At 40.6% G+C, this 57,671-nt stretch carries 49 protein-coding genes, 1 pseudogene and 1 riboswitch (2 of these 51 cut by a window edge); of the genes and pseudogenes, 26 read left to right on the plus strand and 24 right to left on the minus strand.

The features are described from left to right. Together B2107_RS00270 and B2107_RS00275 are read right to left on the minus strand one after the other, a co-directional pair. On the minus strand, positions 1-268 hold the 5' end (the start) of the coding sequence (locus B2107_RS00270; protein WP_293952014.1) for a hypothetical protein. 290 nt of this gene lie to the left of the window's left edge; 268 of the gene's 558 nt are visible here — the first part of the coding sequence; it begins with the start codon at positions 266-268; the stop codon falls past the left edge of the window. Between the two features lie 27 nt (positions 269-295). Next, positions 296-1,318 (minus strand): LacI family DNA-binding transcriptional regulator, encoded by a 1,023-nt coding sequence (locus tag B2107_RS00275; RefSeq protein ID WP_293952016.1) that lies wholly within the window; start codon positions 1,316-1,318, stop codon positions 296-298. Between the two features lie 120 nt (positions 1,319-1,438). Between B2107_RS00275 and B2107_RS00280 the strand changes: the two genes are divergently transcribed. The 8 genes from B2107_RS00280 to dctA all read left to right on the plus strand — a co-directional run bounded on the left by B2107_RS00280 (position 1,439) and on the right by dctA (position 14,154). Then, a complete protein-coding gene (locus tag B2107_RS00280; protein WP_293952314.1) occupies positions 1,439-2,923 on the plus strand; it encodes a xylulokinase in 1,485 nt (494 codons plus the stop codon). A gap of 1 nt (position 2,924) precedes the next feature. Continuing rightward, positions 2,925-4,253, plus strand: coding sequence for a xylose isomerase (gene xylA, locus B2107_RS00285; RefSeq protein ID WP_293952018.1), 1,329 nt, complete (start codon positions 2,925-2,927; stop codon positions 4,251-4,253). Between the two features lie 51 nt (positions 4,254-4,304). Next, a complete protein-coding gene (locus tag B2107_RS00290; protein WP_293952021.1) occupies positions 4,305-5,981 on the plus strand; it encodes a sodium/sugar symporter in 1,677 nt (558 codons plus the stop codon). A 136-nt stretch (positions 5,982-6,117) separates the two neighbouring features. Then, complete coding sequence (locus B2107_RS00295; RefSeq protein WP_293952023.1) at positions 6,118-8,073, plus strand: gamma-glutamyltransferase family protein; 1,956 nt, start codon at positions 6,118-6,120, stop codon at positions 8,071-8,073. Positions 8,074-8,163: 90 nt separating this feature from the next. Continuing rightward, on the plus strand, positions 8,164-8,766 hold the full coding sequence (locus B2107_RS00300) for a 2'-5' RNA ligase family protein (protein ID WP_293952026.1): 603 nt from the start codon (positions 8,164-8,166) through the stop codon (positions 8,764-8,766). 84 nt (positions 8,767-8,850) lie between these two features. Continuing rightward, a complete protein-coding gene (locus B2107_RS00305) occupies positions 8,851-10,728 on the plus strand; it encodes an Nramp family divalent metal transporter (RefSeq protein ID WP_293952028.1) in 1,878 nt (625 codons plus the stop codon). 120 nt (positions 10,729-10,848) lie between these two features. Continuing rightward, positions 10,849-12,759: a class II glutamine amidotransferase gene (locus B2107_RS00310; protein WP_293952031.1), complete on the plus strand. Its 1,911-nt coding sequence runs from the start codon at positions 10,849-10,851 to the stop codon at positions 12,757-12,759. 132 nt (positions 12,760-12,891) lie between these two features. After that, the gene (gene dctA, locus B2107_RS00315) at positions 12,892-14,154 is read left to right on the plus strand and encodes a C4-dicarboxylate transporter DctA (protein ID WP_293952034.1); all 1,263 of its coding nucleotides are present in this window, start codon (positions 12,892-12,894) and stop codon (positions 14,152-14,154) included. Positions 14,155-14,213: 59 nt separating this feature from the next. Here the strand turns inward: dctA and lon are convergent, their stop codons facing one another. Beyond that, positions 14,214-16,691, minus strand: coding sequence for an endopeptidase La (lon, locus tag B2107_RS00320; protein WP_293952037.1), 2,478 nt, complete (start codon positions 16,689-16,691; stop codon positions 14,214-14,216). 343 nt (positions 16,692-17,034) lie between these two features. On the opposite strand from lon, the gene B2107_RS00325 reads away from it, so the two are divergent. Both B2107_RS00325 and B2107_RS00330 read left to right on the plus strand, forming a co-directional pair. After that, positions 17,035-17,691: a tetratricopeptide repeat protein gene (locus tag B2107_RS00325; RefSeq protein WP_293952039.1), complete on the plus strand. Its 657-nt coding sequence runs from the start codon at positions 17,035-17,037 to the stop codon at positions 17,689-17,691. Between the two features lie 172 nt (positions 17,692-17,863). Continuing rightward, positions 17,864-18,418, plus strand: coding sequence for a ferritin (locus B2107_RS00330; protein ID WP_293879461.1), 555 nt, complete (start codon positions 17,864-17,866; stop codon positions 18,416-18,418). Between the two features lie 54 nt (positions 18,419-18,472). Here the strand turns inward: B2107_RS00330 and B2107_RS00335 are convergent, their stop codons facing one another. The 3 genes from B2107_RS00335 to gpmI form a co-directional block, all read right to left on the minus strand. Further along, a complete protein-coding gene (locus tag B2107_RS00335) occupies positions 18,473-20,767 on the minus strand; it encodes a TonB-dependent receptor (RefSeq protein ID WP_293952042.1) in 2,295 nt (764 codons plus the stop codon). Between the two features lie 700 nt (positions 20,768-21,467). Continuing rightward, on the minus strand, positions 21,468-22,055 hold the full coding sequence (locus B2107_RS00340; RefSeq protein WP_293952044.1) for a hypothetical protein: 588 nt from the start codon (positions 22,053-22,055) through the stop codon (positions 21,468-21,470). Beyond that, positions 22,036-23,568 carry a 2,3-bisphosphoglycerate-independent phosphoglycerate mutase gene (gene gpmI, locus B2107_RS00345; protein WP_293952046.1) on the minus strand — a complete coding sequence of 511 codons (1,533 nt, stop codon included), beginning with the start codon at positions 23,566-23,568 and terminating at the stop codon, positions 22,036-22,038. Before gpmI ends, B2107_RS00340 begins: the two co-directional genes overlap by 20 nt. 172 nt (positions 23,569-23,740) lie before the next feature. Between gpmI and B2107_RS00350 the strand changes: the two genes are divergently transcribed. From B2107_RS00350 to B2107_RS00365, 4 genes are all read left to right on the plus strand, one after another. Next, positions 23,741-24,199, plus strand: a complete 459-nt coding sequence (locus B2107_RS00350; protein ID WP_293952048.1) for a DUF4783 domain-containing protein — start codon at positions 23,741-23,743, stop codon at positions 24,197-24,199. Between the two features lie 77 nt (positions 24,200-24,276). After that, the gene (nadC, locus tag B2107_RS00355; protein ID WP_293952050.1) at positions 24,277-25,134 is read left to right on the plus strand and encodes a carboxylating nicotinate-nucleotide diphosphorylase; all 858 of its coding nucleotides are present in this window, start codon (positions 24,277-24,279) and stop codon (positions 25,132-25,134) included. 14 nt (positions 25,135-25,148) lie between these two features. Then, positions 25,149-25,799, plus strand: a complete 651-nt coding sequence (gene plsY / locus B2107_RS00360; protein ID WP_293952051.1) for a glycerol-3-phosphate 1-O-acyltransferase PlsY — start codon at positions 25,149-25,151, stop codon at positions 25,797-25,799. 134 nt (positions 25,800-25,933) lie between these two features. Next, the gene (locus B2107_RS00365; RefSeq protein WP_312331829.1) at positions 25,934-26,737 is read left to right on the plus strand and encodes a M48 family metallopeptidase; all 804 of its coding nucleotides are present in this window, start codon (positions 25,934-25,936) and stop codon (positions 26,735-26,737) included. Between the two features lie 74 nt (positions 26,738-26,811). On the opposite strand, the gene B2107_RS00370 is transcribed toward B2107_RS00365, so the two are convergent. Continuing rightward, positions 26,812-27,288, minus strand: a complete 477-nt coding sequence (locus B2107_RS00370) for a hypothetical protein (protein WP_293888528.1) — start codon at positions 27,286-27,288, stop codon at positions 26,812-26,814. A 465-nt stretch (positions 27,289-27,753) separates the two neighbouring features. On the opposite strand from B2107_RS00370, the gene B2107_RS00375 reads away from it, so the two are divergent. Then, positions 27,754-31,137 (plus strand): TonB-dependent receptor, encoded by a 3,384-nt coding sequence (locus B2107_RS00375; RefSeq protein WP_293952055.1) that lies wholly within the window; start codon positions 27,754-27,756, stop codon positions 31,135-31,137. 745 nt (positions 31,138-31,882) lie between these two features. On the opposite strand, the pseudogene B2107_RS21995 reads toward B2107_RS00375, so the two are convergent. Beyond that, positions 31,883-32,002: pseudogene (locus tag B2107_RS21995) on the minus strand (transposase); the annotation flags it as partial. A gap of 236 nt (positions 32,003-32,238) precedes the next feature. Here B2107_RS21995 and B2107_RS00385 point away from each other — a divergent pair. Beyond that, positions 32,239-32,946: a hypothetical protein gene (locus tag B2107_RS00385; RefSeq protein WP_293952059.1), complete on the plus strand. Its 708-nt coding sequence runs from the start codon at positions 32,239-32,241 to the stop codon at positions 32,944-32,946. On the opposite strand, the gene B2107_RS21870 is transcribed toward B2107_RS00385, so the two are convergent. Together B2107_RS21870 and B2107_RS00390 are read right to left on the minus strand one after the other, a co-directional pair. Next, entirely contained in the window at positions 32,885-33,070 is a 186-nt protein-coding gene (locus B2107_RS21870) for a MepB family protein (protein WP_366770905.1), read from the minus strand. The two genes, B2107_RS00385 and B2107_RS21870, sit on opposite strands and share 62 nt — an antisense overlap. 159 nt (positions 33,071-33,229) lie before the next feature. Beyond that, positions 33,230-34,318 carry a PDDEXK nuclease domain-containing protein gene (locus B2107_RS00390; RefSeq protein ID WP_293952061.1) on the minus strand — a complete coding sequence of 363 codons (1,089 nt, stop codon included), beginning with the start codon at positions 34,316-34,318 and terminating at the stop codon, positions 33,230-33,232. 54 nt (positions 34,319-34,372) lie between these two features. Here B2107_RS00390 and B2107_RS00395 point away from each other — a divergent pair, with 54 nt between their 5' ends. From B2107_RS00395 to B2107_RS00405, 3 genes are all read left to right on the plus strand, one after another. Then, positions 34,373-34,750 carry a hypothetical protein gene (locus B2107_RS00395; protein ID WP_293952063.1) on the plus strand — a complete coding sequence of 126 codons (378 nt, stop codon included), beginning with the start codon at positions 34,373-34,375 and terminating at the stop codon, positions 34,748-34,750. Between the two features lie 673 nt (positions 34,751-35,423). Next, positions 35,424-36,638, plus strand: a complete 1,215-nt coding sequence (locus B2107_RS00400; protein WP_293952065.1) for a hypothetical protein — start codon at positions 35,424-35,426, stop codon at positions 36,636-36,638. 30 nt (positions 36,639-36,668) lie between these two features. Beyond that, positions 36,669-36,995: a hypothetical protein gene (locus B2107_RS00405; RefSeq protein ID WP_293952067.1), complete on the plus strand. Its 327-nt coding sequence runs from the start codon at positions 36,669-36,671 to the stop codon at positions 36,993-36,995. Positions 36,996-37,541: 546 nt separating this feature from the next. Here B2107_RS00405 and B2107_RS00410 read toward each other — a convergent pair. Next, the gene (locus B2107_RS00410; protein WP_293952069.1) at positions 37,542-38,045 is read right to left on the minus strand and encodes a helix-turn-helix domain-containing protein; all 504 of its coding nucleotides are present in this window, start codon (positions 38,043-38,045) and stop codon (positions 37,542-37,544) included. Between the two features lie 1,926 nt (positions 38,046-39,971). Between B2107_RS00410 and B2107_RS00415 the strand changes: the two genes are divergently transcribed. Further along, positions 39,972-40,781 carry an RNA polymerase sigma factor gene (locus tag B2107_RS00415; protein WP_293952071.1) on the plus strand — a complete coding sequence of 270 codons (810 nt, stop codon included), beginning with the start codon at positions 39,972-39,974 and terminating at the stop codon, positions 40,779-40,781. 15 nt (positions 40,782-40,796) lie between these two features. Next, positions 40,797-41,891 carry a hypothetical protein gene (locus B2107_RS00420; protein WP_293952073.1) on the plus strand — a complete coding sequence of 365 codons (1,095 nt, stop codon included), beginning with the start codon at positions 40,797-40,799 and terminating at the stop codon, positions 41,889-41,891. Position 41,892: 1 nt separating this feature from the next. Here B2107_RS00420 and B2107_RS00425 read toward each other — a convergent pair whose 3' ends face one another. The 3 genes from B2107_RS00425 to B2107_RS00435 form a co-directional block, all read right to left on the minus strand. Next, positions 41,893-42,858, minus strand: coding sequence for a DKNYY domain-containing protein (locus B2107_RS00425; RefSeq protein ID WP_293952075.1), 966 nt, complete (start codon positions 42,856-42,858; stop codon positions 41,893-41,895). Between the two features lie 490 nt (positions 42,859-43,348). After that, entirely contained in the window at positions 43,349-43,681 is a 333-nt protein-coding gene (locus B2107_RS00430) for a hypothetical protein (protein WP_293952077.1), read from the minus strand. A gap of 136 nt (positions 43,682-43,817) precedes the next feature. Then, positions 43,818-44,690, minus strand: a complete 873-nt coding sequence (locus B2107_RS00435; protein ID WP_293952079.1) for an AraC family transcriptional regulator — start codon at positions 44,688-44,690, stop codon at positions 43,818-43,820. A gap of 183 nt (positions 44,691-44,873) precedes the next feature. Here B2107_RS00435 and B2107_RS00440 point away from each other — a divergent pair, with 183 nt between their 5' ends. After that, positions 44,874-45,179, plus strand: coding sequence for a hypothetical protein (locus tag B2107_RS00440; RefSeq protein WP_209577925.1), 306 nt, complete (start codon positions 44,874-44,876; stop codon positions 45,177-45,179). A 32-nt stretch (positions 45,180-45,211) separates the two neighbouring features. Here B2107_RS00440 and B2107_RS00445 read toward each other — a convergent pair whose 3' ends face one another. Continuing rightward, positions 45,212-45,475 carry a 5-oxoprolinase gene (locus B2107_RS00445; protein WP_121125014.1) on the minus strand — a complete coding sequence of 88 codons (264 nt, stop codon included), beginning with the start codon at positions 45,473-45,475 and terminating at the stop codon, positions 45,212-45,214. 66 nt (positions 45,476-45,541) lie between these two features. Beyond that, a riboswitch (SAM-I-IV-variant riboswitch) is annotated at positions 45,542-45,635 on the minus strand. A gap of 209 nt (positions 45,636-45,844) precedes the next feature. Here B2107_RS00445 and B2107_RS00450 point away from each other — a divergent pair. Then, on the plus strand, positions 45,845-46,615 hold the full coding sequence (locus B2107_RS00450; protein ID WP_293952081.1) for a DUF3050 domain-containing protein: 771 nt from the start codon (positions 45,845-45,847) through the stop codon (positions 46,613-46,615). A 150-nt stretch (positions 46,616-46,765) separates the two neighbouring features. Here the strand turns inward: B2107_RS00450 and B2107_RS00455 are convergent, their stop codons facing one another. The 4 genes from B2107_RS00455 to B2107_RS00470 all read right to left on the minus strand — a co-directional run bounded on the left by B2107_RS00455 (position 46,766) and on the right by B2107_RS00470 (position 51,222). Continuing rightward, complete coding sequence (locus B2107_RS00455) at positions 46,766-47,662, minus strand: 3-hydroxyacyl-CoA dehydrogenase (RefSeq protein WP_293952083.1); 897 nt, start codon at positions 47,660-47,662, stop codon at positions 46,766-46,768. Between the two features lie 61 nt (positions 47,663-47,723). After that, positions 47,724-49,664, minus strand: coding sequence for an oleate hydratase (locus tag B2107_RS00460; RefSeq protein ID WP_293952085.1), 1,941 nt, complete (start codon positions 49,662-49,664; stop codon positions 47,724-47,726). A gap of 96 nt (positions 49,665-49,760) precedes the next feature. Next, complete coding sequence (locus tag B2107_RS00465) at positions 49,761-50,681, minus strand: helix-turn-helix domain-containing protein (protein WP_293952087.1); 921 nt, start codon at positions 50,679-50,681, stop codon at positions 49,761-49,763. 40 nt (positions 50,682-50,721) lie between these two features. Further along, complete coding sequence (locus B2107_RS00470) at positions 50,722-51,222, minus strand: GNAT family N-acetyltransferase (RefSeq protein WP_293952088.1); 501 nt, start codon at positions 51,220-51,222, stop codon at positions 50,722-50,724. A 217-nt stretch (positions 51,223-51,439) separates the two neighbouring features. Between B2107_RS00470 and B2107_RS00475 the strand changes: the two genes are divergently transcribed. Next, positions 51,440-51,892, plus strand: coding sequence for a GNAT family N-acetyltransferase (locus tag B2107_RS00475; protein ID WP_293952090.1), 453 nt, complete (start codon positions 51,440-51,442; stop codon positions 51,890-51,892). 19 nt (positions 51,893-51,911) lie between these two features. Next, entirely contained in the window at positions 51,912-52,364 is a 453-nt protein-coding gene (locus B2107_RS00480) for a VOC family protein (RefSeq protein ID WP_293952092.1), read from the plus strand. A 16-nt stretch (positions 52,365-52,380) separates the two neighbouring features. On the opposite strand, the gene B2107_RS00485 is transcribed toward B2107_RS00480, so the two are convergent. From B2107_RS00485 to B2107_RS00495, 3 genes are read right to left on the minus strand one after another with little or no spacing between them, the layout of a single operon-like run. Beyond that, positions 52,381-52,866 carry a GNAT family protein gene (locus tag B2107_RS00485; RefSeq protein WP_349682258.1) on the minus strand — a complete coding sequence of 162 codons (486 nt, stop codon included), beginning with the start codon at positions 52,864-52,866 and terminating at the stop codon, positions 52,381-52,383. Further along, entirely contained in the window at positions 52,839-53,660 is an 822-nt protein-coding gene (locus tag B2107_RS00490) for an alpha/beta fold hydrolase (RefSeq protein ID WP_293952094.1), read from the minus strand. The genes B2107_RS00485 and B2107_RS00490 overlap by 28 nt, the downstream gene beginning before the upstream one ends. Continuing rightward, complete coding sequence (locus B2107_RS00495; RefSeq protein WP_293952095.1) at positions 53,641-54,426, minus strand: class I SAM-dependent methyltransferase; 786 nt, start codon at positions 54,424-54,426, stop codon at positions 53,641-53,643. The genes B2107_RS00490 and B2107_RS00495 overlap by 20 nt, the downstream gene beginning before the upstream one ends. A gap of 451 nt (positions 54,427-54,877) precedes the next feature. Here B2107_RS00495 and B2107_RS00500 point away from each other — a divergent pair, with 451 nt between their 5' ends. Then, positions 54,878-55,711, plus strand: coding sequence for a hypothetical protein (locus B2107_RS00500; RefSeq protein ID WP_293952097.1), 834 nt, complete (start codon positions 54,878-54,880; stop codon positions 55,709-55,711). Positions 55,712-55,881: 170 nt separating this feature from the next. Here B2107_RS00500 and B2107_RS00505 read toward each other — a convergent pair whose 3' ends face one another. Then, positions 55,882-56,979, minus strand: coding sequence for an efflux RND transporter periplasmic adaptor subunit (locus B2107_RS00505; RefSeq protein ID WP_293952099.1), 1,098 nt, complete (start codon positions 56,977-56,979; stop codon positions 55,882-55,884). A 21-nt stretch (positions 56,980-57,000) separates the two neighbouring features. Beyond that, positions 57,001-57,671, minus strand: the final stretch of a protein-coding gene (locus tag B2107_RS00510) for an efflux RND transporter permease subunit (protein WP_293952101.1). It continues 2,620 nt past the right edge of the window; 671 of the gene's 3,291 nt are visible here — the last part of the coding sequence; the start codon falls outside the window, past its right edge; it ends in the stop codon at positions 57,001-57,003.

Below are 57,671 nucleotides of genomic sequence, written 5' to 3' on the forward strand. Positions count from 1 at the left end.
GACCTAACCCAAATGTATGATTGAAATAGTAAGAAATAATCGCTCCTACAGGCACCCAAACGGCAATTCGGATGGACTCATATTCATGTTTATGATGATGAATAGGCGAACGAAGGTAACTGTATAAAATAAGTAAGGAGAGTAGACCTATAAAAGCCAGTATAAGATAAGAACTTCTATTTTCTACAAAGATGGCCAATAAAAAAAGGGCCTGAATGACAAATAATAAGCAGATGCTTGCTGTCCTAAATTTGTGCCGGGCTCGCATTTAAAAAAATTTAGACAAAGGTAGGGATTATTTGTCTATTCTATGAGTAGATTTTCTTTTTATTAAGACAGGATCAAGAACAATTTGCTCGATCGTTTCATAAGGACTTTTTTGTTTGACCATTTTCAAAAATAACTTTGCGCATTCTTCCCCCATTTTGTTGGCCTGTTGGTCTATACTGGATAGTGTGGGGGTAATGAAGGAGGAAAAGGTCTGGTTTGCAAAACCGATAACACCCGTTGCTGGAATATCAATATGGGCAGCTTTTAAAGCTTGGATAATCCCTACAGCTGTAAAGTCATCGCCTCCAATGAAGGCATCCGGTTGGATGGCAGATTGTAGAATCTGTTCCGTGCCTTTGATGCCGGCTTCAATGGATAAGTCGCCGCGGATAATAAAATCTTTGCGCGGTGAAATGTTCGCATCCTTTAATGCGGCTTCGAAACCGAGGAACCGATCCTGGAAAATTGCGATCTCTTTGTCAGTTGTAATAAAGGCTATATTTTTGTATCCCTCTTCCAGTAGATGCTGTGTTGCAAGATAACCCGCTTTATAATCGTCGAGTTTTACGACGGGTGCAGGAATATTTTTGTGGGTACGGTCAAACACAACAAGGCATTTGCGCTGGTTGATCACTTCCTGAAAGTGCTGTGTTTCTTGGGTTTCCAGAGACAGAGACGCAATGATACCAGCTACCTGCGCTTCGAGTAAAGTTTTTACGCCATTGACCTCGTCCGCAAAAGATTCATTCGACTGATAGAGCAATAAACTATAATTGTGTTTCTTTAATTCTTTTTCAATGCTGTGTACGGCTTCCGCAAAAAAATGAATTTGCATCGTTGGTACAATCACTCCGATGGTATTGGACTTGCCCGAAGAAAGGGACGAGGCCAGCTTATTGACACTATAATTTAATTCCTTTGCCTTTTCCAGCACTATTTTTCGTGTAGACTCACTGATGGTAGGCACATTGTTCAATGCGCGGGATACAGTGGAGACTGTTACTCCTAGCTCACGGGCGATATCGTAAATGGTTGTTTTTTTATTCACGCTCCAAAGTAAATAATTTTATTAATATTTTGAAAATTCAGAAACATGTCCTACTTTTATGCAACCGGTTGCAAAATGGATGCCGCCGGCGTTTTTTATAACCAATTAGAATTAATTACCATGTATTTGTTAGGTATAGATGTAGGTACTTCTTCTGTGAAAGTTTCAATTGTTGAAGCCTCTTCGCAACGCAAGGTGTGCTCGGTGCAATATCCAGATGTAGAAGCTCCAATAATTACTGTCGAACCCAATTGGGCTGAACAGAATCCGCTCGACTGGTGGGATTACTTCAAACAGGCTTTATTGAAAGCTAATGCATTGGGACTTTACGATCCTAAAGCAATTTCAGCCATTGGAATTGCTTACCAGATGCACGGATTGGTTGTCGTTGATAAAGAGCAGCAGGTGCTACGCAATGCAATTATCTGGTGCGACAGCAGGGCTGTTGAATTGGGTAATATCGCTTTTGAAGAAATCGGGCGGTCTTTTAACTTAAGCCATCATTTGAATTCTCCAGGTAATTTTACGGCGTCAAAGTTGGCCTGGGTCAAAGCAAATGAGCCTGCGGTTTACGAAAAGATAGACAAGATTATGTTGCCGGGAGATTTTATAGCGATGAAGCTGTCGGGACAAGTGACCACCTCCATATCGGCGCTTTCGGAAGGTATATTCTGGGATTTTAAAGCTAATGTTCTGTCGCGGACAATCATGGACTATTATGGTTTTGATGATGATCTCATTCCCGAGATCTTACCTGTCTTTTCAACACATGGTCAGATTAAAGCTACTGTGGCCGAGGAACTCGGTCTGTCTGCTGCTGTGACCATCAATTATAAAGCCGGTGATCAACCTAATAACGCGCTTTCGCTCAATGTGCTACAGCCTGGAGAAGTTGCTGCGACCGCAGGTACTTCTGGTGTGATCTATGGGGTCAGCGACCAGCTGATCGCTGACCGCGAATCACGCGTAAATACATTTGCACATGTGAATTATCGCGAGGACGATATCCGAACAGGCGTATTGCTCTGTATCAATGGAACGGGCATTATGAATAGTTGGGGCAGAAAGATGCTAGGGCGTGATTTGTCGTATGAACAGATCAATGCCATGGCGGGAGCTTCCCCCATCGGCAGCAAAGGACTACAGGTTATTCCATTTGGCAATGGTGCCGAACGCATGCTCAATAACCAAACCGTCGGCGCTTCAATCTCAGCAATAGACTTGAACAGACATGAGACCAGCGATATCTTGCGCGCCATACAAGAAGGAATTGCCTACGCATTTCGTTACGGCCTGGATATCATGCGGGAGAACAATCTGTATCCGAATATGATTCGTGCAGGTTATGCCAATTTATTCTTGAGCTCTGTTTTCAGAGAGTCATTTGTAGGGGCTACAAACGTTCCTGTAGAGATTTTCAATCATGATGGAAGTATAGGAGCCGCACTCGGCGCAGGAATAGGAAGTGGGTATTATGCAGATTTTAAAGAAGCCTTTCGTTCATTGAAGCCTGTATATACCGTGGAACCCCAGTTCGTAGCGCAATATGAAGAGCATTATCAACAATGGAAAGAATTATTAAACAAACAAATAAATAGCAATTAAAATGAATGTTATCAAAGGGAAAAAAGAATTTTTCAAAGGCGTAGGCCAAATTCAGTTCGAAGGGAAAGACAGCACAAATCCATTGGCTTTCCGCTATTACAACCCGAAGCAACTTGTCGGGGGAAAGACAATGGAAGAGTATTTTAAATTTGCCTGTTCGTACTGGCATTCGTTCAATGGTAACGGATCTGATCCTTTTGGCGGACCGACACATCAATTTCCATGGGATGAAAGCAGCGACGTAATCAGCAGAGCAAAAGATAAAATGGATGCGGCCTTCGAATTTATCAGTAAAATTAATATACCTTATTACTGCTTCCACGACGTAGATTTAGTGGATTATTCGGATAATGTCGTTGAAAATGAAAAACGCCTGTCCACTATTGTTGATTATGCAAAGGAAAAACAACAGGAAAGCGGTATCAAATTGCTTTGGGGAACAGCCAATCTTTTTAGCCATAAGCGTTATATGAATGGGGCGGCGACTAATCCTGATTTTCATGTTCTAGCACATGGTGGCGCTCAGGTGAAGGCAGCATTGGATGCAACAATTGCCCTCGGCGGTGAAAACTATGTGTTCTGGGGCGGAAGAGAGGGGTATATGAGCCTTTTAAATACCAATATGAAACGCGAGCAGGAACACCTTGCGCAGTTTTTGCACATGGCCAAAGATTATGCCCGCAAAAACGGCTTTAAAGGAACTTTCTTTATCGAACCCAAACCATGTGAACCGACAAAACATCAGTACGATTACGATGCGGCTACCGTACTTGGTTTCTTACGTCAGTATAATCTTTTGGACGATTTTAAATTAAATTTAGAAGTCAACCACGCGACATTGGCCGGACATACTTTTCAACACGAGTTACAGGTCGCTGTAGATGCCGGTAAATTAGGTTCTATTGATGCCAACCGCGGTGATTATCAAAATGGATGGGATACGGATCAATTTCCAAATGATATCAATGAGTTGACGGAAGCGATGTTGATTATTTTAGAGGGTGGCGGACTCCAAGGTGGAGGTGTGAATTTTGATGCCAAAATCCGTCGGAATTCCACAGATCCCGAAGATTTGTTTTATGCGCATATTGGTGGGATGGATATTTTTGCCCGCGCATTGCTTACAGCAGATCGTATCCTGCAAGACTCGGAATACAAAAAAATACGGGCAGAGCGTTATGCCTCTTTTGATACCGGCCATGGTGCATCATTCGAAGGACAGGCATTGACATTGGAGAACTTAAGAGATTTAGCAGTAGAATTGGGAGAACCAAAAACGATTAGTGGTAAGCAGGAGTATTTAGAAAATTTGATCAACAGATATATATAGTTCTAAAAATATTTCTATATTAGGCGATCGAATTAAACCAATTACCATTACATGAATAATTATTTAAGCACAAAAGATTACATCGTTTTCCTGATCTACTTTGTCATTGTGGCGGGTTACGGATTATGGGTGTATTATCGCAAGAAATCTGAATCTGTAGGATCTAAAGATTATTTTCTGGCTGAGGGGTCTTTGACCTGGTGGGCTATTGGAGCATCCCTGATTGCATCCAATATATCTGCCGAGCAATTTATCGGTATGAGCGGTTCCGGATTTAAGATGGGATTGGCTATTGCAACGTATGAGTGGATGGCTGCCATCACGCTGATTGTTGTTGCCGTATTTTTTATACCGGTATATCTAAAGAACAAGATTTTTACGATGCCACAGTTTCTCCATAAACGTTATAATGGAACTGTTGCGATGATTATGGCCGTCTTTTGGTTACTGTTATATGTGGTCGTCAATTTGACTTCTATCCTTTATTTGGGGGCAATAGCAGTAAGCAGTATCTCGGGTATCAGTCTTGAAGCGTGTATGTATGCCATAGCAATTTTTGCGGTTATCATTACTTTAGGTGGTATGAAGGTGATTGGCTATACGGATATTATTCAGGTTTTCTTTTTGGTATTGGGCGGTTTGGCGACAACTTATCTCGCCCTCAACCTTGTTTCGGAGCACTATGGCGGATCAGGGGTATTGGAAGGTTATCACTTGATGACCGAAAAGGCTTCCGACCACTTCCATATGATCCTTGATCGTAAAAATGAGAATTACCTCGATTTGCCAGGCTTAACCGTCTTGATCGGAGGGATGTGGATCGTTAATCTCAATTATTGGGGATGTAATCAATACATTACGCAGCGCGCGTTGGGGGCAGATCTTAAAACTGCCCGAAACGGAATTCTGTTTGCAGCATTTTTAAAGTTATTGATGCCTATTATTGTTGTATTGCCGGGTATTGCAGCCTACGTCATGTGGAAAGATGGCTTGTTCCAAAATGAAATGATGCAACATGGTGAGGTCAACCCTGATCATGCGTATCCAGTTTTGTTGAATTTGTTGCCGGCCGGTCTCAAAGGACTGTCTTTCGCCGCATTGACAGCTGCGGTGGTAGCTTCTTTAGCTGGTAAGGCAAACAGTATTGCAACAATCTTCTCCTTGGATATTTACAAAAAAGTATTCAATACCGAAGCATCTGATAAGAAGTTGGTCAATATTGGTAAATTAACTGTTGTGGTTGCCATGATTTTGGGTGTGCTGATTGCTCCACATTTGGGTATTGATAAGAAAGGTGGATTTCAATACATTCAAGAGTACACGGGTTTTGTATCTCCAGGTATTTTTGCGATGTTCATTTTAGGATTCTTCTGGAAGAAAGCAACTTCAAATGCGGCTTTGTTTGCAACAATTGGAGGTTTTATTTTCTCCATTATCTTCAAAAAATTGCCGGATTGGGTCGATCTATCATTCTTGTCATCGACAGGTTTCTCCGTTCCAAATCCAACAACAGGAGTCTACGAGATTCCATTTTTGGATCGAATGGGATTTGTCTTCGTGATCTGTATTGTCGGTATGATTCTCATTAGTATCATCGACAATAAGCGTGGTGTAGTACCCGCTGGATTGGAAGTTGATACCACGATGTTTAAACCACACCGGGCGTTTTTGGTCATTGCCTTGATCGTGGCGCTGTTGGTTACAGCATTATATTCTATTTATTGGTAAACCAATAGTAAATAAGATTTTAAAAACTCCTATCAATCTCGGTTGATAGGGGTTTTTTGTTTGTTTTAAAAATACCTATCTTGGTTTCACTAAAACCATTTCTTAACGAAAGATTGCTTAACGAAAGATTGCTGCTATGAAAAGAAGATGCCCCTTGCTACTGATGACGCTGTTTGGATTGCTTACTACCTGTACGCCGATGCTGAGTTCCGCCCAGCTTACACAGAAACCACCGTTACATGGAAAACATTGGATGGCTATTACGGGTAAGCCTTTGGCAGCTACTGCGGGTGCCCAGCTATTCCAGCAAGGGGGAAATGCGGTGGACGCTGCTTGTGCCATGCTCGCAGCAACCTGTACGATGTGGGATGTATTGAGTTGGGGCGGAGAGACACAAGCGTTAATTTATCATCCGAAGTTAAAAAAGGTGATTGCCATCAATGCATTGGGAGTAGCACCAACTGGAGCGACAGTCGATTTTTTTAGATCAAAGGGCTATGAATTTCCACCGGAATATGGTCCCCTTGCTGCGGTTACTCCGGGTACACCCGGCGGATTGTGCTATATGTTGGCGCAATATGGAACGAAAAGTCTTGCAGAGGTATTAGCTCCTGCTCTTGAAATGGCTTCGGGTTATCCCATTGATGCACAAACAGCAACAAGTATCGAGCGAGGGAAAGACCGTATTAAAGAATGGCCCTACAGTAAAAAGGTGTTTTTAGTGCATGAAGGGAAATCTTGGGAAGCGCCCCAAGCGGGAGAGGTTTTTGTGCAGCAAGATCTGCATAAGACCCTGTCCAAATTGGTAGAAGCGGAAAAGAAGGCGCTAGCAGCGGGAAAAGACAGGAAAGCTGCAATCATGGCTGCCTATGAACGCTTTTATACCGGCGATATTGCAGATGAATTTGTCCGTGGCAGTAAGGAGCAAGGTGGCTTAATCACGAAAGCAGACTTGGCCAATTGGAAACCTATTGAGGAGGAACCATTGCATGTCGATTATAAGGGCATTGACGTGTATAAATTACAAGAATGGACCCAAGGTCCAGCCATGCTGCAGAGTCTGCAGATGCTGAAAAACTTTGATCTAAAGGCAATGGGCTATAATTCTGCTTCTTATATTCATACACTCTATCAGGTGATGAACTTAGCCTTTGCCGATCGGGATTTTTATTATGGTGATCCCTACGGTACACCGAAGACACCTATTCAAGGTCTTTTGCATCAGTCTTACGCTAAGGCGAGGACCACAACCATTGATCTTAAGCAAAATAACCCGAATGTACTTCCTGGAGACCCATACCCCTATGAAGGTAAGCAGAATCCGTATTTGTCGTTACTGGAGCAGCGTCGGCAGCAGTTTGAACCGAACACTGAAGTGAAAAATGATTTTGTCCCTAAACATGACGCACGCTCAAGTTCGTCTGTGAAGGACTTGTCGGCGGCGGCGCTTGTGGCTTCGCTATCCGTTGATAGTGCATATATGGACCGCTTATTACGGGGAACCACCAGCGTTGAGGCAGCAGACGCCGAAGGCTGGGTTGTTTCGATCACACCAAGTGGCGGCTGGCTACCTGCCTGTATCGCCGGGAATACCGGAGTGGGTATGAGTCAGCGTTTACAGAGTTTTGTACTGGATTCACTGATTAATCCGTTCAATGTGGTCGAACCCGGCAAAAGACCGCGTGTAACACTTAGTCCGTCAATGGCTTTAAAAAATGGGAAACCTTACCTTTCTTTTGCCGTGCAGGGCGGAGATACACAAGACCAAAACCTATTGCAGTTTTTCTTGAATATGGTCGAGTTTGGTATGACGCCACAACAAGCCAGCGAGGCTGCCAATATCAATAGCAATCAGCTTTGGCTTTCGCTGGGTGGAACCAAGACCGATGATCGAAAACCACGCTCAGGTAGCCTGCTATTGGATAAAACTACAGCACCGGCAATTATTGAACAATTAAAGGGTATGGGCTACAGTATTCAGCTAGGCGAGCGTACCAGCGGACCGATCAACGCTATTTATTTCGACGAACAGCACCACACGCTTTGGGGGGGTAGTAGCAACAATGGGGAGGATTACGGCATCGGTTGGTAACCTGTACTGTTGTTTAAAAGGCTAGCCTTAAGTTTTGTTATCTCCGGGCTATTTGTTATCTTACCTACTGATCGAAAATTGATTTTTGTTATGGAGGGTAGTGTCAATAAATATTCGTTTGTTTTTCAACCTGATGAAGCTGGTATTGTTTTCGTGGATGGTTTGAAGCGACGCTTACGTGCGTCGTTGGCCGAACTATTTCCCGACAAAAACAAAGGCTGGTACCGCAGTTGTAATGCCAAAGCCCATGTCACGATATGTGCTGTCGAGGCCGAGGAGAGTAAACTGGCCAGGGCTGTCGAGGCTTTGCAGGAAACCTTGGTGTACGAACGGAGCCAGTATGTTTACTTTGATCATTTTTCGTCTTTTTCTGGAGGTGCCTTTGTTATCGCGCCGACGGTACATGCGCGCAGTTACCTTAAGGATCGCGCGAGAAAGGTTGTGCAGACCTTAACGGAGTTTGATTTGATCGATATTAGCGACGAACCTCATATCTCAATCGGGCGGCAGCTTGAGCCAGAATGGCTCGAGATCGCCAAGCAGCAATTCAGATCGGTTGACCTAAGCTTTATGTGCAAGGGTGTTCATGTGCGAGAGTTTAAACCGGATTTAGGCCAGTACGAAACCATCGATTTTATACCATTTGGCAACCAGTCAAAAGAGAATTCTGGCCAGCTCGCATTTAAATTCTAATTATATCACTGTTTAATTGCCAAATCGTTTAAAGCTTTTTATCTTTAAGCCAGACTATAGACGATATTGCACTTACAGTACCTTATGCATTACGACGAATCCCATCATAAATCCCTTTCTGATATCCACGAAAGTGTAGATGTCAATAAAGGAAAATCCAAATTTAAAAAGATACTTAGTTTCTTTGGGCCTGCTTATCTCATTAGTGTAGGATATATGGATCCAGGTAACTGGGCAACGGATCTTGCCGGGGGGAGCCAATTTGGCTATACCCTGATCTGGGTTTTACTGATGAGTAATATCATGGCTTTAGTGCTCCAGAATTTATGTGCACGGCTTGGTATTGTGCGCGGCAAAGATCTTGCGCAGTGTAATCGGGAGACCTATCCTAAGCGGATGAATTTTGTGTTGTATGTGCTCGCTGAAATTGCCATCGCAGCCTGTGACCTGGCCGAAGTGCTCGGTATGGCCATCGGTCTTAACCTACTTTTTGGTATTGATCTGATCTGGGGTGTCATGATCAGTTTTGCAGATACTTTCTTATTGCTTTATCTCCAGAAGCTGGGGATGCGAAAAATGGAACTTTTTATCATAGGACTGATCGCACTTATTGGCATGTGCTTTATGGTGGAAATGTTTTTGGCTAAACCAGATTTTGCAGAGGTGGCCACCGGATTTATACCCAGTATCCCCAATAGTGCCGCACTCTATATCGCTATAGGTATTATCGGTGCAACGGTCATGCCACATAATCTGTATCTGCATTCGGCACTTGTGCAGACACGGAAAATTGATCGCGATGACAGCTCCATCCGAAAATCGTTAAAGTATAATTTTTGGGATAGTGCCATTGCTTTAAATCTGGCATTTCTTGTGAATGCGGCGATTTTGATCCTTGCAGCATCTGTTTTTCATAAGAACGGTAGGCATGACGTGGCCGAACTCGAAGATGCGTATCATCTATTGGGGAATCTTCTCGGAACGGAATGGGCATCGAAATTGTTTGCTGCCGCATTGATTCTCGCGGGGCAGAGCTCTACCGTGACAGGTACTTTAGCTGGCCAGATTGTCATGGAGGGATATCTACGCTTGCGTATTAGCCCCACTCTACGGAGGATTATTACCCGGCTGTTGGCCATTATTCCAGCGATATTGGTTATCCTGATTTCGGGTGAAGGCCGCGTGGGGCAGCTCCTCATCTTTAGTCAGGTCATATTGAGTATGCAACTTGCCTTTGCAGTTATTCCGTTGATCCATTTTGTAAGCGATAAAGTAACCATGGGTGACTATGCAATCAAGCCGTTAACAAAGGCAGTGGCCTGGCTGATTGCTGCCATTATCGCTGTGCTCAATCTGAAATTGGTGTACGACGAAGTGGTCGGCTGGATTGGCGAGGCCAATAATATTGTGGTAACGGTGGTACTGATAATGGGCGCCGTGGGGTTGTTTGCTTTGCTGGTCATGACGGTATTGTATCCAATCTTACTAAAATCTAAAGCGATAGATCTGGAGGTCCATCCTCCATTTGAGGCGTTGCATGTTGAACATAAAGGCTCCTTCAAGAAGGTCGTTATTGCGTTGGACTTTTCAAGTTCGGATCAGAAGATCATTGAATATGCTTTGCAGCTATCTCATAAAGACACCGCGTTTGTCGTGGTACATATTGTTGAGAGCGCCTCTGTAAAATATACCGGAGAGTCGACAGATGATTTCGAATCACGTCAGGACTTAGCGCGTCTGAAATTGTATGCTGACTTTCTTGTGTCGAAAGGGCATCCAACAGCATACGAATTGGGCTATAATAACCGGATCAAGAGTATCGCAGCAGTTTGTGAAAAACATGCAGCTGATCTGTTGGTTGTCGGTAGTCATGGGCACAGCGGTTTGAAAGATTTTATCTTTGGAGAGACAGTCAACAAATTGCGACATGCAGTAAAAGTACCTGTTTTTATTGCGAAATAGGTCGTCAGATGCTGTGACGAACACCCTCTGTCTACTCACTGTAATTTTATTACTTAAAAAGTGAGCCGGTAGATCGCTAAGTGCCAAATAATGCTTACTTTTGCGACATCAAATCAAGATATGAGCGACGCTATTAAACACGAGTGCGGAATCGCACTAATTCGCCTGTTAAAACCCTTATCTTATTATCAGGAAAAATATGGTACGCCATTTTATGGCATCAACAAATTGTACCTATTAATGGAAAAACAGCACAACCGTGGACAAGACGGTGCTGGGATTGCAACCATTAAATTTGATGTAAAACCTGGAAATCGTTACATTTCGCGTTACAGAGCTATGGGCTCAACTGCCGTGGCAGACATATTCGAATATGTGCAGAAAAAATTCGCTTCCGTTCAGAAAGCGTTTCCAGAGGAGTCAAAAGATACCCAATGGTTAAAGGATAATGTAAGTTTTACCGGAGAAGTACTTTTAGGACATTTGCGCTATGGAACACATGGCAAGAACAGTATCGAAAGCTGTCACCCGTTTTTAAGACAAAACAACTGGATGTCTCGTAATTTGGTTGTAGCGGGTAACTTCAACATGACCAATGTGGACGAATTGTTGCAGCAGCTATACGAGTTGGGACAGCATCCGAAAGAAAAGGCAGATACGGTGACTGTTTTGGAAAAAATCGGTCATTTCCTGGATGATGAAAATCAAGATCTATTTGATCAATTCAAAAAAGAAGGTTATTCTAATGTTGAAATCAGCTCTTTGATCGCTAAAAATATTGATGTATCAAAAATTTTGAAGCGTTCGGCCAAAACGTGGGATGGCGGTTACACCATAGCAGGTATCTTTGGCCACGGCGATGCGTTTGTTATGCGCGATCCGGCAGGTATCCGTCCAGCGTTTTATTACCAGGACGAGGAAATTCTGGTGGTCGCATCAGAAAGACCTGTTATCCAGACAGCATTTAATATCCCTATTGGTGCTGTGAAGGAAATTAAACCGGGTCATGCCCTGATTGCGAAAAAAGATGGTACCGTATCCCAAGAGATGTTTAGACAACCCGTAGAACAGCGTTCTTGTTCTTTCGAAAGGATTTATTTCTCCCGTGGATCGGATGCTGATATCTATCAAGAACGTAAAGAATTGGGAAGATTACTGGTACCTCAAGTATTGGAATCTGTCAAAAATAATATCAAAAATACCGTATTCTCATTTATTCCAAATACTGCAGAAGTATCTTACTATGGTTTAATGGATGGTATTAATACCTATGTTCGTGAGTTTCAAAAAGAAACTTTACTGAATCGTTCAGAAAAGATTTCTGATGAAGAGTTGGACGAAATCTTGAGTATTAAACCTCGTTTTGAAAAGCTCAACGTGAAGGATGCCAAGTTGCGTACATTCATTACGCAGGACGCAGACCGTACGGATATGGTGCAGCACGTCTATGATACCACTTACGGTATCGTAAAAGATCATGAAGATACGATTGTTGCCATTGATGACTCGATCGTTCGTGGAACAACACTAAAACAAAGTATTCTAACGATCTTAGACCGTCTGAATCCGAAAAAAATCGTCATTGTTTCTTCTGCCCCGCAGATTCGTTATCCCGATTGTTATGGTATTGACATGTCACGTATGGGTGAATTTGTTGCATTCGAAGCAGCAATCAATCTCTTGAAACAACGTGGTATGGCACATGTTATCGATGAGGTTTATCAGAAGTGTGTGTTGTCGATGACCCAGGATGTCAATGAGATTGAGAATTATGTCAAAGCGATCTATGCGCCGTTTACTGATGAGGAGATCTCAGAAGAAATTGCTCGTATCGTCAGACCGCACCATCTCAAAGCTGAACTGGAGGTTGTGTACCAAACCCTGGACAATTTACACCAAGCTTGCCCAGACCATAAGGGTGATTGGTATTTTTCAGGCGATTATCCTACACCTGGTGGAAACAAGGTTGTCAACAAAGCGTATATGAACTGGATTGAAGGAAAGAATGTGAGAGCATATTTCAGTAATTAAGTTCAAAAATATCATTGGAAGGGATGCATTTATGCATCCCTTTTTTTTATCTTCGTACTCGGAAAATTCTGAATCCTAAATTAAAATACCGATCAATAGCAAAGGGAATTGCTGTCAATAAATAAACCGATCATGAAACATATTTTTAAGAGCCTCTATTTTCAAGTTGTGCTGGGTATACTGTTGGGTATCATCTGTGGAATCTACTACCCTGACTTTGCTGTTAAGCTAAAGCCGTTGGGCGATGCTTTTATAAAACTGATCAAGATGGTCATTGCGCCATTGATTTTCAGTTCCATTGTGATCGGTATCGCTGGAATGCAGGATACAAAAAAAGTGGGGAAAATCGGCTTGACTTCGATTATCTATTTCGAAATTATGACCACGATCGCCCTGCTCATTGGTCTGGTCTTTGTCAATTGGATACAGCCCGGGACCGGGATGAATGCCGATCCGGCAAGCCTTGATGTATCTTCGGTATCCCATTACATTTCAGAGTCCAAAGAACCGCACAGTTTTATGGATTTCATCATCGGAATTATTCCAAGTAACGTCATTGCTGCAGTAGCTTCAGACAACATGTTGCAGGTGCTCGTATTTGCAGTCCTGTTTGGTATTGGTATGACCAAGATAGGGCAAAAAGCGTCCGAGCCTGTGCTCAATGTATTGCAGTCGTTTCTGAAGGTGCTTTTTTCCATTATCAAAATGATCATGTATCTCGCGCCGATTGGCGCAATGGGGGCCATGGGCTTTACGATCGGTAAGTTTGGCATTCAGGCCTTATCTAAACTCGGTATGTTGATGGTGAGTTTCTACCTGACCTGTTTTATCTTTGTGATTATTGTCATCGGAGCAGTATTGTATTTTTATCTCAAGGTAAACGTATTTAAGTTTTTAAAATATATTAAAGAGGAAATTCTGATTGTATTGGGAACTTCGTCCTCCGAGTCGGCATTGCCTGGTATCATGCAAAAGATGGAAGATGCCGGCTGTGCAAAACCTGTCGTCGGGCTGGTCATTCCTACGGGCTATTCTTTCAATCTGGATGGGACAAGTATCTATCTGACGATGGCCGCGGTCTTTATTTCACAGGCGCTCAATATGCACCTCAGCTTGGAACAGGAAATTACGCTATTGTTGGTCCTGCTGTTAACTTCCAAGGGAGCAGCCGGTGTTACCGGAAGTGGTTTTGTTACCCTTGCTGCAACATTACCGGTTGTTGGCCATGTCCCAGTAGAGTCGGTCGCCTTGATCTTTGGCGTAGACCGTTTTATGAGTGAAGCCCGGGCAATAACCAATTTAATCGGAAATTCAGCGGCAACGCTGGTGATTTCTAAATATGAAAACAGTTTGGATGAGGAGATCCTGCACGAAAAGCTGGGCTCAAAAAGATAAAAAAGCCCGGAAAAACATATTTCCGGGCCATTTTTAATCCATGATCATTTGAGAATTGGCTAATTCTCTTTTTTTGTATTTTCTACATCTTGCGCCAAATTGATGGCACCGATTACTTTTTCTTCCAAGAGGGCGAGTTTGATCACCTGAGCCATTTCAGTCACATAGTGGAACTCCATGTCTTTGATATAATCTTCTTTGATCTCCAAAATATCTTTTTCATTCGATTTGCAAAGGATAATATCCTTGATATTTGCGCGTTTAGCAGCAAGAATTTTCTCCTTGATACCGCCAACAGGCAACACCTTTCCACGCAGGGTGATTTCACCTGTCATGGCTAATTTTTCCTTCACTTTGCGTTGCGTAAAGAGCGATGTCAGCGCGGTGAGCATGGTGATACCTGCCGAGGGACCATCTTTTGGAATCGACCCCGCAGGAACGTGAATGTGAATATCCCAATGGTCAAATACACGATAGTCTATTCCGAAATCAGAAGCATGCGCTTTGAGGTATGCCAGTGCAATTGACGCAGATTCTTTCATCACATCGCCCAGATTACCCGTCAGGCTCAAACGGCCTTTTCCCGGACTCAGTGAAGACTCTATAAACAAGATGTCGCCGCCTACAGACGTCCAGGCCAGTCCAGTCACCACCCCAGCCACATTGTTATTTTCATACATGTCCTTATCAAATATCGGCGCACCCAGAATATCGATCAGGTCTTGTTCACTGATATTTGGATTGTAATCTTTTTCCATGACGATACGTGTTGCAATACCACGGACGATGGAACCAATCTTTTTTTCCAATCCACGTACGCCAGACTCACGTGTGTAGTCCTCGATTATTTTTTCGATAATTTTACCTTTTAAGCTGACATTCTTTGAAGCCATCCCATGCATTTCCCGCTGTTTTGGCAAAAGGTGCTTTTTGGCAATTTCGATTTTCTCTTCGATGGTGTATCCATTTACTTCAATAATCTCCATCCGATCCAATAAAGCTGGCTGAATGGAACTCAATGAATTGGCTGTTGCAATAAACATCACTTTGGAAAGGTCAAACTCCATTTCCACATAGTGATCATAGAAATGCGTGTTTTGTTCGGGGTCCAATACCTCCAATAAGGCCGAAGAAGGATCTCCTTTAAAATCTGCACTCATCTTATCGATTTCGTCCAAAATAAAGACAGGGTTTGCTGCCCCGGCTTTTTTCAACGATTGAATGATACGGCCGGGCATTGCTCCGATGTATGTTTTGCGGTGACCTCGGATTTCTGATTCATCGCGTACGCCACCTAGCGCCATGCGAGTATATTTACGGCCCAGTGCTTTGGCGATAGATCTTCCCAACGATGTCTTGCCCACTCCCGGAGGACCTACTAAACAAAGAATAGGAGCCTTCATATCATTTTTTAATTTTAATACCGCAAGGTATTCAATGATACGTTTTTTTACTTTCTCCAGTCCGTAATGGTCTTTATCGAGTACTTTTTGTGCTTTGTTTAAGTCAAAATTATCTTTTGTTGTTTCATTCCAGGGCAGGTCCAAAAGAAGCTCAAGGTAATTGAGCTGTACCGAATAATCTGCAGCAGCAGGGTTAATGCGGGAGAGCTTCTCCAGTTCCTTTGTAAAATGTTTTTCAACTTCAAGACTCCACTTCTTTGACTTACCGCGTTTTTTAAGCTCTTCTAATTCAAGATCAGGCGTATTTCCGCCCAGCTCTTCCTGAATCGTTTTCAGCTGTTGGTTTAAGAAATAATCGCGTTGCTGTTTGTCAAGATCCACACGTACTTTATTCTGAATCTGGTGCTTTAGTTCCAGCATCTGGATTTCAGTAGTCAACAGCTCCAATAAAAGTTTGGCGCGGTTTTCTACTTTTGGTATTTGAAGCAGCTCCTGTTTCCTTGTCATTTCGACATTGATATTCGACGAAATGAAGTTGATCAGAAAAGAAGGGCTTTCAATATTTTTGATAGCAATACCAGCTTCACTCGGTAAGTTTGGCGACAGTTGGATGATCTGCAGCGCCATTTCTTTTAAAGTGGAAATTGTCGCTTTGAAGTGCTTGGTCATCTTCGGCTTTGCCTCGTTGAATTTCTCGACGCGTGCCTTTAAATAAGGCTCAGTTTCGACAATTTCCAACAAGTTGAACCGTTGTTTTCCCTGGATGATGACGGTGGTATTACCATCAGGCATTTGGAGTACTTTAATGATATGAGCTACCGTGCCCACTTTATTTAATTCTTCAAATCCTGGATCCTCAACGGTCATATCCTTTTGAGAAACGACACCGATAGTCTTGCTGCCCTTATAGGCTTCTTTGACCAATTTGATGGATTTATCTCTACCGACGGTAATTGGAATAACAACCCCGGGAAATAATACGGTATTACGTAAAGGCAAAATTGACAATGCTTCTGGAATTTCAGCATTCGCCATATTATCTTCATCCTCTTGCGTAAGTAAGGGAAAGAATTCGGTATCCTCTGCAACGATTGGAATTGCTTGACTGAAATCAAAAGTTTCGAATTTGCTCATAGTGTTTATTTTGTGTATTTGGCAGTCGCTGACATGTTGACGGCAGACTTTCAAATTTTAAGCTTCTAATAATGTTTCTCCTGTAATGCAAGGGGAGTGCCAATTGCTAGAAGTCAGCAAAATTACAAATCTATTTTCCAGAATAGGAAAAAAAGGCAGGTTAAATAAAATTTATCTGCCATTTATTGGAGAAATAGGCATAATAATTGTAATATTGGAATGTGAAAAAGCACTGATGGCAGTTTCTGATGTTAGGGAAATGGCACGGAAGCTATTTTCAGAGACGTAGAAAGGATCGCAGGCGATCATTATGAAGTGAATATAAAAAAGTAACTATTTAGATATGAATTTAAAATCATTTAAATTGGGTTTGTTTACTGGGGTTTTTGCCTTAGTTGCTTTTAGCGCAAATGCACAACAACCAAAACAGGCCGAACATAGCAACGCTAATGTGAGAATGGGGCAAAAAGCTCTTTTGGATGGTGATTTCAAGAATGCCGAGTCATACTTGACAAAAGCACTGCCTCAAGAAGGAAAAGATCCGGATGTATTATATATGTTGGGTTATTCCCAGTTTCAAAATGGTGACTATAAAAAATCAGCAGAAACTTTTGGTAAAGTCGTTGCGTTAAATGGTAAAAATGCCAATGCTTTATATTTCAAAGCAAAAGCAACTAACAACCTTGCCGTTCAATCGGCAAATAAAGCTTCAGTGGCAAATAAAGAACAGTTATTGAAAGGCGCTATCGAAGATTATACAAAAGCAATTGCCATTACACCAAACGATTCCAAATTTTATCAAAATAGAGCGATTGCTAATCGTGACTTAGGTATTTTGATTGGCACAGCAGGCACGCCAAACTATAATAAGGCGATGGCAACCGATGCCTATAATAATGCGATCAAAGATTATGAAAAAGTATTAAGCTTTGATTCGTCTAAGAAAGACATCCAAACCGAAATCAAAAAAGCAAAAGTATATAGAGATAATTTAAAATAGTATCACTAGTACGTATAGAGAGGGAATTCCAGAAGGGATTCCCTTTTTTTTTGTCTAAAATTTTACCGCATTATGGGGTAAAAATAAATTGGTCCACTATTTTTTATTTATCAATATAAAAACGAAAGACGGTGTTATTCTGTTATTATTCTAAATCAAAAAAGGAATAAGTATGGAAACGAATCGATTGTCAAAAGAAATGCAAGAAACTTTAATCAAGCAAATGACTAAGGAAGCTGAAGCAGCACAGATTTATTTGGCATTAGGGGTCTGGGCAGATGATCAGGGTTATGGTGGAGTGGCCAATTTCCTGTATAGACATGCACAGGAAGAGCGTAACCACATGACAAAGATTATGGGGTATATTCTGGAGCGGGGTGGCCGGCCAAGAATTGAAGCCATTGCACAACCTCCAGCAGATCCGCAAACGTTGACAGAATGTTTTAACCGTGTTTTCAAACACGAAGTAGATAATACCGAAGCGATTTATAACATCGTCAATCTAGCGATGGCGGAGAAAGATTGGGCAACGTGGAATTTTGCACAATGGTTTGTGAAAGAACAGATCGAAGAAGAGAAGCTAGCGCTTGAATTGATTGATAAATTGAAAATTGCCGGTGGAGACCGTGCTTCGGACGAATCATTATTTGCTTTAGATTCTTCTTTGGAAGCTATGCCAGACGAAGTGACGCTAGCAAGAGAAGCAACTGCTGACGATCCTAAATAACACTAAACTGTATAAAAAAAATGAGGAATCCTTTTTAGGGATTCCTCATTTTTTTTATTTGATGTTAAGCGGTAGATAGACACCCAATGTGATGTTTCTGCCCATATTGTAGACGCCAAAATTAGGATCTTCTTGCGATAGCCTACCCGGGCGCAATCGGCTTAAGGCATCGTAATAACGCTTGTTGGTAAGATTGGATGCCGCTGCAAATATTTTCAGTTGCTGCTGCCCGAAGCGCAATGTCGTGCCGATTCCAGCATTCAACAATGTGTATCCGTTTGCTGGCGTTTCGAAGGTTTCGTCAATTCGGCTCTGTTTAAAATAATTGTCTAGCCCCACAGATAAGTAGAAGGCATTTAATCCGCTTACTTTAGGTTCAAGGCGCAGCGTATTGTGCACAACGCCAGCTGGAATCAATGCCAATGGTCTGTCAAAGGTTGTATTCTGTGCATGCGTATAACTAAACGTGTTGTCTAGGTGAATCCAGTTCAACAAATGAAAATTCAAGCTTCCTTCAACACCATATAGATTGGCATTGACCTGTCCATAACGGTATACGTCATAGGTATGAGAATCGCCATCTTCGCCAACCACAGTTTTTGTATCCCCTTTTGTTGCCGAGGCATATATAAAGTTGTGAATATAATTTTCGTAGATTCCGATACTTCCGGTAACGATACTATGGCCAAACTCCAGTGTCGCATCCGCTTGATAACTTCTTTCGGGTTTTAGGTTCTCATTACCGACTTCATACCGCGAAGTACCCTCATGAACACCATTGGAGCCAAGCTCTGCGGGGTTGGGTGCTCTAAATGCTGAGCCCGCATTTGCTTTAAAATTCAGATCCTCATTGAAAATATGCGTATAACCAAGGGCACCACTGACATTACTGAAGCTATTTTTAAAACCAGGAAATTGCTCTTCATCTTCAACAAACAGCTGTTTGCCTTTGTTGTTGACATAGTCATAGCGTAAACCGACATTAAACGTGTTTTCGCCCCAGCTTTTCTTCGCATAACCAAAAGCTCCCAATTCCAGCTGGTCATAGGCTGGGATTAAGAACTCGGTCCCTTTATTTACACTGTGTTCCTGACTGGCACTAATACCAAATACATGTTGCCAGCCGTTTCTTTCACTTAAAGAATACTTGGCATCGAGGGAATAGGTGTTGAGGTCAAAGAACAGGGATGGGGTCGCTTCTTCTAATTCTCGACGTTGATTCTTTTGGTAGCCCAAGTCAAGTTTTAAATTTCCCGATCCGACAACGAAGCTGTTGTTGAGGGCCAATTTATAGTGACGGATGTCCTGTTTGGGAAAATCCAATGTACGGCTTTTAGCGTTTGTGTACAGCGGGTCACCCGGTTCGGCATCGTAAAAGCCGATGTTATTTTTTAGGTAAGAAAAATTAAGGTGCGAATAGCCCCATTGCTTGTTTAGCCCGAGCATACCGCTTAAATTGCTGTTGTTAAAGCCGCTATTGCCGTATCTTCCTGCAGGGGTATTATAAGAATACGCATTCTGATACGATCCACGGCCACGCCATACGAAGCCATTTTCATTACCTGTTAGCATAACCGAGCTATTGGTCAGCCCATTGTTGGTCGCATAGCTTGTCAGTAATTCACCTTTAATATGCCCCTCAGTAGGAACATTAGGTTCCAGTACATTGATCACACCACCGATGGCATCAGATCCGTACATCAATGAAGCTGCCCCACGTAAAATCTCGACACGGTCGGGTTGATTTTGGTCTATTTCAATGCCATGTTCGTCGCCCCATTGCTGTCCCATCTGTTTTACCCCATCGCTTACCGTGACGACACGATTATACCCCAGACCCCTTATAATAGGCTTTGAAATTCCTTGTCCCGTTGTGATCTGACTTAGTCCGGGAACTTGCCGGGCGAGTGCATCAATAAGATTTGTTCCATTTCCTTGCAACTCATCTTTGGAAATAACAGCTACTGAGGTGCTGTTGCGACGGCTCTGAGAAGTGACCAGTGTGCCTGTAACGACTACTTCATTCGTTTCAATAATACTTTCTGTCAAGGAAAAATCAAGGGAAAGATTTTCCGAAGTTAAATCGACGGCCTTGACAACCGACTGATAACCCAAAAAACGGACCTCAACCAAGTAGCGTCCACTTGCAGGAAGAGATTTAAAGCTATAATGACCTTGTTGGTCTGATGCCGTGCTCGAACGAAGCTGCTGCAGTGATATGGTAGCACCAGCAATTGGCAGGTTGGTTTTGGCATCCGTTACTTTACCGCTAATTGTTGAGGCAAGCGCCGGAAGTATGGAGCAATAGGAGACAAGCATAAAAATGCAGCCTATAATTTTAAGTTTCATCTGTACTATAATTTCTACGTATGTAATATCAGCGGTACAAACGACAAAGCTTAAGTCAGCTACCAAGGCGTTGCTGTGCCAAGGTTGAACCGATAGCTGGTCGTATGGATCGTTGGATTGTTGAATTGTAAAGACCCCTATAGAGGCCTTGCAGCAATAGTGGTCAGCTTACGTTGATAGGCACTATTGAAATTAGCATAAAGATGAACAGGTGGGTGGGCCTCGATTGCCAGAAATCAGTGATCTGACGATTTGGTCTCCAATGATGAACAGACCAAATTCAACGCATTTAACAGGCAATATGAATTCGCCCTGCGTAAAATTAAAAACTAGTTGAGGATGTGCATTTTGGTCGCAGATAGCACATTTGGGGTGATCAGCATGATGTTTTTTTGCTGGACCATCTGCGATATGCAGTGTAGCTTGGGGATGTTCATGACTGTACACAATGAACTGACCAATTAAGAAGGTCATCAAGAGCACGAATGCTGCGAATTTGTTCAATGAGATGTCTTTCACGCTGAAATCACTACGTTTAAACCCAAGTTGACACTCGAATTATGATGTTAACCGGGTCAAAGATAATGAAAATAAAATATAAAGCAATCGTGTTGCATTTATTATTGTGATAGTATCATAAAATTCGCCTCTGAATCAAAGACTCAGCGGCGAATTTTGCTGATGTATAAGACTTATCGTTTTACTTTTTGGGAGGAATGAACTTGCCGACAATTTCATATTGATTGGCATCTAGTCCCTGAACGTCTTGCAATTTGACAATGCGATAAAGCGAATCGCTGAAATAGTCTAATTTTTCCTGACTATCGTATAAGCTATTGGTTATCTTTTTAACGATATGGATGTGTTTTACCTTTTCGTTCTTATCAAATTCGATACGCAGTTTCTGTATCTGTAGATCTTTCTTTTTCGCTGTAAATTCGGTCACACAATCGACAGCTTTAACTTCATACAATGTGGGATTGAAATTTTTGCTGATATCAGCAGCTTGAAAGGCAGACAGTTCATTTTTCCAGCTTCCAATTTTCAGCTCGCGCTGTTCTTTTTCTCCATCTTTGCTGACAGATTTTAGCACGGCGGGATTGAGCTGTTGCAAGCGATTGACTTCTCCATTAAAAAACGAGTCGACAGAAAATATGTCGGAAGATTTTTTGGGGCTTTTGGTTGCGGAAGGTGATCCACAACTCCAAAAAAGCAGAGCACTACCCGCAAAAAAGGAGAGTGCTCTGCTACTGATTTTATGTAGGTTATTATTCTGATACCAATACATTTCCTGTCATTTCAGCGGGGATATTGACGCCCAAAATTTGTAAGACGGTTGGGGCAATATCACCTAATTTACCGTTGGCTATTTTTTTGTACTGATCGTCAATCAAGATACATGGAACCAAATTTGTTGTGTGTGCGGTGTTTGGCGATCCATCCTCATTGACCATAAACTCCGAATTGCCATGATCGGCCAGAATTATAAAGGAGTAACCATTTTTAAGACCAGTTTCTACGACCGTTTTGGTACATTGATCCACAGTTTCTACGGCTTTAATCACAGCATCAAAAACTCCTGTATGACCCACCATATCTGGATTTGCAAAGTTCAGACAGATAAAATCAGGCTGAAGTGTTTCCATATCGTTAACGATAGCCGCTGTAATACCTTGAGCGGACATCTCGGGTTGAAGATCGTAAGTCGCCACTTTTGGTGATGGAACCAACAAGCGGTTTTCACCTTTAAATTCTTGTTCACGGCCTCCCGAGAAGAAAAATGTGACGTGTGGATATTTTTCTGTTTCGGCGATACGTGTTTGTGTTTTATGGTTAGCCTCCAATACTTCACCCAACGTGTTGGTCAAGTTATCTTTTTGAAAAACAACCCGCACATTTTGGAACGTTTCATCGTAAGACGTCATGGTCACATAATATAGATCTAACGGTTTCAGATCATATTCTGGGAATGCTTTTTGGGTTAGCGCGATAGTAATCTCGCGGCCACGATCCGTTCTGAAATTATAACAGAATACCACATCGCCTTCTTGTATTGTAGCCACAGGAGCTCCGTTGGCGTCTACCAAGGCAATTGGTTTCACAAACTCATCGGTAACACCTTCGTCGTATGATTTTTGGATAGCGGCCACCAAGTCGTTGGATTTTTCACCTTCCGCTTTTACTAAAAGATCGTATGCTAATTTTACCCGTTCCCATCTGTTGTCGCGATCCATCGCATAGTACCGACCGATTGCCGATGCGAAGGTACCCGTTGTTGTTGTCAAATACGCCTGTAAATCTCTCACGTAACCAATACCCGAGTTTGGATCCGTATCACGGCCATCCAAGAAAGCGTGCACAAATACTTGTTCACTGCTCAGTCCAGCATGTTTTGCGGCATCACATAGACCTTTTAAATGCTTGGTGTGCGCGTGTACGCCACCATCCGAAAGCAAACCGATAAAATGTACCTTTTTGTTATTTTCTAAAGCATATTTAAATGCGTCTTGAATCACTGGATCCGAATTGAACACACCGTCATTGACCGCTTTGTGAATACGTCCCAATTCTTGGTAGACAATTCTTCCGGCACCAAGATTCATGTGCCCTACCTCAGAGTTACCCATTTGGCCGGCAGGCAAGCCAACGGCTTCGCCCGAAGCTTCTAAAGTTGAGTTTGGATATGCTTCTAATAAATGGTCTAAAAATGGGGTGTTTGCAGCTTCAACTGCATTAGATTTATCATGTTTTCCATATCCTAGTCCGTCTAGGATCATGAGTGCAACTTTTTTCTTATTCATCGTATAACAAAGATAATCTTAATTTTAGAATCTATCAACGCATCTTAAAAACTTCCCTTGTTAATCACCATTATTTTTATAGGTTTGTGGCATCATTTGTGTTCCACAATAAAGGGAACTACCTAAGGATTGATTTTGATCATAGAATCTGTTCTATACTATGTTAAGCTATATGAAATTTTTAAGCCATTGCGGATTTATACTTATTACAAATCTTTTTTTACACGATGCTGCCTTTGGTCATTTTTCGATGCATGTAAAACCACGGATGGAAGCGAACTTGCCTGGGGATGATGATGCTTTGCAACGAATTTCGGAGGAGCTAAAATCATTTTTAAAAGAGGGTAGTGCTAAAAACATAGCCAGGTATTTTGCCTCAAACATCACCTTGTCGATTTCAGGTGAAAATGGTATTTATACAAAATACCAATCAGAAATCATGTTGGGCGCATTTTTTAATCAGCATAAACCCAAGACTGTAAAACTGACCCAATCGAGCAAAGCCAACAATGGCTATCAATATTTTACCTATTCCTTAGCCACCGAACAGGCCAACTATCGGGTCTTTGTAAAGATAGGAGCAGGGAGTAATAACCATTCCATCGAAGAGTTGAGGATCGACAAAAATTGATCCTGATCCTATTTTTTTTATCAATCTATTTTTCGATTAAAAAATTATTCCACATCTTAGCCCAATAAATAGCATTTATGGAGAAGGAAATCAAGGACTATTTGGCCCAGTTTGTAAAACAGGCTGTCGCGGAGGATTTGGGCGATGGAGATCATACCTCCTTGTCGACAATTGAAGCCGGCGCGCAAGGTGAAGCCAAGTTGATTGTGAAGGATGATGGTGTACTGGCAGGTGTCGAAGTAGCGCAGGCAATTATCGCCTATGTGGACGATAGTTTGGTCTGTGAGGTCTTTATCCAAGATGGAAGCCGGGTTAAAATGGGGGATATTGCTTTTTATGTCAGGGGAAATATCCAAAGTATTTTATTGGCCGAACGCTTGGTGCTGAATGTGATGCAGCGTATGAGTGGTATAGCGACAACAACGCGGCAGTATGTGGATCTGTTGGCCGGTACAGACACAAAAATTTTAGATACGCGAAAAACGACGCCCCTGTTACGGGTGCTGGAGAAAGAAGCCGTGCGCATTGGTGGCGGCACCAATCATCGTTTTGGTCTTTTTGATATGATTTTAATTAAGGATAATCATGTAGACTACAGTGGCGGGATTGTACCAGCGTTAGAGCGTGCAAATGTCTATAGAAAGAGCCTAAATAAACCGATAGCGATAGAAATTGAAGTCCGAAATTTTGTGGAACTTGATGAAGTTCTTAACTTTGGCGAAGTGGATCGAATCATGTTAGATAATTTTTCACCGCAAGATGTTGCCAAAGCTGTTCAGATTATCGACCGTCGGTTCAAGACAGAGGCCTCTGGTGGAATCACTTTTGACACGATTAGGTCATATGCGGAGGCCGGGGTAGATTATATCTCAGTAGGTGCTCTGACACACAGTGTGAAGAGCCTTGATCTTAGTCTGAAGGCCAAGTTATTATAAGAACTAATTAATTAATGATATCGATTTATTTAGTAATTGCAGTATTACTAGCGTACGTGTTTGGGTCCATACCAACAGCTGTTTGGTTGGGACAGGCGTTTTATGGTGTAGATGTTCGTGAGTATGGTAGTGGTAATGCTGGGGCGACTAATACCTTTCGTGTGTTGGGACCGAAAGCGGGATCGATCGTGATGTTTGTCGATATTTTTAAAGGCTGGACAGCAACCAATCTAGCTTATTTAATAGAACTGGGGCAAAATACGAGCGATGTTCAGTTTGTTAACTTTCAGTTGGCATTGGGCGTTATCGCGGTATTGGGGCATTTATTTCCTGTATTTGCTGGATTCAGAGGAGGGAAGGGCGTAGCAACGCTCTGTGGTATGATTCTCGCTATCCATACACCCGCAGCCTTGGTTTGTGTTTCTGTATTTGTTATTATCCTGTTGACCACCCATTACGTTTCATTGGGATCCATTTCGGCAGGATTTGCATTTCCATTCAGTTTGGCCTTTATTTTCAAAACAACGATACCTTCGGTGCTCCTCTACGGAATAGCGATTTGTATCCTCTTGTTGATTACCCACCAAAAGAATATAGAGCGTCTGTTAAAAGGGCATGAGTCCAAGATCTACCTTTTTAAGAAAAAAGCGAAGGAAAAAGAATAGGCACAATAATTGCATCCGCTACGATGGATTAATAAATTATTGTAAAATATCCATGTTGGATGCGCTGAAAAGCGATTATCTTTCGCTTCGAAACTCCATATGGCCCTTGAAATAAAATATAAACTATGAACGGAATGTTTAAGTATTCAGCTATGGTATTGGCATGTGTAACACTGGCATCGGGGTTGTCGGGTTGTGCAACTTCTGCTGTTACCGGGAAAAAATATTTGAAATTGGTCAGTGCTGATCAAGTGAACGAGCAAGCTGCATTGGCTTATAAAGATTTTTTATCGAAGAATAGTTCAAAAGTAGTCACTGGGACTGCTGATGCGACAATGGTTAAACGTGTGGGCAATAGACTGGCCACAGCGGTGAACCAATATTTGCAAAGTACGGGTCGTGCCAACCAATTTAACTTCAATTGGGAGTTCAACTTAGTAAGGAGCGATGATGTGAACGCATGGTGTATGCCTGGTGGTAAAGTAGCCGTTTATACGGGAATATTACCTGTTACACGTACCGAAGCCGGACTTGCCACAGTAATGGGGCATGAGATCGCCCATGCGATTGAGGAGCATTCCGTAGCGCAGGCTTCGAATCAGATTGCTTTGCAATTGGGCGGACAGATTTTAGGTTCCGCAGCAGGGATATCTGGCAACAGTACCCTTGGAGTTTTCAATAATCTTTACGGTTTGGGCGGAAATTTGGCGCAGTTGAAATTCTCCAGAAGCGACGAGTCCGACGCAGATGCAGCAGGCTTGATTATTATGGCCTTGGCGGGATATAATCCAAATGAAGCGGTCGATTTTTGGAAGCGTATGGCTTCAGGAAGTCAGAAAGGGCAGCCAGAGTTTTTGAGTACGCACCCGAGTGATGAGCGACGTATTGCGGATATCCAAAAATTGATTCCGAATGCGATGAAATATTATAAGAAATAAACGATTAATAGGATACGAAAAGAGGGATTTGCGCGAGCAGATCCCTCTTTTTTTTGAATTATATTTTGATCAAGTTACACCCCGGCTAGCGCATCGCTAACGCCGAGTACTACACCGATGACCAATCCCATAAAATTAAAGGCGATGGTAATGATGACCATGATGCCAATAAATTTGTAATGTTTTTTTAACGCATCCAAGCAGAGCTCCAACTGAATGGTGTCGCGGTTTTCAATTGCTTTTTTCGCTTTGGATCCGAAATTATACAGAAAATAGATGGGAAGGCAAAAGAAAGCGAGAAAGAGCAGGTAGAGGACACCGAATGTAGATAAGGCCCCCGCTGTGACATATTCGTCTGCACCGAGTGACAATGCACTTGCGCCAAAGATGAGGCTGACCATGGTGATGGCCGAGATGCCGATGAAAATAAAACAGACGATGGCCAAAAAATTGGCCCATTTGGCTGCTGAAGCTAAAAAAGCGAGTCCTGCAGGAGACAGTTTAAGGTCTGCAGGTTCTAGAAAAGAAGAATTTTGAATACCGTCTTCCATGAAGCGTAAAATATTAGGTGTGCGAATTTCAGAAATGTTCTTGGCTTTTGAAACAAGTTTTTATACAAAACATCCAGCGTATACAATCGTTTAGATTTTTTCAATTCGTTAGGCTCTCGTAGTGCAATTGCTACAGGAAACTCAATTGTATAAAGTAATTTTCTACTGTTAGGAAATTAGCTAAAAATTTTTAAAAAATTAAATTCCGATTGGAAGAATGTTGTTACAAAAAAAAAATCTAAAATTGATGTGGAAAACTATTTTTGATCAGATAATTATAATGTAAATGCTGGTTTAAAACATCTTACAACGTTTTTTTTCGTGATAAATTATAGGTTGATGTCTGATTTTTTGTGTGGATTTCATGAAATGGGTGTGGTTTAGTGTGTTAAGTTTATATTAAGTCCTTTGTAATTTGAAATCTCTTAGTAATTTTGCTTAACATTTTTTAACAAATCACATTATATGAAAAGATCTTTACTCTTTTTCGCTCTTGTTATGGCTAGTTATGGTGCTGTACAAGCTCAGGTTACAACAAGTAGCGTTACAGGTATTGTAAAAGAGGCTAATGGACAGTTCACATCGGGAGCAACAATTAAAGCTACGCACGTGCCATCAGGAACTGTTTATTCTGGCTCGGCTAACGCTGCAGGTCGGTTCAACTTAGCTAATATGCGTGTTGGCGGACCTTACAGAATTGAAGTAACCTATGTAGGACAACAACCTATCGTGTATGAAGATGTTTATTTGCAATTAGGTGAACCATTCGTCCTGAACCCAGTATTTGGTGACAACAGTACCACACTAGGAGAGGTTGTAGTAACTGGAACAGCTATAAATGCGCAAAAGACCGGGGCTTCTACAAGCATAAATCAAAGAGTAATTCAAAACTTGCCTCAAATAAATCGTAGTATTACGGATTTTACTAAATTGACTCCGCAAGCCAATGGAAATTCATTCGCTGGTAGAGATGCACGATATAACAATTTACAAATTGATGGTGCTAATTTCAATAATGGTTTTGGATTGAGTTCTAATCCAATACCTGGTGGTAATTCTCAGCCTATATCATTAGATGCGATTGAACAAATAAGCGTTAATATTGCACCTTTTGATATTACACAATCGGGATTCACTGGTGCAGGTATAAATGCTGTTACAAGAAGTGGAACGAATAGGATTGAAGGGTCAGCATATTATTATTTACAAAACCAGAATTTACAAGGTCGAAAGATTGAGGATGTGACTCTAGATAAGGTGGATGCTGCGAAGAAAAATTTCGGTTTTCGTTTGGGTGGGCCAATTATTAAAAATAAATTATTCTTATTTGTAAACGCAGAGAGAGAGGAAACTACTGGTGCCAATGCGTCTGGCGCTAACCTCTGGAGAGCTTCTGAAGATGGGGTAGCAGATCCAAATAATAATATTGCCAGAACAAAACGTTCAGATCTAGAAGCTGTAAAAAATCACCTAATCAATACATGGGGATATGATCCAGGTAGATACGAGGGATATGCCGATGAAGCAAAGGAAAGCAGTACTAAGTTTTTAGTTCGCTTGGATTGGAACATTAATGAAAAGCACAAATTTGCACTTAGATACAATCAGGTGGTTGGTAACTCCATGCAGGTTGCTAATGGCAATTCAGGCCCTTATCCGAGAAGCCAAACCAATCGCGTAAGTGATCGCTCTATTACGTTTGAAAATGGTAATTATGCATTTAAGAATATTGTAAGATCAATTACTGCGGAATTAAACTCCACTTTTAATTCTCAATTATCAAATCAATTTTTGGCGACATATACTAGGATTCAAGATACTAGAAGTACACCAAGCAGTCAATTATTTCCATTCGTTGATATATGGGATGGTTCTGCAACAGGAAGTAACTACATGAGCTTCGGTACAGAGTTATTTTCTTATAAGAATGATGTGATTAATAATAATTATTCATTCACGAATAATTTAACTTTAAAGGCTGATAAACATACATTTACATTTGGTGGAGCTTTCGAAATTCAAAACTTTGGAAACTCTTACACTCGAATGGGAACTTCATACTATCGTTATGCATCTGTGGATGACTTCCTTAAAACAGGTACACCTCAGGAAGTCGCACCTATTATGTATGGGGTAACTTATCCATATGAGGGACAGGATACCTATTCAAAGATAAATTTCGGGCTAGCTTCTTTATATGCTCAGGACAAGTGGTCTGTAACAGACAATTTTACAATGACATATGGTGTACGTGCAGAACTTCCTATTTACTTAAATAAATTAACTGCTAATCCATCTATTGATGCACTACGCTTATTGGATATCAATGGAAATCCTAAGAACTATAATTCGGGTTTGTGGCCAAAATCACAAATCATGATATCACCTCGGATTGGATTCAACTATGATGTATTTAAAGACCGCTCATTAGTACTTCGTGGTGGTACAGGATTTTTCTCAGGAAGAGTTCCATTTGTTTGGTTAACAAATATGCCGACAAATGCTGGTGTGTTGCAAAATACTGTTGAGCCAGGAAGTTATGAAGCAGTTTCTGGATGGATCAACAACATTAAATTTAACACCGATCCTTATTATTATTTAAACAACGTTCCTGCTGGTGCAGAAGCCGTATTTATTAAGACGCCTAAGGAAGGAGCTCCTTCTTCATTTGCTTTAGTAGATAGAGACTTCAAAATGCCTATGGTTTGGAGAACCAGCGTTGGTGCTGATTATAAAATTCCTAATTCTCCATTCGTTTTATCAGGAGACTTCTTGTATACCAAAGATATTAACGCGGTATTTCAATTGGGAGCTAATAGAAGAACGCCGAATACATTCTTGAATTACGGTTCATCTGGTGAAGAAGGCGATTACGGCGACAACCGTGCATTCTATCCTGCAGGTGTAAACGGAAGTGCATATAATAGCAAAATTGGAGCAAATAATGCTACAGTATTGACAAATACAAATGTTAAAGGACATGCGGTTAGTGCGACTTTAGGCTTAAGTGTTCCTTATTATAAAGGACTAAGTGGAAGCGTATTTTATAATTATGCAAGTGCTAAAGAGGTTTCGGCAAACGCTGGATCAAGTGCGAGTTCTGCATGGGGAGGATCTGCCACTGTAAATGGGCCAAATGATCAAATTTTGCACCCATCGGCATTTGCAATTCCACATAGAGTGATGGCGCATTTGAGTTATAGGTTAGAGTATGCTAATCACTTAGCTACTACAGTTGGTGTATTCTATAATGGTTCGTCTCAGGGTCGATTCTCTTACACCTATTATTCTGACATTAATAGAGATGGTCAAAATGCTGATTTAATCTATTTACCAAAAAATCTAAATTCATTAACTTTTGTTGATCGAGTTGATGCTAGCGGAAAAGTTCTTTTTACTGCAGCTCAACAAGCGGAGGCTTTAGAGAAGTTTGTAAAGGATAATGGATTAGAAAAGTATCAAGGAAAGTATTTGCCAAGAAATGGTTTTATGATGCCTTGGTTGAATAGATTTGATGTCAAAGTGCTCCAAGATATATTTACTAATATTGGTGGACGCAAAAACTCTTTACAGCTAAGTCTTGATGTGATAAACTTTGGTAATCTTCTAAATAAAAACTGGGGTATTCAAAGTCGTTTAAATAATGGACAATTGTTATATGGAAATAAAATGGTACCTGGAGTTAGTAGTGGAAAGCCTGTTCTAAATACAGCTACTACCCCAACTACGGGAATTCCAGAATTTAATATGAATGTTGTTAATGGTGAATTACCAACTACTCCATTTCAGAATGTTAGTACTTTGGGTACTACCTGGCAGATGCAGTTAGGGGTAAGGTATACTTTTTAATAAATATTGACATATTAGAAAGCAGAATAAACTCGTTTATTCTGCTTTTTTTGTTATGTGTTTTGATGAATCAATTGTGTGAGCTCATTGTCGAATTTGCCTATTTTAAATGAAATCTCAGCATCTATAGAGGTAGGGTGTTAATTGGGTAATAATCTGATAAATAGTATTTTAAGCCGTGTTGATGTTTTCAGTCACCTTTAGAAAATCTACCGTTGATAACAACTCTAATCCGAAATTCAAATAAAATCCACTTAGAAACTTTTTAGTTTTATCTGTGATGTCTAAATATTTGTTGTTTCCGTCTTATTTAGGTAGTCGTTCACTTCTTTTTCAGGCTCTAGAATAATGCCGATTTCTTCAAATGGTTTTTTATCTTTTGCACTGTACCCAGTAATATAGCTTCCATTTAAATAATAAAGTAAATGTTTTACTTTACCTGAATATGGACCGTAACAGTTTTGTTTGAACTCAAGTTTGGAGACATCTTCGCACCGAATTTCTGTAAGAAATAGGCAACCTTTTCAGCTTAAAATTCTGAGATAAACTTGCCATTCTTTACAAGTTCGGACACTACAGATAATAACATTGCTGGAGCAGGTGTTAAGGCTACTCTTTCATTCTTTAGAATTTCCTTTACAGCTTTATTTGGCTCATAGATTGTAATCTGACAATCTAAATCTTTGAGCGAGCTCAAAAGCATGTTTTTGATGATATTCCAATCAAGCCCACCATTACCCGCACTCAAACGGGGCTCGAAGTTTGATCTACGGTCACGGGGTGTTTCGATATTGATCGTGCCCTCCGAAGTTCGGATCTTCTTACTGGACTTTCCGTTACGCGGATTACCGCCGGAGCGCTGAATCAAAATCAAAATCGCTTTTTTTAATACTCATAATTACTGTGTCAAGGATAATAATACTTCTTATTATTATCCTTGACACAGTCTATTTTACAGTCTCTTTTTTACTTCACTATTGACATATTCTCCAAATTAAAGCTTAACACGATGCAAGGGGAATTTAGCTGTTTTCAATTTCTTGCCCTATGAAAAGGATGCTAATAGAAAATATTTATACCTTGCAAACTTATTAGGCTAAGATGTTAACAAATTTACCCATCTACATTCCTTTAATTTTTGGATTGACAACCGTCGAAACGCTTTTTATGTTCTCTTGGATTATTAAGACTTCAGAATCCCCAACTACACGACAACACTCAACCAAAATCATTATCGGTTTGATAGTGTGGTTAATCATTCAAGCTGTTCTGTCTCTTAAAAACACGTACAATTCTGACACAAATTCATTTCCTCCCAAAATATTGTTGTTTGGGATTGTACCGCCAATTTTAACAATTGTGACCTTGTTCGCAATGAAAAAGGGACGGCAATTGGTTGACAGCCTCTCTTTAACAAACATTACTTATTTGAATACAGTCAGAATTCCTGTAGAGATAGTGCTGTTGTGGCTTTTTCTGAACAATGCTATTCCCGAGTTAATGACTTTTAAGGGGAGAAATTTTGATATTATCGCAGGCATAACCGCGCCATTAATTGCATACTTTGGGTTAGCAAAAGGAAAGATTAGCCATAAAACAGTTTTGATTTGGAACCTTGTCTGTCTTGGTCTTCTGATTAACATTGTCATAAATGCTTTTTTTTCCGCACCATCTCCCGTACAAAAATTCGCCTTTGAACAACCTAACATAGCTATTTTAAATTTTCCGTTTAGTTGGTTGCCAACATTTATAGTGCCCATTGTGTTATTTGGTCATCTGGTTTCCATAAGACAGCTATTGAGGCGCTGAGTGTCACAAACTGTCCAATTTTCTTTGGCGTAATTTTCGCCTTTCTATATTTTATTTTAAGCGTTCCAACATTAAAATTATACCCATCGTATTCCTTACATTCGGCTTCTCCTTGTATATTCAAGATTCATAAACCGTCCGTTTTTAAAAGCCAACTTTCTATAAGCTTTAACTCTTCAATCATTGTATGCTTGCTACGGTTATTGTTGGATTATGATGAATTGAAAAATTTACAGAGTTGGCAATAAAACACAATTCTTTACCTCTCAATATTTTTTACTGTCTATTGCCTATCTTCGATATTATTGTTCTCGAAAATCTCGTGTAATTTTTGTTGCAATAGCTCTTTATTGGGCAATTGGGTCTGGTATTCGGCAACCATTGCAGGGGAAAGTGAACGGCTCAATGCAAATTCTACAACTTCGTTTTCCTTATCCTTGCAAAGCAAGATGCCAATACTCGGGTTTTCGTGAGGTTTCTTTACGTTCCTGTCTAATGCTTCTAAATAGAAATTGAGTTGCCCCAAATGGTCGGGTTTAAATTTTTCGGTTTTAAGTTCAAAAGCTACTAAGCATTGCAAACCTCGATGATAAAACACAAGGTCAATATAAAAATCACTGTTGCCTACCTGTACTTTGTATTCTTCATCAATGAAAATAAAGTCCCTGCCCAATTCCAAGATAAAGTTTTTCATCTGTTTGATTAAGCCTTTTTGCAGGTCGCTTTCGCTGTGTGGTTCGGGCAAGTTCAGAAATTCAAAAACATAACTGTCTTTGAAAGCATTCGTAATATCTTGCGAAAATTCTTTGGGCAATGATGCGATGTTTATTTTGCCCAACATAACGCGTTCAAACAGGCTTGCGTTAATTTGGCGGTCAAGCTCCCGAACACTATAATTTTCTTTGATACTCATACGCAAGTAAAACTCTCGCTCTTCTTCGGTTTTGCACCGTGAAAAAATTGTGCGGTGGTGCGACCAACTCAACTGTGCTAAAATGGTTTTTCTGATGTCTTGGGGTTGTGGTTGTAATTGTCGCCCCACTGTGGCGACAATTTTAGTTTCTTGTTTTTCAGTATTTTGTATTTGTGTCCACGCTGTGGCGACAAATTTGGTTTCGGCATAGGTTTCATAGAATTGTATCATTCTATAAAGCCCTGCACGGTTAAAGCCTTTCAGTTCGGGATTATTTTTCTGAATAAAATCCGCTAATTCATTTACCGTTTTATCGCCCCACTCGGCAACGGCCAACTTTTGTTTGACGTATGCCCCTATATTCCAATATAAGTTAATAAGCTCGATATTAACCGCCTTTATCGCATTGCTTCGGGATTGCTGTATGAGCTGTATAATGTCGGTAAATCTCTTATCCATTGGTGACTATATTATAAAGTACGAAGATATTAACAAAAACTAAAAAAATACCTGATGTGGACACAAATGCGCGAAGTTGTGATCAAAAACTTTCCTGCTTCACCCGGCATTCCAGCCAATCATGATTTGTATATTAAAAATATAGACGATATATATTTGACAGATGCTTACCACTCACTATCCATTGAGCGTTACCGAGCAACGCACGAGATTATTGCCAAGGTAAGTTCAGGCGAATCGAATGGCAAGGAAAATGAGGAAGACCCTAAGCAACGTGATACGATGGCTGCCAGAGGCTATTATCAAGCTTTCCTGTCTGTAAAGGAAAGTGTAGATGCCGATAAATATGCAGTGCTTTTGGAGTGTAAAAATGTTTATACTGGTAAAAGAGATCATAAAATATTTGAGAAATCTCAGAATAAAATTATGTAGAGCTTTTAGAGTCTGAAAATAAATTATTTTAGTTTATCCAAAAAGTCATATTGAAATTGATCAATATTTGCAAAAACGCCTATAGAATTATAGTTACTATCTATGAGAAAATAAGAAGGATAAGAACTTATTTTAAGATCATTGAGAAGCGTATTTGTTTCAGGTACTACATAATTTGTCCAATCATATTCATTGTTTCGTAGATATTTTTGCCATTCTAAATATTTTCATCTGTTGAAAGACCGATAACTTCGACTTTTTTATCTTTCAATGATTTCGAAATTAACTTCATTTTCTTATGGTCTTCCCTGCATGGGGCGCAGCCCAAATACCAAAACTCCAGCAAATAAAATTAAAGGAACGGACATGCTCCGTGAAGGCGGTGTTCTGGCTTTCATAATTTCTCAGGTGTGGCACAAATGCCTCTATTTAGTATGAGTTTTACAGAATTGTAAAGTTTACGAAAATTCTGTATTATTTAAAAAACACTGTTTAATATAATTACCACATCATAATACAATAAAATAAACACTTCTTGTTTTAATAAAAATAACACAGCAGTGTTTAATAAATTTATAAGTTTATGGCAACACCACGTGAAAGATTTGTAGAAGCCTTAAAATTCTTGCAAGAACTATAGGAAAAGGGGATTGTAGGCATTCATACCGATGATATGCCGAACCGGAAATACCGTGAGATACTTTCCAAGAATGGTTTTATACGAGAGGTAGCTAAAGGATGGTATATCCCCACCAGTCCCGAGGAAAAGGATGGTGAGACAACAGCCTGGTATAGCTCTTATTGGGATTTTGTTGCTGTATTTCTGGAAAGAAAGTATGGTGATAATTGGTGCCTGTCTGCCAATCAGTCACTATTGCTACATGCAGCCAATCAGTCGATACCACAGCAATTGCTTGTTCGTTCGCCACGAGGAAACAACAATCCTACGCCGTTGCCACATAATACTTCATTGTTCAATATGCGTGGAGAACTGCCATCTGCAGATCAGCTTATGGTAACTCCAAACGTTATCCGGATGTACAATCTACAGTCGGCATTAATATACAGTTCTGCCAGCACCTATACCCGTAATGCTATTGATGCACGCACAGTATTGTCGCTGATACGCGATGCTTCGGAGCTTTTACTAGTACTTCTAGAGAACGGACATACTACTTTAGCGGGACGCCTTGCCGGCGCTTTCCGTAATATTGACAGGGACAAGATAGCCGATCAAATTATAGACACTTTTAAGCAGGCAGACTATGATATCCGTGAAGAAGATCCTTTTGAAAGCAAACTGGACCTAAAGTTGTCCACCCGTGAACGTTCACCCTACGCAAACCGTATACGCCTGATGTGGACACAAATGCGTGAAGTTGTGATCAAAAACTTTCCTGCTTCACCCGGCATTCCAGCCAATCATGATTTGTATATTAAAAATATAGACGATATATATTTGACAGATGCTTACCACTCACTATCCATTGAGCGTTACCGAGTAACGCCCAAGCTTATAGCCAAGGTAAGTTCAGGCGAATGGAATGCCAAGGAAAATGAGGAAGACCTTAAGCAACGTGATGCGATGGCTGCCAGAGGCTATTATCAAGCTTTCCTGTCTGTAAAAGAAAGTGTAAGAGCTGTTTTACAAGGGAAAGATGCCGGTATACAAGCAGATATGGATCATTCAAAATGGTATAGAGAGCTGTTTGAGTTCCGTCAACTAAGTCAAACTGCTTTTCCTAAAATATATTCCACCTTGACATCGATGAGTGGTACGGATTTATTGCCTAAGCCTGTATCGAGAAAGATCCCAGCATTAATTACGGGGGCAAGTCAACAATCATTAGAATGGATTGCTAAAAATGGAGATGGTTGGATAACGTAAACCGGTTCCACAACAACTAAAAGTGACACAATGAGACTTGCCGACAAAGTTTCAACATGGAGAAATCTCATCCCAAATGATCAATTTAAACCACATATGACCAATGAATGGATTGAATTATCTGAAGACCCTTACTTTCCAAGAACGCCGTTAAGAGGTGGTTTTGTACTGAAGACGGGGAGATTAGGACTTATTGAACTCCTTAACGAATGGCAGGATGCAGGTGTCAATCATGCTGCATTAGGTATTCAATTTAGCACACGTCCTTTACAAGATGTGATAGATGAGCTAGCGGAGGAGGTTTTACCATTATTTCCAACACTTTTAGATGACAGCCATTATGTGAAGTGTTATTAATAAAATAATACGGAGTTTACGAGAAGTTATAGGATCATGAATACCATCCTTTAATAAATAGTACTTTGTAAATTAAGATATTTTACTGTCAAATATGAATATCCATTCTGCTATTGATAGACGTTAATGGTTTTTGTATCTATCTGTTTATTTTTTCATCATTTTAGTTTGTCTTTCGAGATAATAATCCTGCGTCATGATTGGTTACATGGAATTTATTGCCTAATATAAATAAAGTTATCATAAAATTCATAGGGTTACAGAGGTCTCGGTTTGCGCAAAAGATGTAAATCGGTACAATCATAATGCTACAAAAGAGATATGAGAAATTAGCTAATTATTCTCCTATTTCTATGTTTCAAAGATTGTCAATTGTACTTTGAATAAAAGCATCAGATGCCAAATTTTTAACTGTATTCTTATTGAGTATACCATTCTGTTTTTTTTAAAACATACTCACTTGGAATTATTTAGATTTGAACATAGCTAGTTAAGGGAGATTACAAAACAATACCACCGAATAATAGTTTTATTGTCCGATGCCGATTATTCGCTATACTTCTTAACAGGTTTCGCAGAATGGTTTTTTCGGTATTGTTTATAATTTCCATGTTTTTCATATTCCAAGGTTCCTTCCTCACAGTAACCACTGAGATAAACAGAGAATTTATTGCTTTGGTCTTTGTTGGCATTTAGCTGTTGGATGATATCAGAAACACGACGGGGTATCTCAAAGAAGTTGGAGTTATAAACAAGGTCATCCAGTTCTTTAGTCAGTTCGATACGGCGTTTTGACTCTGGGGGAATATTGTAGAGCGGCGTTAAATCAATCTCTTTTCTGAATATCTTATGTGGTTGAATTTTGAGCGCACGGCAGATCAGAATAAAGTTGTTCAAAGAAGAACCTTTTCCTCTTTCAATAGCCGAGACCGTATTGGTAGTCAATCCAGTCATATTCGCAACATCTTTCAAGGTATAGTAGATTTTTTCCCTTTGAATGCGCAATTCCTCACCAATTTCCGCCAGTATGTTCTCGTTAATATCTGCCATATACAAATGGAAGACTTATTTGCGCATAATTTAAATAATAATATTCTTTATTTTATTTGCGCAAATAAATATTAGTATGTATATTTGTTTCAACGAAAGCCGATAAACTAAATGTGAACTGTGAACCATACCAATAATTGTTGAGTCATAATGCAATACTAATATGGTATGATTAAAATGCAATACTAATATGGTATGATTAAAATGCAAATAATGAGAAAATTAAGTATTAAAAATATAGCAAAGTCACCGGAATAAAACTCATTACTATTTTGTAGATTAGTATCTAGCATCCTATGTTGATAACCCCTATTATTAACGTGTACTGCCATTCAAAGCATAGGATTAAGAAAAATAAAATTATTTGAATCGTTGAAATAGACTCGGTATTGAGTTTATTCAAAAGTTGTGTTTGCGCAAAAATAAAGTAATTATTTTGCGTTGAGGATGTTCTTTGACTTATTGGTATTGAAAGGGAGAATATAAAAATTTAGGCTGATCGGATGTTTTGCTGATCGGTTTGATTAGAATAGGAGGCATTTTGTTATGCCGTATGGTGAGCGCAATGGCGACTCACTAAATACCCCTTTTTAATAAAATGTTGGGTAACATTCTACGCTATGTTCTTGATTATTATTGGGATGCTGGGAGGTAGGATGTTGATGATCTCTAAATGCGGGGTATACACAACGGTCGGGTTTTTTATTTCTTTCCGAGAGGATGTTAATGACCTCAAATTGTGAGGTATACACAATATTGAAAATATAGATCCAAAGCGAGTATAAAATGTTAGTGATCTCAAAAAGTAGGGGTATTGACAATTATATTTGTTTTGCGATACCACGGCGTTGATGACCTCATAGGTGCAGGGTATAAGCAACATCAATGCTTTGTAATTGTTTTGAGGGGCTGATGTTAATGATTTCAAAATGTAGGGGATATATGCAACTAGCACATGGGCTACTACTGTTTATTTAGGTGATATTAGAATTTTCAAAATTATATATTGAGGCATCTTGTTATGCCATAGGGTGAGCGCAATGGCGACTCACCGAATACCCTTTTTAATAAAATGTTGGGTTACATGCTATTCTATATTCTTGATTATTATCACGACACTACGAGGTAGGATGTTAATGATCTCAAAAAGCAGGGTATACACAACTCACCGACCTATACATACCAAGGATTGCTTGATGCTGATGCTCTCAAAATGAGCGTATACTCAACAACCTATGCGTATATTGCGCGCGGTATAGGATGTTAATGATATCGAAATAAAGAGTATACACAACTGAGTCTTGTTTGTGAAACGTGAGAAATTTGATGTTGATTATATGCAATTAGCGTATGAGCTGCTACCGTAATTAATTCCGTTGCGTAGTACTTTAAAAGTAAGAAAATTTTCAAAATTATATATTGAGGCATCTTGTTATGCCGTAGGGTGAGCGCAATGGCGACTCACTAAATACCCTTTTTAAGAAAATGTTGGGTTACATCCTGCGCTATGTTCTTGATTGTTATTACGATACTAGGAGCTGGGATATTGACGATCTCAAAAAGCAGGGTATACACAACTTAATAATCCGATTGATAACATAGGATGTTAACGATCTCAAAAGGTAGGTTATATACAACATCTTATTTGCCCATTTAGTGTAGGTCGCGGATGTTGACGATTTAAAAAATATAGGGTATAGATAATCACCATAAATTTAGGCAAACTTTTCGTTGAGGATGTTAATGATATAAAATAAAGGGTATATACAACTGGACCGCGTAACGACATTATCTTCCATTCAATACCAATAAGTTTTATAACCAGATAACAATTTACACTTACCCTGCTTCGGTTTCCATAAAATCCGTCAAATTCCGCCGGAGCTGCGGTAAGTGATTTTCGCTTTAACCAAGAAAGGACGAATTATGAAACTAATTTTACGAAAACAAGAGACCATACGCGCATTGGAAAACCTCCGCCAAGGGGAAGAAAGGGGGCTTAAATTCTTCTACCAAAAATTCTATAAACATTTCCTTTTTCGTGCACACCGCGCAACAGATGACGAATGTACAGGCGAAAGTATTGCCCAAGAGGCCTTTCTACGCCTTTGGCTGTTCCGAGAAAATGTACATTCCGAAACTGAAATCTTCGACTTTCTGAAAGTTCAGGTGAAAACCGCGGTTCAAGCTTTTTACAAAAAATCAAAAAATAAATTTCAGCGAAGCTTACTGCGGCTCGATAGCATAGAGGATTATCAGGAGTTTATGCTGGGCTATGAACTGGAAGAGGAAAACGAAGACGATGTGCTCTATATCGAACAACTGGAATTGGAAAAGAAAAAGAGAATGGATCAGCTTAATGCTATTCTTCCAAACCTCAACCGCGATCAACAACTCTTTATTCGTCTCTGCCTCAAATATAGTTTTAACTATGAACGTATCGCGTACTATATGGGAAACATATCAGATTATGAGGTTAGTCTACAAATTGAAAATGCAATCGAATACCTACGTGCCATCGTTCATAGTGAAGAGAAAATGCAGCTTGTAGCCAAGCCGGTCGAATTTAAGTTAAATGGTGAAATGACCGAAGAGGAAGCTGAAGTATTTCGCATGCGCTACGAATTGCAATATTCCTTCGACAAAATTTCGGAAGCATTGCAGCTGGATGGGGGACAGGTAAGGACGTTGTTTATTAATGCGCACGCAAAAATTAAATCAAAAAAAATAGCATAAAAAAATAAAAGCAATATGGCAGCTGATACAATGGTGTTGACCCGGAAAATACAGGTGTTCGTGGATTGTGACGATAAAGAAAAACGGTCGGAATATTTTAAAAAACTCTTTGAATGGCAGGATCTCGTATTCCGTGCCGCTAATATGGTCATCACCCACCAATATGTGCAGGAAAATCTGAAAGACCTGATTTATTTGCAAGATGATGTTAAAATTAAACTGGCCGATAAGGCAAAGGATCCCGAAGGTGTATTGAATACTTCACGCATGAACACTACTTACCGCGTGCTATCTAATTATTTTAAGGGACGAATTCCTACGGATATTCTATCACAAATAAACACGGCTTTAATCAAATATTTTCAGGCAGATCGTCTCTCCTATTGGAAGGGTGAAAAATCACTTCGCAATTACAAAAAGGATATGCCCATTCCCTTTCCTGGAAGACGAATTAACTTGAGTAAAGATGAGAATGCTAGAGATTTTAAATTCACATTATTCAAAATACCGTTTCGCACCTACCTCGGTAAAGACCGGTCGGATAAACGAGTGCTGCTACAACGTGCATTGGTCGGACAAATCAAAGTCTGTAGTAGCGCAATCAAAATCGTCAAAGGTAAAATCTTTCTGCTGTTGGCCCTCGAGCTCCCAAAGAAAATCCAAGAATTGAAAGATAACATTATCGCCGAAGCGTCGCTTTCAATCGAATATCCCATAGCAGTCACCATCGGAAAGGAGTCCTTTCAGATCGGTAATAAAGAAGAGTTTACTTACCGACGTATGGCCATCCAAGCAGCACGGCATCGCTTGCAAAAAGCTGCAGCATTTGATAAAGGTGGGCGTGGTCGTAAGCGAAAAATGAAAAGCTTGAAGCACTTCAACGAAAAGGAGAAAAATTATGTAGACACCAAACTCCATCTCTATAGCCGCCGGTTAATTGAACTTTGTGTGAAAGCACAGGCAGGTACACTCTTGTTGGTCAACCAATCCAATAAGGAGGAAATTGCCAAAGGCGATAAATTTCTGTTGCGCAACTGGAGCTACTACGGTCTTATTGAAAAAATTAAATACAAAGCTAAAATGGTCGGGATCAAGATTATTATCGAGTAGATCAATCCAATTTTTTCCCTTTATAAAACTTGCTCCATGCATCCCCGGCATAGCCGTTATCCAAATATTCAAAGGTGGAAGCGCTCGCCCCCTTCAACTCCTGGCCGCGATAGAAAACCGTCCAGGAGTCTTTTGCATACCCTCCCCCAAGTGCTTTAAAGGTGGATGCCGAAGCGCCGTTAACTTTTATTCCCTGATAATAGACTGCCCAGGGGTCTACGGCATAGCCATTTCCGATTGATTTGAAAGAGTTGGGGCTGCCGCCCTCGACTTTAATTCCACGGTAAAAAAGATTCCAGGCGTCTTTGGCATAGCCATCATCAAGGTATTCAAACGTTGAAGCAGAAGCCCCTTCCACTTTCTGATTTTTATAAAAAACAGACCAATTGTCCTTGGAATATTGACCACCAAGAGGCTGTGTGGTAGGACCAGCAAATCTCTCGTTCTTTTCGCCCCTATAATAGCTGTTCCAATGATCTTTCGCATACCCCCGACCGAGATTTTCAAAGCTCGAAGCGTTTGCCCCATTAATTTCCTTGCCTAAATAGTAGACTTTCCACGTATCTTTGCTGTAACCATTTCCCAGTGTCTTAAAGGTGGAAGTTGTTGCGTCCAACAATGGCTTGCCATAAAAATAAACTCTCCAAGCATCACTAGCATAACCGTCGCCAAGAAATTGGAAAGTAGATGGGCTGGCATCAGTTAGAATTGACCCCCGAAAATAGACTTTCCAGGTGTCTTTTGCATAACCATCACCTAAAAACTGAAAAGAACCGGCATTGGCATTGACAATTTCTTTACCACGATAGTAAATACGACCGCCAATTTTGGCATAGCCGTCTCCCAACTGGTCTTGATGGATATAGGCACTGCTATTTTCGTATTTGCTATTATCAACATAGACATCGCTGGCAGAGCCAAGCAGAAGAAGGGCGAGCATGGTTTTGAAGGAAATAGCTAGTATCATATCGCGTTTGGACTAAAATAGAAGAATTCTTGTTTGTGTACGTGTTAATGAGACCGCAATATAAGGTAAAAGTTTAGTTGTCGATTGATTTTTTGCAGATAATACGCAGTGTTTTTTCCTGCGTTCTTTGGTATTTCTTTGCCTATTCTTTGGTACTTCTTCGCTCCTGCTAGGAGATTGGCTTGGCATTGGTTTGCTCTTTCTCTGCTTATTCCTTGCAGTTTCTTTGCCGTTTCTCTGCTGTTTCTTTGCCGTTTCTCTGCCGTTTCTCTGCTGTTTCTTTGCCGTTTCTCTGCTGTTTGATTGGTGTTTTTTCGCTGTTTCTCTGCTAAAATGGTAACTAAATAGCAACCAGTCGGCAAAGAATAGGCAAACAAGGGGGCTAGTAAGCCCCTAGGATACCTTAAGCGAATACGACCAATCACCCTAGAGAAGGCAAATGCGATCGCAAAAATGCGGTCTATGGGATACAAGGTTGAATAGGTAACACTTATTTTGTTTGCTGCAAATGTATTTCAGGAAAGGAGTAGGTTGAATCCTGTATGGTGGTAAAAAGGGAATAATCGGTGTAATCCGGAACGGCTATCCTTAGAAGATAGCTCCCCTTTTTTAACACCTTGATCTTAAATTCGCCATTGCTATTCCTAACGGTATCCCGACCTAATAAGGCCAAGGGCTCCCTTTCCGTATTGGATACAAAGGTTTCAATTATGAAATAACCAACCGGATTGTACTGGTGGTCAACTAAACGGCCAGTAATACGGTATGCGGGGTTAGTAAGTAGCCCATAAAGTGAACAACAGAATAGTAGTGCTTTTAGCATATTTTTTCAAGTGTGATGCTCGATAACATAAACGTATCCAGCTGATGAATCTTAAAACGGTGACCGTCATCTGATGAATGCAACGACGATCTATGCAAAGATAGCCCCGCTTTGTCAATGGATAGCTATCACAAGTTTATGAAAAACTATCATTTTGCATGTTCTGCTTATAGGCGGAAGGAGATATGCCCGTTAGTTTTTTAAAAAATCTGGAAAGATTATTAGGATCGCTGAAATGAAGTTCAACGGCAATTTGGGCGATAGACTGCTCGTCCAGGAGAAGCCGCTGTTTGATTTCTTGAACTTTTCGGCGTTGGATTAGGTGGATTGGACTGTGGCCCGTATAAGCTTTAATTTGACGATTCAGCTCATTGCGATGTATTTTCAGTAAGTCCGCGTATTGATTGCAGTTCAGGTTGGAGTTGACATGCTCTTCCATGAGCATTTTAAATCGCGTCAGCAAATTATTGTTCGAGCCTTCATTGGCTATATGGTGAAATGCGCGAAATAGCCGATCCAGCCGCAGTAAAATACTGGCAAGGAATGCGCGAATCATATTGGGACTGTCGGATCGAAATGTTCCGATTTCAAAAACGATTTCGGACAGCAGGATTTTAAATACTTCAAAATCAGGGGCCGATGCGACAATATAGGGTGCAAATGAATAGTTGTAAAAATAGGGGAGTTTGTATACAAGTGTCTTATCCTGAAAGAACGATTCCAAAAACTCAGGTTTGAAGATTAAATGAAATCCTTTAACGCTATTTTTATCAAATTCATATTGCTTGATCTGGTTCGGAAAAGCGAATAAAATGGTTCCTGGACATAAATCAATACGTTTTTCATTGGTATAGGCCACCCCGCTTCCCTGTTCGAAAAACATGATTTCAAAAAAGTTAATGGTGTGTGGTTCGGCTTCAAAAATCAGGTCGGTATTGTCCTCAAAACGATGGGCATCCATCGCTAAGGGAAAGCCGTATTTACTGTTTTCAAAATCAAAATATCGCATGCTCATGTCTTCAACTAAATTGCAACTGTTTAAGCGATCAGGCTGCTGTGGATAAAGATAACAGTTTTCATGAAATTGTCGACCAGGAGGAAAAAGGAGTTTGCGCTGTCAGATCTTTGTCAAGACGCACGGTAAAATTCGGAATATTTGGTCAAGTCGTATTTTTTTTATATATTGCTGGTTATGAGTTTTAAAGAAAAATTAGAGAACTGGCGCACGTCAATCAATCGCGCCGGTAGTGGTGAGGAATTGTATATTTTGCTTTTGAACTACAAAAAGTTTATCAATAAAAATTGGATGGACGATTTTGGCGATCCGGGCAACTGGAAATCGGAATTAAATCAGGTCATCAGCAAAGTAAGAAAGAAAGTGGATGTGGCAGAAATTCAAAATTGCGACGATCTCTCGTCCTACAAAGACGACGCTCGGCAAACAGCCCATTCGCTCAATCATACATTAAGATATCACCACTCATTGACAAAAGAGTAGGCTAGGCCTACTCTTTTTTTGTTTATAGGGCTTTACTGTAAAGGAATCAGGACATTCTGTTCCAAGCGTACAGGTACCTGCTTCACCGAGGTAAAACCGTCTTCCTTGGAAATGATGTTGGAAAGATCAAGCCCCCTTTTCGAGAACGTACTGATCAAAGCTGTCCTGAAGGTAGCTTTCGATGATCCCCAGCCTTGTCCTAAAATGGTGTCGTTGTTGAGCTGAATCAGTTCATCTGTTGAGTAATAACTGAATTTTTCCAGTAAGTGTTGGTAAAGATTTGTTGTAGTAGCCATACAATTTAAAAATTTAAAGGATTAAACCATAAACTGTATCCAGATCTTGTTGGGAAAATAATCGTTCTGCGACGTTTATTTTGGTCGAAACCCGTATTAATTTACCACCGCGGTGCCTCCACTCGGTTGGTATTGCATCATGCAATTCTGAATACTCTACAAATATAGTAGATTATTTTTTATAATGAAAATTTTTTTTGTTTTTAAGGTTAAATGGGCGTTAGCTACAGAAATAGGGAGGTCAAAGCGAGGCGGGGTGTTGGCTGTGATTTGGTTATAAAGCGGTTAGCTGGATGGGAAATTTATCATGTTACTGTAATCTCATCGAAAATACTTTAAAAAGCAGAGATAACACAATACTTTTGCGCCATGAATAGAATTGCGGAAATTAACGAATACATTGCTGCTGAACGCGAAGTATTATTGCAACACCCTTTATACCGTAAAGTCAAAACGATCAAAAATTTACGTTCTTTTACCGAAGGGCATGTGTATGCTGTATGGGATTTTATGTCTTTATTAAAAGCTTTACAGATCAAATTAACCTGTACCACACTTCCATGGTTCGCCAGTGAACATCCTTCAACGCGCTATTTGATTAATGAAATTGTATTGGCAGAGGAGTCGGATGAATATATCGATGGACGCCGATTAAGCCATTTTGAGATGTATCTCGACGCCATGTCCGCTATGGGAGCCGACCTCCATTTGATCAATAAGTTTATTGCCAACGCCAAAAAATCGGATAATATATTCGATGCTATAGCAATGACAACATTGGATAAGCGAATCAAAGATTTTCTGAATTTTACATTTGAAGTGATTGCCGAGGGCCAGGTGCATAAAATTGCGGCGGCGTTTACCTTTGGACGTGAAGACCTCATCCCCGGAATGTTCACCTCTATTTTAGAAGAGATTAAAGCAAATTTCCCTACAGCCAATTTAGACAGTTTTATTTATTATTTTCAACGGCATATTGATCTAGATGGCGACGAACACGGACCATTGGCGATGCAGATGATAACAGATCTTGCGAAGGACGATGAGGTTAAATGGACGGAAATGAAGGAGATTAGTAAAGTTGCGCTGCAAAAAAGAATTCAACTGTGGAATGCTATAGAAGATTCCTTATACGGATAATACGTTAAGCAGATCTTTGAGAATGGCCTTTCAGATCATGATCTGAAAGGCCGTTCTATGTAGATTATAACAAGTCTTTATTTATCCGTTATCTTGTAAGATCGCGCACGAACTGTTTATTGAAATCGCATTCTTTCGAAAGCCAGTCGATCACTTCAAAAAGTCTGGCGATTGATAGGCTGGATTGGGATAGGTATAAAACCCTTCCCCGGTAGCGACGCCTAATTTGTTCTTGTCTATAAAATGTTCTTTGAGATAGGCTACAGTTTTTATCTTTATGGGATCATTGGTTGCCTCGGCACTCATTTTGTTAATATTATAGGCTGTTGTGATGCCAACGATATCGAGTATGCCAAAGGGGCCTGTTGGCGCTCCCGTGGCAACCATCCAAGTCTTGTCGATCGTTTGGGCATCGGCTACTTCGTTGACCAAAAGATCCGTTGCTGCCGAAAGTAATGGGACAAGTAAGGAGTTTACAATATAGCCAGGCTGCTCCTTATGCAGCGGTAGGGCAACCATGCCAATGGATTTTGCAAAGTTTACAACCTGCTCAAATACCGTTTTGTCTGTACCCGGATGGCCCATAATTTCTGCTGTATTGTGCTTCCAGATTTCATTGGCAAAATGTAGCGCCAGGAACTTCTCTGGACGGCCAGTTTCTTGGGCAAACTGACTTGGTAGTAGGGTGGAGGAGTTTGTCGCAAAAATGGTTTTCTCTGGAGCGACTTTCGCTAACTCCTGATAGAAACCAATTTTAATGGCAGGGTTTTCGGGAACAGCTTCGATCAGAAAATCTGCGTTTGCTACTGCCGAAGCTAGGTTTGAATCATAACTGAGTCTGTCGAAGGTTGAAGCCAGTTGTTCCTGACTGGCATGAAGATCTTTCTCAAATGCCTGCGCCATAAGATCAAATTTAGCTTTTGCTTTTTCAAGTACCTCATCGTTGATGTCATATACGGTAACATCATAGCCATGAAAAGCAGTTTGGAAAGCGATCTGATAACCTAAAACACCGCTTCCTGCAATTGTTATATTTTTAAAGTCCATCTTATTATTATTATTATTATTATTATTTAAAATCATTGCTGTTCTTTTCTGATTTTTATCCTTATCCTTTGATTCCCTTTAACCAATCTTTGAATTTGCTGATCTGCTCTGTGAGAAAGGATTCATGCTCTTCCTCGTCCGCGGAACCAAGTGGCAGGATATGTTCAAAGTAAGTTCCTTTCAATAGTTTACGCAGTAAACCTTCTCCTATAAACGGTTTGTCGTCATTTAACGTTTTGGCCGCTTTTAAGAGATGACGGATGTCGTATTGAAGGGGATTGATATCTGGAACCTGTTTATTTAAGTTTAAAAGTTCATATACGGCAATCCGAGCTGTGCGTACTGAGCTTTCCATGGTAAAAACCACATCGTTATTAGTTTCGACAAACTGACCGACCAAGCCAAGATTTTTGCAGCCCTCAGGGACAACTCTTGGACGGTCACCCTTTGCTCTAGGCATAAACATAGACGTAATGTAAGGCATAAACGCCGTACGTACAATGGTATTTGTGATAACATTCTCCAGTTGATCAATGATGCCTAGATGGTGGCATAACTCGGCTAGAATTTCATCTCCGGTACATTCGGGCATGGGCTTTTTGATGTAATTTCCTTCTTTATCCATAAATAAGGCATATACCCATAAGACAAGAACATCATCCGGTTGTCCAGGGAAATGTGGCTGTCTATTACAGGTGAAACTCATCAACCAATCGGAATCGGTAATGGTGATGATACCGCCAGTAACTGTTTTACCCGAATAGGGGTCATTGACCGCATATGCTTTGAGTTTTTCAACCAAAGCCGAAGGCTTACAAGTCAGTGTTGCAGACTCCCATGCTGATTTTTCGATGTTACTGCAGAACTTTTCGGGTTTACCAAATATGGCTGACTTGGCGGCGAGGTTTTTCCAGAGCTTCCAGCCCGCGCTTTGACCGCTGCTGCTGTTGTCGATACCGATAATCGGCGCGTTTTTATTGTCCCCGTAGAAGGTATCTTCTGTCATTGATCCAGTTGTCACAATGACGAAATCGTCTTTCCCGATTGGAATTTTTACTTCTTTGCCATCTTGTTCTGTAATTAGGGCCTCCACAACTTTTCCATCAGTATTGCTTTGGATGTCCAGATCTTTGACCAATACATTGAACTGAATGTTTACGCCTTTGCTTTGGAGTACTTTACGCAAAGGGGTCACAAAAGTGTCGTATTGGTTGTATTTTGGGAATACAAGCGACGAAAGGTCGTTCAATCCATCTATTGCATGCAAAAAGCGGTGCATGTACAATTTCAGCTCAAGTAAACTATGCCAGTTTTCGAAAGCGAACATGGTACGCCAGAAGGTCCAGAAATTGCTGGATAAAAATGATTCGCTGAAGTAGTCTTCGATGGTTAAGTCATCTAGATCTTCTTTATTTTTAAGGAGCAATCGAATGATGGCCAGCTGATCCATTTTGCCCAGTCCAAACTTGCTGAAGTCTTTTATTTCGCCCAGTTTATGAATGAGACGGGCTTTCGAGTAATTGGAATCATTATCATTGATCAAACGGTACTCGTCCAACACACTGTAAGGGGCAGGCATCTCCAATGCAGGGATATCCTGAAACATATCCCAAAGATTTTCGTAGGTCATATCCATTTCCCTGCCACCGCGGATGATATAACCATCGGTAGCATTACCCGCCCCATCTAACGAGCCACCTTCCACATGGAGCTGTTCGAGAAATGTGATGTTCTCCGCAGGAACATGTCCATCGCGGATAAAATAATAAGCAGCAGACATCCCTGCTATACCACTTCCGACGATGTAGATTTTACTGTCTTTATATGATTTTGGAGGAATGCCTTTATTGCGCTGATAATTACCGATCTGATCAGAAAAAGGCATCGATTTCTTTGGTGTATTACGTTGTTGTTCTTTGCTTGAATCAGGTTCATGATTTACATTTCCATATTCAGCAGATGCATTTAATACTTTGTCGAATTTTGAGGTGATTTCTTTCATGATTCTTATGTTTTTTAATCCTTGACTAAAGTTACTAAGACAACCTTAATCATTTGTGCCCTCAAATTCGCTATTGTTCTACCGAATTTCCGCTATCTACATATTTTGTCGCTTTCTGTACTCTGATGGCGATAAAGTGGCGTATTTTTTGAAAAAACGACCAAATGCTGAGATAGAATTAAATCCGATTTCATAAGAAATTTCTGAGATAGTCTTTTCGGGATTTCCGAGCAGCACATAGGCTTCTTTAAGTACATGCTCATCAATAATTTCATGTGGTGTTTTACCTGATGCTCTTTTAACAACCTGAATGAGGTATTTGTTTGAAATAAATAACTGGTCGGCGTAATATTGTACGTCTTTGTATTGGTTGCTATGTCGTTGTACCAGATCTGTAAACTTATAGAACAAGTTGTTGGTCTCCTGTACACTCTCCATTGGATCTTGGTCTTTAGATGCCAGTTCGTCGGCAATTTCTAACAGGAGATTGAAAATAACCGTGCGGATGATATCTGCTGTAAAATGCGTTGTTCTTAAAGAAACTTCTTTGAGGTAGTCTATTAAGTTGATTAATTTGTCAATGAGATTATCTTTAGCACTGACTATGGTAAAAGTCGAGTTCTTAAAAAATCCCAGTTGCTCAATAAAAAATGGATTGACAATATGTTTGAGAAGAAATGCTTTGTCAAAGAAGATCAGCTTCATTCTAAAGTTGGCACTGACTTGTGAGAATTTGATAATTGTTGTCGGTGCCGATACGAGAATCCTATTTTTTGAAAAATGGTATTCCTGATTATCGATTTCAATCGTGATATCTCCTGCGGTACAGATACAGATCGCATAGAAGTCGATACGAAAAGCATTGCTTGGGTATTCAAAAATGGGATTACCGGAAGAAATGTAATAGGGGCGGTGGCAATTTACGCCAAAGAATGATAAGGTATCTTGAAGACTTTCGTGTGTGTAACAGTTTTTCTTCACCTTAAGCTTCATGGATTTTTTGTTTGACTCGGACATGGGCTGAGAAGATTATTTCTAATAAACAAATGGGCTTTGCTTATTCGGATACTGTTCGTTTAAGGATAAGCTTCTCGGTCGCTAAAGCATCCTCTAACCCAACGAAGAAACTTTTGAATCCGAACTTGTTCAGTAGTCGTTTCGATGCGGTGTTATCGGGATCAATAATACCGATCACATCTTTATCTGGATTTAATGTTGTGGCAAGGGCAAGCATCGACTCGCAAATCTGTGTTCCCAGCCCCTTCCCCCAATGTTCTTTGCGGAGCAAATAACCAATTTCGAATACACTTGGATCTTTTTTGTAATTAACAAGCTTACAGTCGCCCAAAAGCTTTAGCGTATCCGCTTCGATTACTTTAAAATAACCTAAATCAGGATCCTGGTTGATTTCTAGAATCGAATCGAATTTTTTCCGGGCCTGTTCTTTGGGCAATCCTTTACCGGTAATGTATTTCATGACATCATCCGATTTAACCAAGTCGTGGAAAGCGTCAAAATCTTCCGGGAGATATTTTTTGAATAGAATTGTATTATACATGGCCAATGCGTTTACTTACAAGATAAGGTTGTTTTCTCTGAAATCAAATTATCGGAACCTAAATCATCATCTTTCTGTCTTATTAAGCTTTTTTTATGGATTCAGTTCTGCAATTGAGTTAAATTGCCTTTCTGTAAAGCGGAAGGGAAGCTTTTATAAGAATGCTATCCCGTAGCGATATGGTGTAAATAAGAATTTTTAGAGGGAGATAATAGGTATGGAAATAAGAGCGGCAAGTGAAGCCGACTATGTGGCAATCCTGCACATTTGGGAAAATTCGGTTCGGGCAACACATGATTTTTTGAAGGAGGAGGATCTTCAGTTATACAAGAGATTGATCCCAACCGAATATTTACCACAGTTAAAAGTATATGTCATCGATGACGATGGACAGCCTGCCGCTTTTTTCGCTGTCTCTGATGATAATCTGGAAATGTTATTTGTGGATTCAGCCTACAGGGGGAAAGGTTTTGGGACTGTGGCACTGCAGCATGTACTCGATAAGCTGGAGGTGTATAAAGTTGATGTCAATGAGCAAAATCAGCAGGCTGTTAATTTTTATCTGAAAAAAGGATATCAGCTTATGGGGCGCTCAGCTGTAGATGGTATGGGCAAACCCTACCCGATCTTGCATTTACATCACGAGAGCACTATCAATGGATCGAAATAATTTTAAAATGAAATAACTTATGATACAAGGTTTATACGAAACGCATATTCAGGTGCGTGATTTAGCTAAATCTGTCGCATTTTATACAGAGGTATTGGGATTACGTGTGGCACATCGCGATCCGACACGTCCCATTGTTTTTTTATGGATTGGATCCGGGAAAGAATATATGTTGGGGTTGTGGCAGGAAGAAACAAACTTTCAACCGAGACATTTTGCTTTTAGAGCGGATAAAGAAGATATCTTAAACTATGCCGTGGACTATCTGAAAACTCGTGACCTGACACCCTATAATTTTTTAAAAGATGGGATCGAAGCACCGATGGTCTTTGCATGGATGCCGGCATTGGCCATTTACTTTAATGATCCGGATGGCAACCAATTGGAGTTTATCGCAGTTTTGGAAGGGGAAGGTAGGCCCGAACTAGGCGTGCTGTCTTACGCGGATTGGATCGATCGTACAACACAATAAGTCGCTTTTTCGCGACTTATTGTGTTGAATCCCATTCTTGGGCAAGGATAGCAAAGACCACATCATCTTCCCATTGACCGTTATGGAAATAGCTTTTTACAAAATGAGCTTCCTTTCGGAATCCCAAGCTTGTTAAAAGCTGCATGGATGCCTTATTTTCTTGGGCTACCGAGGCCGTGATCCGATGTTTATGATACTGACGGAACAGGGCCTCCATAACTGTTTTCAGTCCTTCTTTGGCATACCCCTGTTGCTGGAATTCTTTTTTTATGGTACAGCCCAATTCCACCTGTAGATGTTCAGCACCGAAGAAATGTACAGCAATATAACCGATTACAGTATTTGCACTTTTGTCGGTCATAACAAGCTGAAACCACGACTCTGGAAGATTGAATGTACCCGGATTTTTTGCAATAAATGCATCGACTTCTACCAAGGATTCTGGAATCCAGCCCTGGTATTTAATGGTTTCTGTTAGCTGACTGCGGTCTGCTGATATAATTTGACGATTTCTTCAATGACCAGATCCGCTTCGTCATAAAAAACATGATGCTCCGCATGTTGAGCCAAAAGATAACGTCTATTATTTTTTTGATCGGCAAATTTTTTAAGGGCAGCTACAAATAAACTCCGGTCGGGTTCTTCAAAAGGTGATTTTCCTGAGCCAATCACAGTCATAGGGACATTGATTTTTCCTGCAACCTCATGTAAAACAGCCGTTGACGCTTCGTAGTTTAAAACGAGATGATAGAATCCTAAGCTTTCTTTTTTGATGTTATCAAGCTCACCAGCATATTCTCTCTTCAAAGATTTGGATCGCTCCATAGTCATGAAATAAGGGGAGACAATATCGATCATTACTGTGCCAACAACCTGACCGGGATTGGTCGTTATAAATTTCATCGTATAGTTACCACCGAAGGAGTGTGCAACAAAAAAGTACCGATCACGATAGCCCAATTGCTGCAAGGCAGTTTTAAGGTCCTTTACTTCATTTGGCAAGCTAACGTTAACGGTGTCTATTTCACTTTTTCCAAAGCCAGCCCGGTCATAAGTAATTAACGGTGCGCCCAATTTCCTGGACAGGGGTTCCAATAGCTTTCTCCAAACGGAACCATCATTTCCACCGCCAGATTCGAAGACAATGGGGATACCCTTTCCCTCCATTAAAGCAAAATGAAGACTATGGTTGCCTACATTGATCATGGTATCCCTTAGCTGTGCTTTTACGGCCAACCCGGAGAGTGTTAGTAGGAGGAAAACGGATAAAAGGAGATTATATTTTAGCCCGTACATCGTTCATTTTAAGTGTCATGCTTGTCGCTTCTGTTTCGATCCATCTTGTATATTCCTCAATAGCCTGCAAGCGAAGTTGGTCGGAGATATACCCTTCCGTCACCATTTGTCGCGACTGGGCGACTTTGTTCCAGATGGCCAGATTGGTATCAAAGTTAGCTTCTCCTTTTTTGTAGGTCTGATCGGCATGGATAACCTGAACCGAATGGAAACCTGCTTCCTGGAGCAGTGCAGCGACCTCATCAGTAACACGATTGTTCAGCCCTGCATCTGCTCTCCATTGCAGAAAAGTATGGTAAAATGTGAGCATGCTTTCTGGAGGGGCGGGGTTCCATTCAATAGCGGTGTGATTGTAGTCTAAAATAGAGATTTGTCCGCCAGGTTTTAACCAGGATTTAAATAAGCCCAATGCTCTGGGAATATCACTTAACCATTGCATGGTGCGCGCCGTTATAATCAGGTCGAACGGATGTGGAGGCTGATAATCAAAAATATTGCTGCAGACCAGGTTCAGATTTTTGGTATTGCGGTATAGTTCATTGCCACTATCTATAAAAGACTGTGTATTATCAAGTCCAATTATGGTTCCGTCGCCGATATAGCTTGCTACCTCATTCGTAAGCGTTCCGGTACCACAGCCCACGTCCAAGATTTCCATGCCAGGAGAAAGTAAGGGCATAATCGTTCTATAATCGGATGATAATGTTCTTCTTTCAAATATCTTATTGGCCTGTTGATCTTTTCTGTCGATAAATTTTTCTTTCATTAATCTTGGTTTAGGTTTTTGTAAATATAGCTTTTGCATTCGTTTTAAAAAAGTCGCTATGCATCACTAAAATTCCATGATTTCTAAGCAATAGTAAAAGCACCCTATTATTTACTTGATACCAAAGCTATACCAATACCTACATTAACCGTGATATAACACGAAGACTACGCGGGGATAGCAGGGGGTTAACAGGGATATACCCCTGTTAACCCCCTGCTATCCCCCTGTTAACCCCCTATAAATACCTGGTTAGTTTGCCAGTTGGTATTGTTTTAGTATCAATTGGTGCACAACACAATAGCATCCCTATTAATACAGAAAAATGTCCTTTTAAGAGAGAAATAATCAGATTTTTTTATATTATTTCACTGTATTCTTTAGAATAATTTTTATATTGTTGGACAACGATTCTATAACCGTTATAGTTGCACTAAAATATCCTGATGTTATGCGAAAAGTATTTAAAATGCTCATGCCAATTTATTGTGCTGTTTTTCTTTCAGCCTGTTCTTCTAACTACCTCATGACATTCAACGGCGAGAATGTAAAGAAAGATGAAGACAAAGGAACATTTTCTTTTGATAATGATACGCTACAAATCGATTATTCCTTTGCCGACCGAGATGGTCGAATTTATCTGCGGATAGAAAACAAAATTGATAAGCCGATCTTATGGGATCTTAAAAGTTCGGCCTTGGTTATTAACGGTAAAGCGATAGGCTATTCAGCCGAAAAAGCCGATTTTAACGGAAAGGTGAACGCCTCTGTTTCCAATATAGATACTCGAAATACAACGTTATTCAACGACGCATGGGTTAATGGTTATATTACGGGATCGGTAAGTTTGCCTAAAGATGTGGTACTTATCCCACCACATGCCTATGTGGATGGGCATTATTTTGATTTTAAAAATGATGTTAAAGCCATTGTACGATCATCTCGAAAAGAGAAAGTGTATATGTATGATATGAATGGGGAGAGTTTTGCGGTAAAACTTGCTCGATTTGAAGGTGCTGAATCACCATACAGTTTAAGGAGCTATCTAAGTTATTCTATTTTGGAAGATGGTAAAGCAGTTGCTAAAACTACGGAGCAAAGATTTTATGCTGCCCAGCTTTGGCAGACGGGTGCTGTAGCGCTTAACAATATAATTGAATTATATAATAGGCGTGGGGATGTGGTGGCTGTTAAAGAGAAAAAAGGACAAGGAGCGATGATTGTTGGGGGAGCCTTGGCGCTCACTGCAGTGGCTGCCACAATTGACCCGAAAGAAGGGCAATAGCATCCAGACTTAACCATGAAAGCTAGATTGACCAATAATAAAGGCACTCCGATTTGTTGAATTCGTATAGCCATTTCAATGTATGGAAATTTAGGAAATTTTAAGAACCGAACCCGTCTCAATCGGGTTCGGTTTTTGTTAGTTATGAGAACTTCAAATTCATGAGCGTCTTAGTTGACCGACGTACCATCTATAATCTCTTCATCTGCTTTGCTGACCAGCGTAACGCCCCCCTTTAAGTCACCAAAAATTTCGGTCTGACCATTTATGCTGCGCCCTTTCTGAACCTGGAGACGTTGTGTTTTGCCAGCAACGACAGCAATTACAAAACTCCCTTCACCGGATGTAAATACCGCTGATTTCGGCAAAACGAAAGTGCTGTCTTGGGAAGTCAAAGGCAATTCGACCTCGGCGACCATACCGGGCAATAGCTTGTTGTCTGTATTGATAATATCAATTTCTACCCGTTCAGCTCTTAACCGGCTGTCCAATGCCCCCGATTTACGTGCGATCTTACCGGAGAATGTTTGTCCAGGCAATGACTTGACCGTAAATTGTAAGGGCTGGTTTTCCGCTAAAAAACCCGAATATTGTTCTGGAACAGCAACGGCTAACCGGAGTTTACGTTGTTGTTGAATGGTCATGATCGGCATTTCCGAACCACGGCCAGCTGGACCAACATAGGCGCCCTGATTGACATTTCTTGTTGCGATGACACCGTCGAAGGGCGCTCTGATTTCTAAATAATTCAATAGATTTTGAACTTCGGCGTAGGCGGATTTAGCGGCTTGATATTGTGCAAAATCAGCATTCTTTTTTGACTCAGCAACCTCAAGATCGAGTCTAGCCACCGTTCCTTCCACCTTGCTGGTTTCGACGAGTCTGTCGTAAGTGCTTTTGGTCGCCATATAGATGGCCTCCTGGGATTTGAAACGTGATTTTGCGGCTGATAGTTGTGAACTTAATTCGGGAGCCTCCAATACAGCTAATAGCTGACCGGCATGCACTTGACTTCCGATGTCCACATTGAGGCTCTTGACATAACTGCTTACCTTGGCGTATATCTCGACCTGCTGGAATCCCGTGATTTCCCCAGGGATCTGCATTTTATTTGTTAATTTCTGTTTGGTGGGTACAAAGGTCTCCATTGCCGGAGCTGCAGCTTCGGGACTTTCTTTTTTTGCATTTTCCTCAGCAGCCGAATGGCATCCGGCAAAGGATGCGATCAGACCGGCGATAGCTACTATTTTGAACAAATTATTTTTCATATTTTATAGATGATACTGCTTTTACGATAAAGGTTTTAATGCGGCAATATAGTGCTTGCTGTCTTTGTCTTCAGGATCTAATGAGATCGATTGTGTATTGCTTTTTTCTTGCGCCCAGGCAAATATGAGCGGTAAGATGACGAGTACGGCAAAAGTCGAAAATAGTAATCCGCCAATGACGGCCCTACCGAGTGGTGAAACTTGTTCGCCACCTTCACCGTGGCCAATGGCCATAGGTAGCATACCCACAATCATGGCCAAACTGGTCATGATAATGGGTCGAAGCCGTAAGGATGCCGCTTCACGGGCTGCAGCCAGGGCATCGCCATGATGCCGGCGGATATGTTCGGCATTGGTGATCAGCAAAACAGCATTCGCAATGGATACACCCACCGACATGATAATCCCCATGTAGGATTGTAAGTTGAGGGTAGATCCGGTTAACAACAGCAGCAGCAATGAGCCCAGCACAACCGCAGGCACTGTGGTGAGCACAACCATAGAAACTTTGAACGATTGAAAGTTAGCCGATAGCATCAGGAATATAACGATAATGGCTACGGCCAGACCAGATTCAAGGCTGCTCATGGTCTCTAACAATACTTTTCCAAGTCCTATTTGCTCCATGGTTAGACCACGAGGAAGTTCACCAAGGGCTTTAATACTGCGCTGTACATCCTTAGAAGCTGTTT

Source organism: Sphingobacterium sp. UBA7855, from assembly GCA_002500745.1.
Classification (GTDB): Bacteria; Bacteroidota; Bacteroidia; order Sphingobacteriales; family Sphingobacteriaceae; genus Sphingobacterium.

What these genes read in the sequence shown, in the direction of transcription:
- B2107_RS00280 (WP_293952314.1), top strand. Translation starts at nt 1,439, where the DNA reads ATGTATTTGTTAGGTATAGATGTAGGTACTTCTTCTGTGAAAGTTTCA.
- xylA (WP_293952018.1), top strand. Translation starts at nt 2,925, where the DNA reads ATGAATGTTATCAAAGGGAAAAAAGAATTTTTCAAAGGCGTAGGCCAA.
- B2107_RS00290 (WP_293952021.1), top strand. Translation starts at nt 4,305, where the DNA reads ATGAATAATTATTTAAGCACAAAAGATTACATCGTTTTCCTGATCTAC.
- B2107_RS00295 (WP_293952023.1), top strand. Translation starts at nt 6,118, where the DNA reads ATGAAAAGAAGATGCCCCTTGCTACTGATGACGCTGTTTGGATTGCTT.
- B2107_RS00300 (WP_293952026.1), top strand. Translation starts at nt 8,164, where the DNA reads ATGGAGGGTAGTGTCAATAAATATTCGTTTGTTTTTCAACCTGATGAA.
- B2107_RS00305 (WP_293952028.1), top strand. Translation starts at nt 8,851, where the DNA reads ATGCATTACGACGAATCCCATCATAAATCCCTTTCTGATATCCACGAA.
- B2107_RS00310 (WP_293952031.1), top strand. Translation starts at nt 10,849, where the DNA reads ATGAGCGACGCTATTAAACACGAGTGCGGAATCGCACTAATTCGCCTG.
- dctA (WP_293952034.1), top strand. Translation starts at nt 12,892, where the DNA reads ATGAAACATATTTTTAAGAGCCTCTATTTTCAAGTTGTGCTGGGTATA.
- lon (WP_293952037.1), bottom strand. Translation starts at nt 16,691, where the DNA reads ATGAGCAAATTCGAAACTTTTGATTTCAGTCAAGCAATTCCAATCGTT.
- B2107_RS00325 (WP_293952039.1), top strand. Translation starts at nt 17,035, where the DNA reads ATGAATTTAAAATCATTTAAATTGGGTTTGTTTACTGGGGTTTTTGCC.
- B2107_RS00330 (WP_293879461.1), top strand. Translation starts at nt 17,864, where the DNA reads ATGGAAACGAATCGATTGTCAAAAGAAATGCAAGAAACTTTAATCAAG.
- B2107_RS00335 (WP_293952042.1), bottom strand. Translation starts at nt 20,767, where the DNA reads ATGAAACTTAAAATTATAGGCTGCATTTTTATGCTTGTCTCCTATTGC.
- B2107_RS00340 (WP_293952044.1), bottom strand. Translation starts at nt 22,055, where the DNA reads ATGTATTGGTATCAGAATAATAACCTACATAAAATCAGTAGCAGAGCA.
- gpmI (WP_293952046.1), bottom strand. Translation starts at nt 23,568, where the DNA reads ATGAATAAGAAAAAAGTTGCACTCATGATCCTAGACGGACTAGGATAT.
- B2107_RS00350 (WP_293952048.1), top strand. Translation starts at nt 23,741, where the DNA reads ATGAAATTTTTAAGCCATTGCGGATTTATACTTATTACAAATCTTTTT.
- nadC (WP_293952050.1), top strand. Translation starts at nt 24,277, where the DNA reads ATGGAGAAGGAAATCAAGGACTATTTGGCCCAGTTTGTAAAACAGGCT.
- plsY (WP_293952051.1), top strand. Translation starts at nt 25,149, where the DNA reads ATGATATCGATTTATTTAGTAATTGCAGTATTACTAGCGTACGTGTTT.
- B2107_RS00365 (WP_312331829.1), top strand. Translation starts at nt 25,934, where the DNA reads ATGTTTAAGTATTCAGCTATGGTATTGGCATGTGTAACACTGGCATCG.
- B2107_RS00370 (WP_293888528.1), bottom strand. Translation starts at nt 27,288, where the DNA reads ATGGAAGACGGTATTCAAAATTCTTCTTTTCTAGAACCTGCAGACCTT.
- B2107_RS00375 (WP_293952055.1), top strand. Translation starts at nt 27,754, where the DNA reads ATGAAAAGATCTTTACTCTTTTTCGCTCTTGTTATGGCTAGTTATGGT.
- B2107_RS00385 (WP_293952059.1), top strand. Translation starts at nt 32,239, where the DNA reads ATGTTAACAAATTTACCCATCTACATTCCTTTAATTTTTGGATTGACA.
- B2107_RS00390 (WP_293952061.1), bottom strand. Translation starts at nt 34,318, where the DNA reads ATGGATAAGAGATTTACCGACATTATACAGCTCATACAGCAATCCCGA.
- B2107_RS00395 (WP_293952063.1), top strand. Translation starts at nt 34,373, where the DNA reads ATGTGGACACAAATGCGCGAAGTTGTGATCAAAAACTTTCCTGCTTCA.
- B2107_RS00400 (WP_293952065.1), top strand. Translation starts at nt 35,424, where the DNA reads ATGCCGAACCGGAAATACCGTGAGATACTTTCCAAGAATGGTTTTATA.
- B2107_RS00405 (WP_293952067.1), top strand. Translation starts at nt 36,669, where the DNA reads ATGAGACTTGCCGACAAAGTTTCAACATGGAGAAATCTCATCCCAAAT.
- B2107_RS00410 (WP_293952069.1), bottom strand. Translation starts at nt 38,045, where the DNA reads ATGGCAGATATTAACGAGAACATACTGGCGGAAATTGGTGAGGAATTG.
- B2107_RS00415 (WP_293952071.1), top strand. Translation starts at nt 39,972, where the DNA reads ATGAAACTAATTTTACGAAAACAAGAGACCATACGCGCATTGGAAAAC.
- B2107_RS00420 (WP_293952073.1), top strand. Translation starts at nt 40,797, where the DNA reads ATGGCAGCTGATACAATGGTGTTGACCCGGAAAATACAGGTGTTCGTG.
- B2107_RS00425 (WP_293952075.1), bottom strand. Translation starts at nt 42,858, where the DNA reads ATGATACTAGCTATTTCCTTCAAAACCATGCTCGCCCTTCTTCTGCTT.
- B2107_RS00430 (WP_293952077.1), bottom strand. Translation starts at nt 43,681, where the DNA reads ATGCTAAAAGCACTACTATTCTGTTGTTCACTTTATGGGCTACTTACT.
- B2107_RS00435 (WP_293952079.1), bottom strand. Translation starts at nt 44,690, where the DNA reads ATGCGATATTTTGATTTTGAAAACAGTAAATACGGCTTTCCCTTAGCG.
- B2107_RS00440 (WP_209577925.1), top strand. Translation starts at nt 44,874, where the DNA reads ATGAGTTTTAAAGAAAAATTAGAGAACTGGCGCACGTCAATCAATCGC.
- B2107_RS00445 (WP_121125014.1), bottom strand. Translation starts at nt 45,475, where the DNA reads ATGGCTACTACAACAAATCTTTACCAACACTTACTGGAAAAATTCAGT.
- B2107_RS00450 (WP_293952081.1), top strand. Translation starts at nt 45,845, where the DNA reads ATGAATAGAATTGCGGAAATTAACGAATACATTGCTGCTGAACGCGAA.
- B2107_RS00455 (WP_293952083.1), bottom strand. Translation starts at nt 47,662, where the DNA reads ATGGACTTTAAAAATATAACAATTGCAGGAAGCGGTGTTTTAGGTTAT.
- B2107_RS00460 (WP_293952085.1), bottom strand. Translation starts at nt 49,664, where the DNA reads ATGAAAGAAATCACCTCAAAATTCGACAAAGTATTAAATGCATCTGCT.
- B2107_RS00465 (WP_293952087.1), bottom strand. Translation starts at nt 50,681, where the DNA reads ATGTCCGAGTCAAACAAAAAATCCATGAAGCTTAAGGTGAAGAAAAAC.
- B2107_RS00470 (WP_293952088.1), bottom strand. Translation starts at nt 51,222, where the DNA reads ATGTATAATACAATTCTATTCAAAAAATATCTCCCGGAAGATTTTGAC.
- B2107_RS00475 (WP_293952090.1), top strand. Translation starts at nt 51,440, where the DNA reads ATGGAAATAAGAGCGGCAAGTGAAGCCGACTATGTGGCAATCCTGCAC.
- B2107_RS00480 (WP_293952092.1), top strand. Translation starts at nt 51,912, where the DNA reads ATGATACAAGGTTTATACGAAACGCATATTCAGGTGCGTGATTTAGCT.
- B2107_RS00490 (WP_293952094.1), bottom strand. Translation starts at nt 53,660, where the DNA reads ATGTACGGGCTAAAATATAATCTCCTTTTATCCGTTTTCCTCCTACTA.
- B2107_RS00495 (WP_293952095.1), bottom strand. Translation starts at nt 54,426, where the DNA reads ATGAAAGAAAAATTTATCGACAGAAAAGATCAACAGGCCAATAAGATA.
- B2107_RS00500 (WP_293952097.1), top strand. Translation starts at nt 54,878, where the DNA reads ATGCGAAAAGTATTTAAAATGCTCATGCCAATTTATTGTGCTGTTTTT.
- B2107_RS00505 (WP_293952099.1), bottom strand. Translation starts at nt 56,979, where the DNA reads ATGAAAAATAATTTGTTCAAAATAGTAGCTATCGCCGGTCTGATCGCA.